At 74.2% G+C, this 56473-nt stretch carries 51 protein-coding genes (1 of these 51 cut by a window edge); 23 read left to right on the top strand and 28 right to left on the bottom strand.

All coding sequences use genetic code 11. The features are described from left to right. Together AB0881_RS13300 and AB0881_RS13295 are read left to right on the top strand one after the other, a co-directional pair. On the top strand, positions 1-390 hold the 3' portion of the coding sequence (locus AB0881_RS13300; RefSeq protein ID WP_366616833.1) for a hypothetical protein. It extends 240 nt beyond the left edge of the window; 390 of the gene's 630 nt are visible here — the last part of the coding sequence; its start codon lies off the left edge, out of view; its stop codon occupies positions 388-390. 18 nt (positions 391-408) lie between these two features. Then, complete coding sequence (locus tag AB0881_RS13295; RefSeq protein ID WP_366616832.1) at positions 409-3426, top strand: MMPL family transporter; 3018 nt, start codon at positions 409-411, stop codon at positions 3424-3426. A gap of 714 nt (positions 3427-4140) precedes the next feature. Here AB0881_RS13295 and AB0881_RS13290 read toward each other — a convergent pair. From AB0881_RS13290 to AB0881_RS13280, 3 genes are read right to left on the bottom strand one after another with little or no spacing between them, the layout of a single operon-like run. Then, the gene (locus tag AB0881_RS13290) at positions 4141-5181 is read right to left on the bottom strand and encodes an SDR family oxidoreductase (protein WP_366616831.1); all 1041 of its coding nucleotides are present in this window, start codon (positions 5179-5181) and stop codon (positions 4141-4143) included. Next, on the bottom strand, positions 5178-7796 hold the full coding sequence (locus AB0881_RS13285) for an MMPL family transporter (protein WP_366616830.1): 2619 nt from the start codon (positions 7794-7796) through the stop codon (positions 5178-5180). The genes AB0881_RS13290 and AB0881_RS13285 overlap by 4 nt, the downstream gene beginning before the upstream one ends. Before the next feature lie 44 nt (positions 7797-7840). Next, positions 7841-8113: a hypothetical protein gene (locus AB0881_RS13280; protein ID WP_366616829.1), complete on the bottom strand. Its 273-nt coding sequence runs from the start codon at positions 8111-8113 to the stop codon at positions 7841-7843. Positions 8114-8551: 438 nt separating this feature from the next. Here AB0881_RS13280 and AB0881_RS13275 point away from each other — a divergent pair, with 438 nt between their 5' ends. The 4 genes from AB0881_RS13275 to AB0881_RS13260 all read left to right on the top strand — a co-directional run bounded on the left by AB0881_RS13275 (position 8552) and on the right by AB0881_RS13260 (position 12812). Continuing rightward, entirely contained in the window at positions 8552-8821 is a 270-nt protein-coding gene (locus tag AB0881_RS13275; protein ID WP_366616827.1) for a hypothetical protein, read from the top strand. A 30-nt stretch (positions 8822-8851) separates the two neighbouring features. After that, positions 8852-9055 carry a hypothetical protein gene (locus tag AB0881_RS13270; RefSeq protein ID WP_366616825.1) on the top strand — a complete coding sequence of 68 codons (204 nt, stop codon included), beginning with the start codon at positions 8852-8854 and terminating at the stop codon, positions 9053-9055. Between the two features lie 584 nt (positions 9056-9639). Continuing rightward, positions 9640-12138 carry a DUF4118 domain-containing protein gene (locus tag AB0881_RS13265; protein WP_366616823.1) on the top strand — a complete coding sequence of 833 codons (2499 nt, stop codon included), beginning with the start codon at positions 9640-9642 and terminating at the stop codon, positions 12136-12138. Further along, entirely contained in the window at positions 12135-12812 is a 678-nt protein-coding gene (locus AB0881_RS13260) for a response regulator (RefSeq protein WP_366616821.1), read from the top strand. Before AB0881_RS13265 ends, AB0881_RS13260 begins: the two co-directional genes overlap by 4 nt. Before the next feature lie 37 nt (positions 12813-12849). Here AB0881_RS13260 and AB0881_RS13255 read toward each other — a convergent pair whose 3' ends face one another. The 4 genes from AB0881_RS13255 to AB0881_RS13240 form a co-directional block, all read right to left on the bottom strand. After that, positions 12850-13455: an NAD(P)H-dependent oxidoreductase gene (locus AB0881_RS13255; RefSeq protein ID WP_366616819.1), complete on the bottom strand. Its 606-nt coding sequence runs from the start codon at positions 13453-13455 to the stop codon at positions 12850-12852. Between the two features lie 40 nt (positions 13456-13495). Continuing rightward, positions 13496-14965 carry an ornithine decarboxylase gene (locus AB0881_RS13250; protein ID WP_366616818.1) on the bottom strand — a complete coding sequence of 490 codons (1470 nt, stop codon included), beginning with the start codon at positions 14963-14965 and terminating at the stop codon, positions 13496-13498. 46 nt (positions 14966-15011) lie between these two features. Next, complete coding sequence (locus AB0881_RS13245) at positions 15012-15332, bottom strand: STAS domain-containing protein (RefSeq protein WP_366616816.1); 321 nt, start codon at positions 15330-15332, stop codon at positions 15012-15014. Positions 15333-15446: 114 nt separating this feature from the next. Beyond that, positions 15447-16325: an SDR family oxidoreductase gene (locus AB0881_RS13240; protein ID WP_366616814.1), complete on the bottom strand. Its 879-nt coding sequence runs from the start codon at positions 16323-16325 to the stop codon at positions 15447-15449. 90 nt (positions 16326-16415) lie between these two features. On the opposite strand from AB0881_RS13240, the gene AB0881_RS13235 reads away from it, so the two are divergent. Further along, the gene (locus AB0881_RS13235; protein ID WP_366616812.1) at positions 16416-17348 is read left to right on the top strand and encodes a phosphotransferase; all 933 of its coding nucleotides are present in this window, start codon (positions 16416-16418) and stop codon (positions 17346-17348) included. Between the two features lie 48 nt (positions 17349-17396). On the opposite strand, the gene AB0881_RS13230 is transcribed toward AB0881_RS13235, so the two are convergent. Then, positions 17397-18359 carry a sensor histidine kinase gene (locus AB0881_RS13230; protein ID WP_366616810.1) on the bottom strand — a complete coding sequence of 321 codons (963 nt, stop codon included), beginning with the start codon at positions 18357-18359 and terminating at the stop codon, positions 17397-17399. A 194-nt stretch (positions 18360-18553) separates the two neighbouring features. After that, positions 18554-19684 carry a glutamate--cysteine ligase gene (locus AB0881_RS13225; protein ID WP_366616809.1) on the bottom strand — a complete coding sequence of 377 codons (1131 nt, stop codon included), beginning with the start codon at positions 19682-19684 and terminating at the stop codon, positions 18554-18556. Positions 19685-19869: 185 nt separating this feature from the next. Here AB0881_RS13225 and AB0881_RS13220 point away from each other — a divergent pair, with 185 nt between their 5' ends. Further along, the gene (locus tag AB0881_RS13220; protein ID WP_366616808.1) at positions 19870-20010 is read left to right on the top strand and encodes a hypothetical protein; all 141 of its coding nucleotides are present in this window, start codon (positions 19870-19872) and stop codon (positions 20008-20010) included. A 111-nt stretch (positions 20011-20121) separates the two neighbouring features. Here the strand turns inward: AB0881_RS13220 and AB0881_RS13215 are convergent, their stop codons facing one another. Further along, a complete protein-coding gene (locus tag AB0881_RS13215; protein WP_366616807.1) occupies positions 20122-20319 on the bottom strand; it encodes an HGxxPAAW family protein in 198 nt (65 codons plus the stop codon). A 114-nt stretch (positions 20320-20433) separates the two neighbouring features. Further along, positions 20434-21612: an acyl-CoA dehydrogenase family protein gene (locus tag AB0881_RS13210; protein WP_366616805.1), complete on the bottom strand. Its 1179-nt coding sequence runs from the start codon at positions 21610-21612 to the stop codon at positions 20434-20436. 156 nt (positions 21613-21768) lie between these two features. On the opposite strand from AB0881_RS13210, the gene AB0881_RS13205 reads away from it, so the two are divergent. The 7 genes from AB0881_RS13205 to AB0881_RS13175 all read left to right on the top strand — a co-directional run bounded on the left by AB0881_RS13205 (position 21769) and on the right by AB0881_RS13175 (position 30679). Then, on the top strand, positions 21769-23613 hold the full coding sequence (locus tag AB0881_RS13205) for a methylmalonyl-CoA mutase subunit beta (protein ID WP_366616803.1): 1845 nt from the start codon (positions 21769-21771) through the stop codon (positions 23611-23613). After that, on the top strand, positions 23610-25823 hold the full coding sequence (scpA, locus tag AB0881_RS13200; protein WP_366616802.1) for a methylmalonyl-CoA mutase: 2214 nt from the start codon (positions 23610-23612) through the stop codon (positions 25821-25823). The genes AB0881_RS13205 and scpA overlap by 4 nt, the downstream gene beginning before the upstream one ends. 13 nt (positions 25824-25836) lie before the next feature. Beyond that, entirely contained in the window at positions 25837-26814 is a 978-nt protein-coding gene (gene meaB / locus AB0881_RS13195) for a methylmalonyl Co-A mutase-associated GTPase MeaB (protein WP_366616800.1), read from the top strand. Positions 26815-26844: 30 nt separating this feature from the next. Continuing rightward, on the top strand, positions 26845-27828 hold the full coding sequence (locus tag AB0881_RS13190) for a GNAT family N-acetyltransferase (RefSeq protein WP_366616798.1): 984 nt from the start codon (positions 26845-26847) through the stop codon (positions 27826-27828). Between the two features lie 256 nt (positions 27829-28084). Next, positions 28085-28525: an HNH endonuclease gene (locus tag AB0881_RS13185; RefSeq protein WP_366616797.1), complete on the top strand. Its 441-nt coding sequence runs from the start codon at positions 28085-28087 to the stop codon at positions 28523-28525. 305 nt (positions 28526-28830) lie between these two features. Beyond that, on the top strand, positions 28831-29838 hold the full coding sequence (locus AB0881_RS13180; protein ID WP_366616795.1) for a hypothetical protein: 1008 nt from the start codon (positions 28831-28833) through the stop codon (positions 29836-29838). A 19-nt stretch (positions 29839-29857) separates the two neighbouring features. Beyond that, entirely contained in the window at positions 29858-30679 is an 822-nt protein-coding gene (locus AB0881_RS13175; RefSeq protein ID WP_366616794.1) for an endonuclease/exonuclease/phosphatase family protein, read from the top strand. Here AB0881_RS13175 and AB0881_RS13170 read toward each other — a convergent pair. Together AB0881_RS13170 and AB0881_RS13165 are read right to left on the bottom strand one after the other, a co-directional pair. Continuing rightward, entirely contained in the window at positions 30673-31719 is a 1047-nt protein-coding gene (locus tag AB0881_RS13170; protein WP_366616793.1) for a Gfo/Idh/MocA family oxidoreductase, read from the bottom strand. The two genes, AB0881_RS13175 and AB0881_RS13170, sit on opposite strands and share 7 nt — an antisense overlap. A 57-nt stretch (positions 31720-31776) precedes the next feature. Then, entirely contained in the window at positions 31777-32574 is a 798-nt protein-coding gene (locus tag AB0881_RS13165; protein WP_366616791.1) for a class II aldolase/adducin family protein, read from the bottom strand. A gap of 117 nt (positions 32575-32691) precedes the next feature. Between AB0881_RS13165 and AB0881_RS13160 the strand changes: the two genes are divergently transcribed. Together AB0881_RS13160 and AB0881_RS13155 are read left to right on the top strand one after the other, a co-directional pair. Continuing rightward, positions 32692-33810, top strand: a complete 1119-nt coding sequence (locus tag AB0881_RS13160; protein ID WP_366616790.1) for a helix-turn-helix domain-containing protein — start codon at positions 32692-32694, stop codon at positions 33808-33810. Between the two features lie 10 nt (positions 33811-33820). Then, complete coding sequence (locus AB0881_RS13155; protein ID WP_366616788.1) at positions 33821-34672, top strand: LLM class flavin-dependent oxidoreductase; 852 nt, start codon at positions 33821-33823, stop codon at positions 34670-34672. A gap of 19 nt (positions 34673-34691) precedes the next feature. Here AB0881_RS13155 and AB0881_RS13150 read toward each other — a convergent pair whose 3' ends face one another. From AB0881_RS13150 to AB0881_RS13120, 7 genes are all read right to left on the bottom strand, one after another. Further along, complete coding sequence (locus AB0881_RS13150) at positions 34692-35084, bottom strand: YkvA family protein (protein WP_366616787.1); 393 nt, start codon at positions 35082-35084, stop codon at positions 34692-34694. Between the two features lie 43 nt (positions 35085-35127). Further along, positions 35128-35667: a hypothetical protein gene (locus tag AB0881_RS13145; RefSeq protein WP_366616785.1), complete on the bottom strand. Its 540-nt coding sequence runs from the start codon at positions 35665-35667 to the stop codon at positions 35128-35130. A 68-nt stretch (positions 35668-35735) separates the two neighbouring features. Continuing rightward, on the bottom strand, positions 35736-36575 hold the full coding sequence (locus tag AB0881_RS13140) for an AraC family transcriptional regulator (protein ID WP_366616783.1): 840 nt from the start codon (positions 36573-36575) through the stop codon (positions 35736-35738). Positions 36576-36618: 43 nt separating this feature from the next. After that, on the bottom strand, positions 36619-37368 hold the full coding sequence (locus AB0881_RS13135; RefSeq protein WP_366616782.1) for a hypothetical protein: 750 nt from the start codon (positions 37366-37368) through the stop codon (positions 36619-36621). A gap of 180 nt (positions 37369-37548) precedes the next feature. Further along, a complete protein-coding gene (locus AB0881_RS13130; protein WP_366616781.1) occupies positions 37549-38955 on the bottom strand; it encodes an aldehyde dehydrogenase family protein in 1407 nt (468 codons plus the stop codon). Between the two features lie 162 nt (positions 38956-39117). Next, positions 39118-39591, bottom strand: a complete 474-nt coding sequence (locus AB0881_RS13125) for a hypothetical protein (protein WP_366616780.1) — start codon at positions 39589-39591, stop codon at positions 39118-39120. 4 nt (positions 39592-39595) lie between these two features. Beyond that, entirely contained in the window at positions 39596-40216 is a 621-nt protein-coding gene (locus tag AB0881_RS13120; protein ID WP_366616779.1) for a hypothetical protein, read from the bottom strand. A gap of 242 nt (positions 40217-40458) precedes the next feature. On the opposite strand from AB0881_RS13120, the gene AB0881_RS13115 reads away from it, so the two are divergent. Next, positions 40459-40932: a hypothetical protein gene (locus AB0881_RS13115; protein ID WP_366616777.1), complete on the top strand. Its 474-nt coding sequence runs from the start codon at positions 40459-40461 to the stop codon at positions 40930-40932. Between the two features lie 28 nt (positions 40933-40960). Here the strand turns inward: AB0881_RS13115 and AB0881_RS13110 are convergent, their stop codons facing one another. The 5 genes from AB0881_RS13110 to aceA all read right to left on the bottom strand — a co-directional run bounded on the left by AB0881_RS13110 (position 40961) and on the right by aceA (position 46730). After that, on the bottom strand, positions 40961-41944 hold the full coding sequence (locus AB0881_RS13110) for an ATP-binding cassette domain-containing protein (RefSeq protein WP_366616775.1): 984 nt from the start codon (positions 41942-41944) through the stop codon (positions 40961-40963). Positions 41945-41994: 50 nt separating this feature from the next. Beyond that, complete coding sequence (locus AB0881_RS13105; RefSeq protein ID WP_366616974.1) at positions 41995-42780, bottom strand: ABC-2 family transporter protein; 786 nt, start codon at positions 42778-42780, stop codon at positions 41995-41997. Between the two features lie 34 nt (positions 42781-42814). Further along, a complete protein-coding gene (locus tag AB0881_RS13100; protein WP_366616773.1) occupies positions 42815-43603 on the bottom strand; it encodes an ABC-2 family transporter protein in 789 nt (262 codons plus the stop codon). Positions 43604-43698: 95 nt separating this feature from the next. Next, positions 43699-45135 carry a M1 family metallopeptidase gene (locus tag AB0881_RS13095; RefSeq protein ID WP_366616772.1) on the bottom strand — a complete coding sequence of 479 codons (1437 nt, stop codon included), beginning with the start codon at positions 45133-45135 and terminating at the stop codon, positions 43699-43701. Positions 45136-45446: 311 nt separating this feature from the next. Continuing rightward, a complete protein-coding gene (aceA, locus tag AB0881_RS13090) occupies positions 45447-46730 on the bottom strand; it encodes an isocitrate lyase (protein WP_366616770.1) in 1284 nt (427 codons plus the stop codon). A gap of 149 nt (positions 46731-46879) precedes the next feature. Here aceA and AB0881_RS13085 point away from each other — a divergent pair, with 149 nt between their 5' ends. The 5 genes from AB0881_RS13085 (at position 46880) to AB0881_RS13065 (ending at position 51941) form a co-directional block, all read left to right on the top strand. Then, entirely contained in the window at positions 46880-48316 is a 1437-nt protein-coding gene (locus tag AB0881_RS13085; RefSeq protein WP_366616768.1) for a helix-turn-helix domain-containing protein, read from the top strand. 141 nt (positions 48317-48457) lie between these two features. Further along, a complete protein-coding gene (locus AB0881_RS13080; protein WP_366616766.1) occupies positions 48458-49435 on the top strand; it encodes a glucosyl-3-phosphoglycerate synthase in 978 nt (325 codons plus the stop codon). Positions 49436-49622: 187 nt separating this feature from the next. Next, a complete protein-coding gene (locus AB0881_RS13075; RefSeq protein WP_366616764.1) occupies positions 49623-50849 on the top strand; it encodes an acyl-CoA dehydrogenase family protein in 1227 nt (408 codons plus the stop codon). A gap of 35 nt (positions 50850-50884) precedes the next feature. Continuing rightward, a complete protein-coding gene (locus AB0881_RS13070) occupies positions 50885-51520 on the top strand; it encodes a TetR family transcriptional regulator (protein WP_366616763.1) in 636 nt (211 codons plus the stop codon). A gap of 49 nt (positions 51521-51569) precedes the next feature. Next, complete coding sequence (locus AB0881_RS13065; protein ID WP_366616761.1) at positions 51570-51941, top strand: phosphomannose isomerase type II C-terminal cupin domain; 372 nt, start codon at positions 51570-51572, stop codon at positions 51939-51941. A gap of 3 nt (positions 51942-51944) precedes the next feature. Here AB0881_RS13065 and AB0881_RS13060 read toward each other — a convergent pair whose 3' ends face one another. The 3 genes from AB0881_RS13060 to AB0881_RS13050 all read right to left on the bottom strand — a co-directional run bounded on the left by AB0881_RS13060 (position 51945) and on the right by AB0881_RS13050 (position 56187). Beyond that, positions 51945-52553 carry a class F sortase gene (locus tag AB0881_RS13060; protein WP_366616759.1) on the bottom strand — a complete coding sequence of 203 codons (609 nt, stop codon included), beginning with the start codon at positions 52551-52553 and terminating at the stop codon, positions 51945-51947. Next, entirely contained in the window at positions 52543-53238 is a 696-nt protein-coding gene (locus tag AB0881_RS13055) for a hypothetical protein (protein WP_366616758.1), read from the bottom strand. Before AB0881_RS13055 ends, AB0881_RS13060 begins: the two co-directional genes overlap by 11 nt. Before the next feature lie 150 nt (positions 53239-53388). Beyond that, positions 53389-56187: a family 20 glycosylhydrolase gene (locus AB0881_RS13050; protein ID WP_366616757.1), complete on the bottom strand. Its 2799-nt coding sequence runs from the start codon at positions 56185-56187 to the stop codon at positions 53389-53391. Positions 56188-56473 lie beyond the last annotated feature (286 nt).

The following is a 56473-nucleotide window of genomic DNA, read 5'->3' as shown; positions in this document are numbered from 1 at the left end:
GTCGGCGACCTGTACGCCGAGTACCTCGCCGCCGACGAGGCCGGCGCCATCGGCCGCCGCGCGCTCGCGCTCCAGCGCCTGCGGGTCCACCTGCCCGCCGTGCCCGGCCGCTACTGCTCGCTGCTCAAGCTGCGCTTCGACATCGGGCAGGGCGCCGAGTCCGAGCGGGAGGTGGCCCGCCGGTTCGCCCGCCACGACCGGCTGCCGTCGCCGGACCGGGTGAGCCCCGACTGGATCTACGAGGAGTTCACCCAGAACATCCGCGAGCTCATGGGCCCCATCGACCTGCCGCGGCCCCGCCGCGACCCGCCCGGCGAGTCCCTGATCGGCGACCTGCTGCGCGGGCTCGGCCGGTCCCGCAGGTCCAGGCCGTCCCAGAACGTCCCGTAGCCACCCGCCAGGAGGGCCATGCTGTCGTTACGGCGGGGCCGCCGCCCCGGCCGCCTGCTGGGCGGGTTCGGCCGGCTGTGCGCCCGGCACCGCGGCCCCGTCCTGGGACTCGCCGCCGCCGCGGCACTGCTCCTGGGCCTGGCCGCCAACGGAGTGTCCGACCACCTCTCCAACGGCGGCTACACCGCCGGCGGCACCCAGTCCGCCCGCGCCGACCGCCTGCTCTCCCAGCGCTTCGAGACGCGCCCCCCGGACCTGATCCTCATGGTCCGCACCGGGGGACACGTCGACGACGACGAGACCGCCGAACGCGGGCGGCGGCTGACCCGCCTGCTGGCCGCCCGGCCCGGCGTGAAGAGCGTCCGCTCGTACTGGAGCCCGCACTCCGCCGACCTCCGCTCCCGCGACCGGCGGTCCGCGCTCATCGCGATCGTCCTCACCGGCGACGACGCGCGCGCCACCCGCACCGCCGAACGCCTCGTCCCCCGAGCCGCCGAGATGGCCCGCCCGTTCACCGTCCAGGCGGCCGGCCCCGCCTGGACCAACGTCCGCTTCATCGAGCAGGGCAAGGAGGACCAGCGGCGCGCGGAGCTCATCGTCGTCCCGATCACGATCCTGATCCTGCTGGCGACCTTCGGCTCGGTGTACGCGGCGATGCTGCCCGCCGTCGTCGGTGCCCTCGGCGTCATCGCGACCCTCGCGGCCATGCGCTTACTGGCGAAGGCCATGTCCGTCTCGGTGCTCGTCCCCAACCTCGCCACCGCGATCGGCTTCGGCCTCGCGATCGACTACAGCCTGTTCCTCGTCACCCGCTACCGCGAGGAGCTCGCCCGCGGCCTGACCGTACCCGCCGCCCTCGAACGCGCCATGGCCACCGCGGGCCGCACCGTCCTGTTCTCCGCGGTCACCGTGACGGTCGCCCTCTCCGGCCTCCTGGCCTTCCCGCTCCCCGCCCTGCGCTCCCTGGCCTGCAGCGCGATGACGGTCGTCCTGATGGCCGCCGCCGCGGCCCTCCTAGTCCTCCCGGCCCTGCTCGCCCTCATCGGCACCCGCATCAACCACCACGACGTCTTCGCCCGCCTCCGCCGCCACCCCCCACGCCGCCGCCCGCCCGTCCTCCTGGGCGGCACCCTGATCCTGACCGCCCTCCTCCTGACCCCCACCCTCACCCGAGCAGCAAGATCCCTCCTGAACAGAACAACCCCACCCACCCCAGCCCGACCCACTCCCACCTCTCCTCCACCCGCGCGCGTCGACCGCTTTCCGTTAGCCGCGTCCCGCTCCACCAGGCCGGGCCGAGCCTTCCCACCCACCCCATCCCGGCCCACTCCCACCTCTGTTCCGCCTGCGCGTGGCCGCCGCTTCTCCTTCGCCAGGTTCCGTTCCACCAGTCCGGAGCGAGCGTTCCCGCCCACCCCAGCCGGGCTCGGTCCTGCCTCGGCTCCACCGGTGCGGGGTGGCCGCTTCTCCTTCGCCAGGTTCCCTTCCACCAGGCCGAGCCGAGCGTTCGCGTCCGCCCCAGCCGGGCCCGCTCCTGCCTCGGCTCCACTCGCGCGTGGCCGCCGCTTCCCCTTCGCCGCGTTCCGCTCCGCTAAGCCGGACCGAGCGACGCCGCGCAGCAGAAACCTCGCTCCCTCCATCCCTGAACGGTCCTCGTCAGGCTTCCGGTTCTCGCTCTCCAAGCTCCGCTTGGGCGGGTCCTCGGGGGCAGGTCGGGCGGCGGCGCCCACAAGGAACACGCAGGCCGCCCGTGGCTCGCGGTGGCACGCGCTCGACGGGCGGTCACGCGGGCGGTTCGCCGTCAGCGGGGCGGTTTTCGGCACGCCCCTGGCGGGATTGTCGGTGCGGAACGTGCTGAGGTTCCGGCGGGCGGCCGCGTCCCCGTACGAGGTGGACAGCCCCGTCTGGCGGCGTGTCGCCGAAGTGGTGACGCGCCGACCGGTCCTCCTAGGCGGCGGCTGCGCGCTCGTCCTCGTCCTGCTCGCGCTGCCGTTCGGGCATGCGCGCTTCGGGCTCACCGACGAACGCATCCTGCCCGCCCACGTTGACGCGCACGCGGTCGCCGACCGCATCGGCCGCGACTTCGCCGAGCCGATGGGGCGCGGCCTGACCGTCGTCCTCCCGTCCACACCCTGCCGTTCCCATCTCGACCGCTACGCCCGGCGGCTCTCCGCCCAACCCCACGTCATCTCGGTGAAGACGACCAGCGGCCACTACGTGCGCGAGCGCCGCAAAGGCAACGCGCCCGGCCGTTACGCCGCCAAAGGTGCGGTGAGACTCCACATCGCCAGCGACGTCGACCCCCAGTCGGCCGAAGGCAAACGCCTCGTCGAACGCGTCCGCGCCGTCCACGCGCCCGGCCGCCGCCACGTGACGGGCGCCGCGGCGCAGTCGCTCGACACCCTCCACGTCATGGAACGCGCACTTCCCAAGGCCCTGGCGATCATCGGCGGCTCCACGTTCATCCTGCTCTTCCTCTTCACCGGAGGCCTGCTGGTCTCCCTCAAGGCACTCCTGCTCGGCGCCCTCAGCCTCACGGCCAGCTTCGGCGCCATCGTCTGGATCTTCCAGGACGGCCATGCCAAGGACCTCGTCGGCGGCTTCACCGAGACCGGACGCCTGGACGCGATGACCCTCCTGCTGGCCTTCACGATCGCGTTCGGCCTGTCCATCGACTACGAGGTCTTCCTGCTGTCCCGGATCAAGGAGCTGTACGCCGCCACCGGCCGGCACACCGCGTCGATCATCACCGGCATCGCCCGCACCGGCCGCCTCGTCACCGCCGCCGCACTGGTCGTGGCCATCTCGATGGGCGCCCTGGTCACCTCCTCCAACACCGTCCTGAAGATGAACGGCCTGGGCCTGGCCCTCGCCGTCCTCGTAGACGCCACCCTGGTACGCGGACTCCTGGTCCCCGCCTTCATGCAGCTGACCGGCCCCGCCAACTGGTGGTCCCCCCGCCCCCTGGCCCGCCTCCACAACCGCAGTCCCTTGGCGGAATCCGCCGGCCCCCGACTCCCTCTCCACCACCCATGACCCGCCATCACACAACCCGAGCCAACCCCGCGCGAACCACCCCCGACGTGCACCGCCCGCGAGGGCCTGAGATGGAGGGCGTTCGCAGGTACCACGGCGCCATGTGCCTCAAGTCGGCCGACCGGTTCGCCCCAGCCCTACGCCGAGGCCGGCGTACATGAGTTCCCCCGTCCGTGTGGACGGGATACCGGTCCGGCTGAACGGGTGGGGCGGAACTCTGGGTGCGCCACTCGGCCTCGTGGGGTGCCGTGCCGGCCCGCGTCACCGACATCGGTGACGTGGACATCTATTCAGAGCGTTGTCCCGGTGGGGGCGTCACCGGGCACACCGTTTTCGGCACGGTCGGCGGCAAGGCGACACCGTCCCCCGGGCTGTTGGTCCTGCGCGTGCGCGACGGCCCGATCGTGCACGCCGCGCCTACATGGACGCGACGTTGGTCAGGCGGTTGAGGCGCCGCCTGCTCGCGCGTCTGAGGCGGATCACCGCGAACGGTGCCAATGAACGGGATGCACAGGCACTCAAGCGATCACGGAGCCCGTGAACGTCCCGACCGTCGCCGACGGCTTCACCGGCACCGCCCCGCAGGCTCTGGCGCAAGCCGCCGAGGCGCGCGGAAAGGGGCAGGGGACGCCGCCGACTTGAGGAAGTGCCCCCAATTGCCTTGGGGAAAGGGTGTTGTGGCTATTCATGGGGGTCGTTCTGGCGCGTGTCGAGTCAGTCGGCGTGGGATGGGGTGAGTTTTCGGGAGCGGCCGGCGCCGCACTCGATGAGGTGGGTGACCAGGGCGCGGTAGGCGTTCTCTACGGCCGTGGGGGTCAGGGGAGGGGGACCCGAGGGGAGGCGGCCGAGGCAGGTCGGGAACGGGTCCACCTCGTCCAGCAGGTGGACGAGCGCCAAGAGGCTGTGAAGGTGGCGGGCGCCGGGGGCGGTGGAGTCGCGGTCCGCGAGGCGGGCGGCGGTACGGGGTGGTACGAGCCGGTACGGGGTGAAGTCGAGCCCGAGGTCGCGGGCGGTGTCCCGGGTGAGATCGAGCGCGCGCGGCAGCGAGAGGGCCGCGTCTCCGCCGGTCAGCCAGTACTCGCCCGTGTCGATGTCCGAGTCGACGAGGGCGGCGAGGGCCGCGGCGGCGATGTCGCGGGGGATGAGGTCGAAGCGGGTGCGCGCGGAGCCGGGCAGCAGCGCGGGGAGGTCGCCGTTGAGGGCCGCCTGGGCCATGAGGAACAGGCCCTGCGGGCGCGGCGACCAGCCGGTCTCGGAGTCGCCGATCACGATGGAGGGGCGGGCGATGACGGCGGGAAGGCCCGAGCGGCGGACGTGGTGTTCGGCCTCCACCTTGGAGTCGATGTAGGCGCGGGACGTCTCCAGGCCCGGGAGCGCGTCGCCCGCGGAACGGGCGGCCTGCTCGGCGCGGGCGACGAACGCGGTGGAGACGTGGACGAGGCGGGCGCCCGCGTCGCGGGTGAACGCCAGGATGTTCTGCGTACCGCGCACGTTGGTGTCGCCGGTGCGTTCGGCGGGCGTCGCGAAGTCGGTCACCGCCGCGCAGTGGACGACGGTGTCGACCAGCTCGGTCATCCACTGGTACGTGCCCGCGTCGAGGCCGAGGAGCGGGAGGGCGACGTCGCCGCGGACGGACGGGCCGGAGCACTGGCCGCGGTGCGTCATCGAGATCACGCGGTGGCCCTGGAGCCGGGGCAGCAGGGCGCTGCCGAGCACGCCGGTGGCGCCGGTGAGCAGAACGTTCCGTACGGTCATCTGTCCTCCTTGTGGCGGTGCACGGTCGGTGGTGTGGAACGCCGGGGGCTCGCGCGGGCGGGGAACGCCGCGGAGCGGCGCCGGCGGCGCCGGGCCGAGGCGGCCGTGAGCCAGCGGCGGGCGCGGGACGGGTAGGCGAGTTCGGGTTCGGTGAGGCCGATGCGGTCGTGCAGCCGGGCCAGCGGTGCGGGCGCCCACCAGTTGGCCGGTCCGGTGAGCCGCATGAAGGCGGGGACGAGCAGCCCGCGGACGAGGGTGGCGTCCACCAGCACCGCGAGCGCGATCCCGAATCCGGTCACCTTCAGGATGGTGTTGCCCGAGGTGATGAGGATGCCGATCGAGAGCGCCACGGCCAGCGCGGCGACCGTGACGAGCCGGCCGGTCCGCGCGATTCCGGTGACGATGGCGCCGGTGTGGTCGCCGGTCGCCCGGTGGTGCTCCTTGATCCGGGAGAGCAGGAAGACCTCGTAGTCGACCGACAGGCCGAAGGCGACGGTGACGGCGAGCAGGAGCGACATCGTCTCCAGGTGGCCGGTGACCGTGAGGTCGCCCGCGAGTTCGCGCAGATGGCCGTGCTGGAAGACGGCGACGATGGCGCCGCAGCTCGCGGTGAGGCTCAGCGCGCCGAGCACCACCGCCTTGACCGCCACCAGGAGGCCGCCGGTGAACAGGAACAGCAGGACCAGCGTGCCGCCCGAGGCGACCGCGGCGGCCGCGGGCAGCGCGTCGCCGATGGCGGCGACGGTGTCGGCTGCCTGCGCGGTCCGTCCCGTGATCAGGCGTTCCCCCGGCGGATCGACCGCGCGGACGCGGTCGAGCAGGCGCCCGGCCGGCTCGGACTGGGAGCCGTACCGCCCGGAGAGGGTGAGGAGCGTCGCGCCGTGCGCCGCGTACCGGCCCGCCTGCTCGGGGGCCGCCGGCGGCGCGGGCCGCCCGCCGCCGGGGTAGGCGCCCGTCACGGTTCGGACGACCACGACGCCGGGGAGGGCGGCGAGGCTGCGCGCGTAACGGTCGATCTCGGCGCGCTCGGCCGGGCGGGACGGGTCCTGCCGCGGGAGCACCACCTTGATCTCGCGGTCGACGGGGTGCGCGAACTCGCGGGCGATGTGCCGTGCCGTGGCGTGCGACTCGGCGCTCGCGGGGAGCACCCGCTCGTCGGCGATGCCGAAGCGGGCGTCCAGGAAGGGAACGGCCAGCACCAGGAGGACGATCACGCAGGTTCCGCCGAGGAGGACCGGCGCCCGGGTGGCGGCGGTGGCGATGCGGCGCCAGGCGCGGCTCTCGGCCTGGGCCGGGTCGCGGGGCGGATCGTGCCGGGACGCGGGCTGCCGCGGCCTGCGGCGTGCAGAGGGCCCCACCAGGAACGCACCGGTTAAGAGGACGCCGGTGAGCAGGCCGGCGGATGCCCGTACCCGTCCCCGTCCGGAAACCGCCGTGCCGCCGGCGCGGGAGGCCAGGGACGCGGCCGAGGCCATGGCGAGCAGTCCGAGCACCGCCGCGCCCCGCGGCCTGGCGGGCCGCGCCGGGGACGCCTGCGGCGCGGGGCGGCGCGGGCGCGTGAACGGGTCCCAGTGGACGAGGGGACCGGCGGCGGCGAGCATCGGCGGCACCATCAGCAGCGTGACGGCGGCGGCGAGCAGCACGACCGCGATCGCCGCCCAGGCCAGCGAGCGCAGCCCTTCGACGGGGAAGACCAGCAGGCTCGACGTGGCCAGCGCCACGGTGAGCGCCGAGAACAGCACGGTCCGCCCGGCGGTGCTCATGCTGCGCTGCACGGCGTACTCGGCGGGCACGCCGCGCGCCAGCTCCTCGCGGTGGCGGCTGACCAGGAACAGGCTGTAGTCGATCGCGAGCCCGAAGCCCATCGCGGTCGTCAGGTTCGGCGCGAACACCGACACGGGCATCACGTTCGCCAGCAGCCGGAGGACGGCCAGGGTGCACACGATGACCACGCCGCCGATGACGACCGGGCACAGCGCCACGAACGCGGAGCGGAACGCGACCAGCAGGATCACCGCCGCCAGCGGCACGATGAGGATCTCGGACCGGTGCAGGTCCTCGCGGCACTGCCGGACGGTCTGCACGTTGGACCAGACCGGGCCGGTGGCCGACACGGCGAGCGGCCGGAACCCGCGGTCCACCGCGGGGACGAGCCGTTCGGCCGTGCGCGCGGCGGCGTCGTCGTCGCCGGCGAGGTCGACCGTGAGCAGCGCGGTCCGGTGGCCGGTGCCGCGCAGGTCGGGGGAGCGGGACGTCCAGTACGACTGGACGCCCGCGACACCGGGGTGGGCCGCCACCGCGCGGGTGAGCGCGCCGCCGGCCGCCGCCGCCCGCGGCGAGTCGACCGGCTCCGGGGAGGCCGCCCTCAGCACCAGGTCGGGCGGCTTGGCGCTGAAGTGCCGCGACAGCAGCGCGTCGGCGCGCGCGGCCTCGGTGCCGCGGGCGGTGAACCCGCCGTTGGACAGCCGGTCCTGGAGGTCGAGCGAGAGGAGCCCGAACAGCAGGGCCAGCACGCCGGTGGCGCCCAGTACCCGGCGGCGGTGGGCCATGGCCCAGACGGCGAGGCCGGCGAGGTGGCCCTCCGGCCGCAGCCCCCGTTTTCGTCTGCCGAGCACTGGACGCCTCCCGTCGGTCGTACCGGACCCGATCCGCCTGGCGGTCAGTCCCGGTCGTACCGGCCGGAGCGGGTGAACAGGGCGTAGCCGTCGCGCCTCTCGACGCAGCGGTAGTCCCGCGCCTCACCGAAGATCATGAGCAGCTCGCCCGCCTTCTCGCACACCGGCTCGGTGCCGAAGGTGTCGACGTAGCGCCAGCGCTGCCACGGACCGTGCTCGGCGGCCTGCGCGGCCGACAGCGGCGCCACGGCGCACAGGGCGGTGAACGCCGCGACGGCCGCCGCCCGGCGGCCACTCCTGCCGAAACTTCTGGACATGCGAGAACTCCCTGGTCATGGGGGACATGAGGAGCGGGCCGCGGCATGCGGAACCCCGGCGGGGATCGCGCCCCGGCCCGGAACCACGCTTTACCGCTCCGCTACGCATGGTAGCGAAGAAATTACCTAAGGCAATGGCCGGGAAGCTCTGAGTGACCGCCGCGATGCGCCGCAAGCCCGGCCCGCCGGCCCAGCTGATCGCATCGAGTCCGTGAAGGCGCAGGTCAGGTACTCGGATGCGGGACGACCTGGCTGGAAGGTAAGTCCACCGTCCGGCTGTGGGCAGCCTCATCCTCCCATCCAAATCATTACCTAAAGTATTGGATCAACTACGATACGTATCGGCAGGGCAAAGGGTCCCGGCGTGCCCACATGCGTACGGGAGCGGAACGGACCGCCGCCCCCCCGATCCGGACTACGGCAGGAAAGGCAGGAACCATGACCGAGTCGAAGCCCGGAAACCGGGGACCGCGGGCCGTCCGCCGCACGGCCGCCGCCCTGGCCGCGGTGGCCGTCACGTCGTTCCCGCACACCGCGCACGCCGCGGGCCCCGAGGGGCAGGGCTGGGACTTCGTGGCCGGCTTCGACGGCGCGCGACTCTGCGACGCGGCCGGCGAGGCCCTGTGGTGGAGCGGAGAGATCCGCCAGTTCTCCTGCATCCCGAGGAGCGGCGGTTTCTCCCTGTTCGTGAAACGGCCCCGCCACTGAATGAGATCATCACTCGAAAGGAACATCCTCGTGAAAATCCTGTTCGCCCGTACCGCCGTGTTCGCCGCGATGGCCGCCGCCGTACTCCTGGGCGGAACGCCCGCGAACGCGGCCACCGCGCCCTCCGCCTCCTCGTACAGCCACGGCGACGAAGACGGCATCGTGGACTGGTGGGAGCAGTTCTGGTTCGGCGACCGCGACGACGACGGCGGCGGCCTGTTCAACCGGTCCTAGGCCGCATCCCGCGGGTCCGCCCGCGGCGCTCGCCCGGCGGCTGTGCCCAGGACGGTCCGGCTCATGACGGACCGGCCCGTGCCACGCGCCCAGCGCGGTTCGCGCCGCGACCGGGCCTGCGACGCGACGTACCTCCACCCCCTGCCCGGGGAGGCTCGCTTCGGCAGGCCCTCCCCGGGCAGAGCGACTTGCGGCCCCGCTCATCACCCTGAGCAGGCCCGCCGCCCCGCCGAGCCCGCCACCTCGCCGCCCCGCCGAGCCCGCCGGTCGAGCCCGCCGGTCGAGACGAAGCCGGTCGAGACGAAGCCGCTGACGACGGCACGCGATCCCCCCGACGACTCGGATCGGAACCGGCGGCGTCCACCCGCAGGCCCCGGCCGCACGTGCTCGGCGGCATCGCCCGTTGCGCGCCGCCCGCCGGCCGGGCTGTGGTGTCCACTTCCACCGCGCTGGGGAGGACTCTGCCGTCGCCGCTTCGCTCCCGCGTGACCTGCGTCCGGGGCGGGACGCCGGTCGCCAGGGGTGCGGCGGCGCAGCGGGCGGAGGGCGCCGGGATGATGGGGAGCGGCCGGAAGGGGGTGGTCATGCGGCGGGGCGAGCTTCGCGTCTACCTGGGTGCCGCTCCCGGGGTGGGGAAGACGTACGCCATGCTCGCCGAGGGGCGGCGGCGGGCGGCGCGCGGGACCGACGTCGTCGTCGCGTTCGCCGAACCTCACGGGAGGGCGCTCACGGCGGCGCTGCTGGAGGGGCTGGAGTGCGTCCCGCGCCGGCGGGCGGTCTACCGGGGCGCGGAGTTCACCGAGATGGACGTCGACGCGGTGCTGGCGCGGGCGCCGGAGGTGGCGCTGGTGGACGAGCTGGCGCACACGAACGTCCCGGGCGGCGCGAACGCCAAGCGCTGGCAGGACGTCGAGCGGCTGCTGGACGCGGGGATCGACGTCGTGTCCACCCTGAACGTCCAGCACCTGGAGTCGCTGAACGACGTCGTCGAGGAGATCACCGGCGTCGCGCAGCGGGAGACCGTGCCCGACGAGGTCGTGCGGCGCGCCGCGCAGGTGGAGCTGGTCGACATGGCGCCGGAGGCGCTGCGGCGGCGGATGGCGCACGGGAACGTGTACCCGCCCGAGAAGGTCGACGCGGCGCTGTCGAACTACTTCCGCGTCGGCAACCTGACCGCCCTGCGCGAGCTGGCGCTGCTGTGGCTGGCCGAGAAGGTGGACGAGCAGCTCGGCCGCTACCGCGCCGAGCACGGGATCGCGGGCACGTGGGAGGCGCGCGAGCGGGTGGTGGTGGCGGTCACCGGCGGCCCGGAGAACGAGACGCTGGTCCGGCGGGCGGCGCGGATCGCGGCGCGGTCCAAGGGGGCCGACCTGCTGGCCGTGCACGTCGTGCCGGCGGGAGGCCGCAGCGGCGTGCCGGCCGGGCTGCGGGCGGCCGTCGAGGGGCTCGGCGGCACGTTCCACCAGGTGGTGGGGGACGACGTGCCGCGGGCGCTGATCGACTTCGCCCGTGCGGTGAACGCGACGCAGCTGGTCCTGGGGGCGTCGCGGCGGCGGCCGGCGGCGCGGCTGCTGCGGCCGGGCGTCGGCGCCGGCACGACGGCGCTGTCCGGCTCGATCGACGTGCACATCGTGAACCACGGGCAGGCGCGGCGGCGCACGCGCGGCGCCCGCCGCCGGCCGCCGGGGGTGTCGTGGGCGCGGCGGGCGGGCGCGTTCGCGCTGGCGGCGGCCGGGCTGCCCGCGATGACCGCCGGGCTGGCGCGGGTGCGGGACGACGTGTCGCTGCCGGGCGACATCCTGCTCTTTCTCGCCGCCGTCGTCGGCATCGCGCTGCTCGGCGGGATGTGGCCCGCGCTGGTCTCGGCGGTCGCCGCGTTCCTGCTGCTCAACTGGTACTTCACGCCGCCGTACCACCGCTGGACGATCGCGGAGTCCGACAACCTGCTGGCGCTGGCGGTGTTCGTGCTGGTGGGGGTGGCGGTGAGCGCGGTGGTCGACCACTCGGCGCGGCGCTCGCGGCGGGCGGCGGAGCTGGGGGCCGAGGCCGAGGTGCTGTTCACGCTGGCGGGGAACGTGCTGCGCGGCGAGCACGCGCTGGACGTCCTGCTGTCCCGGCTCCGGGAGACGTTCGGGCTGGTGTCGGTGACGCTGCTGGAACGCGCGGACGAGCGCTGGCAGGTCGTGGCGACCTCCGGCGGGCGCCCCTGCACCGTCCCGGAGGAGGCCGACACGGCGGTCCCGGCGGGGGAGGGCCTGGTGCTGGCGCTGCGCGGCCGCACCCTCCCGGCCGCCGACCGGCGCGTCCTGGAGGCGTTCACCGCGCAGGCCGCCGCGGCGCTGCGGCACCGGCGGCTGGCGGCGGAGGCGGAGCGGGCCGGGCCGCTGGAGGCCGCCGACCGGATGCGCACGGCGCTGCTGAACGCGGTGAGCCACGACCTGCGCACCCCGCTGGCCGGGGCGAAGGCCGCGGTGGAGAGCCTGCGGAACACCGGCATCGACTGGACGCCGGAGGAGCGCGCCGAGCTGGCCGACACGGCGAACGAGTCCCTCGAACGCCTCGACCGGCTGATCGCCAACCTGCTCGACATGAGCCGGCTGGAGGCCGGGGCGCTGGGCATGTTCACCCAGCCGCTGGCGCTCGACGAGATCGTCCCGCGCGCGCTGGACGACCTGGGCCCGCGGGCCCGCCGGGACGTCGCGGTGGAGATCCCGCCCGGCCTCCCCGAGATCCAGGCCGATCCGGCGCTGCTGGAGCGCGTCCTGGTGAACCTGGTCGGGAACGCGCTGCGCTACAGCCCGCCGGGGCGGCCCGTGCTGGTGTCGGCGGGCGCCATCAGGGACCGGGTCGAGCTGCGGATCGCCGACCGCGGCCCGGGCATCCCGGCCGCGGAGCGGGACCGGGTGTTCCGGCCGTTCCAGCGGCTGGACGACCGCGGCGGCCACGGCGGTGTGGGGCTCGGGCTCGCGCTGGCCCGGGGGCTCACCGAGGCGATGGGCGGCGAGGTCGTCCCCGAGGACACCCCGGGCGGGGGGCTCACGATGATCGTCGTGCTGCCGGTGGCGGAGAATGGACCACCATGACGCGAGTGCTGGTCGTCGACGACGAACCCCAGATCCTGCGGGCGCTGCGGATCAACCTGCGCGCCCGCGACTACGAGGTGGACACCGCCGCGGACGGCACCGAGGCGCTGCGCAAGGCGGGCTCCTGGCATCCCGACCTGATCGTCCTGGATCTCGGGCTGCCCGACATCGAGGGCCTGGACGTCATCCACGGCCTGCGCGGCTGGACGCCGACACCGATCATCGTGCTGTCCGGCCGGGCCGGCAGCCGGGACAAGGTCGAGGCGCTGGAGGCCGGCGCGGACGACTACGTGACCAAGCCGTTCACGATCGAGGAGCTGGTCGCGCGGATCCGGGCGGTGTCCCGCCGGGTGGGGCCGGGCGAGTCGGTCCCGTCGGTGGCGGTCGGCGGGCACACCGTCGACCTGGCGGGCAAGACCGTCACCGCCGCGGACGGGACGGCGCTGCGGCTGACCCCGACCGAGTGGCACCTGCTGGAGATCCTCGTCCGCAACCCGGGCAAGCTCATCAGCCAGCGGCAGCTGCTGGCGGAGGTGTGGGGCCCGCACTACACCAGCGAGACCCACTACCTGCGCCAGTACATGGCCCAGCTGCGCCGCAAGCTGGAGCCGGACCACACCCACCCGCGCCATCTGCTGACGGAGCCCGGCATGGGCTACCGCTTCCAGCCGTGACGGGCGCCGCGGCGCGCCAGGCCGGGCGCCCCGCGGCTCAGGACGGCGGGGCGGGGATGGGGCGGGCCGCCAGCGCCTCCGCGGCGGCGACCAGGTTGGAGGCCATCGCGCGGCCCGTCGAGGCCGACCAGTCCTTGCCCGCGTCGGAGTCGAGGTAGCTGGAGCCGGGGCCGGGGCCCTGGTTCCAGTACGTCCAGGCCTGGCCCGGGACGGTGTAGCCGAACTCGTTCAGCGAGTGCTGGATCTGGCCGATCACGTGGTGGGCGCCGTCCTCGTTGCCGGTGACGACCACGCCGGCGACCCGGTTGAAGCAGATGGGGCGGCCGTCGTCGTCGGTCTCCGACAGCATGGCGTCCATCCGCTCCAGGACCCGCTGGGCGATCGAGCACGGGTTGGCGGCCCAGGTGGGGGAGGCGATGACCAGGATCTCCGACTCGACGAGCCGGCGGTGGATGTCCGGCCAGGCGTCGCCCTCGCCCATGTCGGTCTGGACGCCCGGCTTGATGTCGTGGTCGACGGCGCGGATCTGGTGGACGTCCACTCCGCGCTTCTCCAGCTCGCCGACCACGATCTCGGTGAGGGCGCCGGTGTTGGACGGCTCCGGCGACGGCTTGAGCGTGCAGTTGATGACGACTGCCTTCACGGTTCCTCGTTTCGGTGGGACGGTTCGCTGGGACGTTTCGCTAGGACGGTTCCTCGATCTGGACCCGCACGGTGTCCAGCGCCGGGTCGGCGGCGTCGGGGACGACCATCCCGGCGGCGACGCCGGTGCGCAGGTAGTCCATGACCGGCGCGTTGATCCGCTCACCGGGCAGGACGGCGGGGATGCCGGGCGGGTACGGCGTCAGCATCTCGGCGGACAGCCGGCCCGCGGCCTCGGCCGCCGGGACGTGCTCGGCCGCGCCGAAGAAGGCGTCGCGGGGCAGGGTGACCTGCTCCAGCCGCAGCCCGCCCGGGTCGGGCACCCGCACGGCGGGGGCGCCGCGCAGCTCGGCCGCGTGCTCGGACACGTACCGCAGCGCGGCGAGGAGGGCGGAGACGGTGTCCTTGTCGTCGGCCTGGGTGATCTGCGCGCTGATCCGGCGGTGGTCGGCCAGGTGCAGGTTGACGCGGTGGGTCTCGCGGAGCCGGTCGGCGGCCCGGTAGCCGGAGCAGCCGAGCGCGGTGAGGTCGATGACGATCTGCAGCGGGTCGAGGTCGTGCGCGCGGCCCGCCGCGAGGAACGCGTCCCGCTCGACGTGCAGGCCCGGGATCCGCGCGATCTCGGTACGGGCGTGCGCGGCGAGGTCGAGGGCGTTCTGGAGGAGCCCGCGGCCCTCCTCCACCATCTGCCGCCGCCAGGCGTCCAGGCCGGCGTACAGCAGCACCGAGGGGCTGGTGGTGCCGAGCAGGTCCTCGCGGGCCTTGAGCACGACCGGGTCGACGAGATCGCCCTGCTGGTGGAAGACCGAGCCCTGCTCCAGGCCCATGCCCATCTTGTGCACGCTGGTGACGCAGACGTCGGCGCCCGCGTCCATGGCCCAGGACGGCAGGTCCGGGTGGAACGGCAGGTGCGCCCCCCACGCCTCGTCCACGATCAGCGGCCGGCCGCGGCGGTGGCACACGGCGGCGATGGCGGCCAGGCCGGCGCAGGTGCCGTACGGGGTGGGGCTGGTCACGAGGGCGCCGCGCGCGTCCGGGTGCTCCTCGAACCGGGCGGCGAACGCCTCGGGGGACGGCGGGTGCGCCAGGTGCCGTTCCGGGTCCCACTGCGGCTCGACCCAGATCGGCATGACGCCGCTGAGGATGAGGCCGGACACGACCGACTTGTGCGCGTCCCGCCCGACGAGGAGCTTCTCGCCGGGACCGGCGACCGACAGCATCGCGCTCTTGACCGACAGGGAGCTGCCGCACGTGGAGAAGAACGTCCGCTCGGCGTGGACGGCGTCGGCCATCAGCTCCTGGGCGCGTTCCAGCACCCCATGGGTGGAGCGGCGGTCGTCGAGCCCGGAGATCGCGAGGAGGTCCGAGCCGTACACGGCGTCGCCCAGGATCGCGCGCGCCCGCGGGTCGGCGCCCCGGCCCTGCTTGTGGCCGGGCGGGGTGAAGGGGGTCTGCCCTTCGCGCCGGTACGCCGCGATCGCGTCGAGCACGGGAGCCTGCGAGTGATCCATGCAGGGGCCTCTGCCCGATGGGCCCGCGGTCTAACGGGCGGTGCCGTCAGGTGACGGCGTCCTCCAGGCGTTCGTGCACGGTGAGGCGGCGGTTCAGGCCCGTCACGCTGAGGACCTTGCTGACCTGCGGGCGCGGCGCGACCAGAGAGAGGGCGCCGCCGGTGCCGCGGACGGCGGCGTCGTACTCGACCAGGACCGACAGCCCGCTGGAGTCGATGAACGTGAGCCGGCTGAGGTCGAGGACGATGCGGTCGCCGCGCGTCCGGCAGGCCGCGCGCAGGTGGTCGCAGAGGTCGTCGAGGTTCGTGACGTCGAGTTCCCCGCTGAGCGTGAGGACGGTGTGGCGGGCGTGTGAGCGTGTCGTCACCTGCAAGAGCTGCACCTGGACCATTCCCTCCGCGTCGGCTTCGGGCCCGGGCGGCTTCACTCGGTGCGCTACCCGGATATCGCGCAGGGAAAGCCCTCATGGCGGGACGAAGTGTCAGCCGCCGGATTCGGCGGCCGCGCCGCCCGCCCCCACCAGGCCGGTCTCGGCACCGGCCGCCAGCCAGTCGCGCTCGTGGCCGGCCATGACGCGCCGGGCGTGGCGGGTGATGACGGCGGGCAGCAGCGCGCGGGCGGCCTGCATGGCGGGCAGCCAGCGCTGCCCGTACACGTGCGGGCGGCGGGCGGCGACGCCGTCCAGGAGCCGGCCGACGGTGGGCTCCAGGGGGTAGGTGCGGTTGGCCGGCCACGGCAGGCCGGCGCGCATCCGGCGCAGCGCCTCGTTGCGGTCGGCGCCGCGCACCATGTCGGTGTCGGTCCAGCTCAGGTAGCCGATCCCGACCCCGACGCCGTGGTGGGCCAGCTCGGCGCGCAGCGAGTGCGCGAACGCCTCCACGCCCGCCTTGCTCGCCGCGTACGCGGCCATCATCGGGGCGGCGCACAGCGCGGCCAGCGAGGCGACCTGGAAGAAGTGGCCCCTGCTCGCGCGCAGCGCCGGGACGAACGCGCGGGCCGTGGCGACGCTGCCGAGGAGGTTGACCTCGATCACGCGGTTGAACGTGCGCGGGTCGGAGTACTCGACGGGACCGCCGGTGGCGATGCCCGCGTTGGCGATCACGACGTCGATCCGGCCGAAGTGCTCCGCGACCTCCCGGGCCACCGCGGCGAGCGCGGCGTCGTCGGTGACGTCGGCCTCCCACCAGCGGGCGCCGTTCCCGCACTCCCCGGCCGTCCTCGCCAGCTCGTCCGGCTCCAGGCCGAGCAGGGCGACCCGGCCGCCGCGGCGCGCGATCCCGCGGGCCAGCAGCGCGCCGAGGCCGCGCGCGGCGCCCGTGACCACGACCACCTTGCCGGTGAAGTCCCTGTTCCCGCCCATGCGCGGCCGCCCCTCTCGTCGGAAGTCCGAACGCAGCCTAGAGCATTGGACTACTTGTCAGTAACTCCGGGTCCGGTAGCGTCTTCCGTCATGGACGCGACGCCCCCGCAGTGGGCCCCCGAGCACGAGGTCGGCCCCGAGCTGGCGCGGCGGCTGGCGGCCGGCCGCTGGCCGGAGTTCCGCGACGCGCCCATGGAGCCGCTGGCCGCCGGCTGGGACAACACCGTCTTCACGGCGCGCGGCACGTGGGTCTTCCGCTTCCCGCGCCGCTCGATCGCGGTCCCGCTGGCCGAACGGGAGATCGCGGCGCTGCCGGTGCTCGCGCCTCGGCTGCCGCTGCCGGTCCCCGTGCCCGAGTACGTGGCCGAGGGCGGCTCGCCGGAGTACCCGTGGCCGTTCTGGGGCGCCCGGCTCGTGCCGGGACGCGAGCTCGCCGAGTCGGGGCTCCCCGAGGCCGGCCGCGAGCGCGCGGCCGCCGGCGCGGGCCGGTTCCTGCGCGCGCTGCACGACCCCGCGCTGCTCGCGGAGCCGGACCTGCCCGCCCTGCCCCGCGACCCGATGCGGCGGGGCGACGCCGCGTCCCGCGCCGGCCGGGCCCGGGCGGAGCTGGACGAGCTGGCGCGGGCCGGGCTCTGGGAACCGGACCCGGCCGCCGCGGCGCTGCTGGAGCGCGCCCATGGCGCGCCGCCGCTTGGCGCGACCGCGGTGTGCCACGGCGACCTGCACGTCCGCCACCTGCTCGTGGACGGCGAGGGCGCCGCCGCGGGCGTCATCGACTGGGGCGACCTGTGCGCGGCCGACCCCGCGATCGACCTGTCGCTGGCGTACGGCGGGTTCTCCGGGACGTCGCGCGCCGCGTTCCTGGCGGCCTACGGCCGCTCCCCGAGCCCGGAGCAGGAGCTGGCCGCGCGGGTCCTGGCGCTGTTCGTGTCCGCCGTCCTGGCCCGGTACGCGGCGGCCGAGGGGAACGGCCCGCTGCTCGCCGAGTCGCTCGCCGGCATCGGCCGGGCCACCGCGCCCTGACGGCCCCCTGACGGCCCGCTGAGGGCGGTCCGGAGACCCGGTCCGCGGTCAGATCCTGATGTAGGCGCGGATGGTGGTGCCCTCGGGCCCGGTGCGCAGCCGCACCAGGTCGGCCAGGTGGTTGACCATGAGCACGCCGCGGCCGCCGCCGGTGCTGAGCCCCACCGGGATCCGCCCGACCAGCGGATCGGTGATCCGCCCGGCGTCGCGGACCTCGCAGACGACATGGCCGTCCTCCGCCCAGATCCGCAGCAGGCCGGTGCCGCCGCCGTGCCGCGCCGAGTTGGCGGCCAGCTCGTTGACCGCCAGCTCCAGATCGCCCGCCCGGCGGGGGCCGAGCCCGAGCTCGGCGGCGGTCCGCAGCGCGATCGCGCGGACCCGGGGGATGGCGTCCAGGTCGAACGGCGTGGGCTCCACGTCCGCCCGCTCGGGCAGCGGCCGGTTGCAGTCCTCGATGACCCGGCCGGGCGCGTACTCGGGGCTGGGCCGCTCCCCGTCCCCGTCGCGGATCACCGGGTGGGTGGCGCGCGCGTCGGCGATCGCGTCCGGGTCGAGGCCCGCGACGTCGTACGGGCACAGGATCGTGGCGTCCCGCCCGGCGAACGCCAGGTTGATCAGCGCCTCGTGCAGCACGCAGGCGGGGTACTCAGTGGCCGAGCGGCCCGGCCAGATCGGCTCGCCGATGATGCGGACCGGGCCCGCGTGCCGGTCGGCGAACGCCCGCAGCACGCCCGGGATGATCCGGCCGGGGTTGCGCCCGGCCTCGGTCATGTCGAGCCACCGCACGTGCTCGGCCGCGCCGCCGCCCGCGGCGCGCACCGCCGCCCGCAGCGGCTCCAGCCGGGCCGGCGGGACGGCCACGGCCACCGGCTCGCCGGCCGCGTGCCCCTCCAGGACGAACGGCAGCGTCCCGGCGAGGTACTCGTCGGCGTCCCGGTAGAACAGCGCCGGATGCACGAACGTCTCGTCCGGCCCCGTCATCTGCGGCCCGGTCGTCTGCGGCCCCGTCATCTGCGGCTCCGCGCCGGCGGGGCCGTGCGCACCATCGGACGGAGCGGATGGTGCAGGGTCATACGCGAGTCCTCCCCGGCCGGGACGCGGCCTCCATCCTGACCGCTACCCCTCCGGCCGTGCCGAAAAACGAGGGTGTACGGGCCGCGAGGGCCGGCCCGGTCCCCATCTCTACCAGGGAGGATAGCGTCCGTTCAGCCCGCGGGTGGGTGGCGGGGCTCACCCGGGCCGCCGGCACCGGCCACCGGGATCATCGCGGCGTCCACCACGTCGGTGAGCAGATCGCGGCGCCGGTAGGCCGCCCGCTGGCGCTCCGCGCCGGTGCCCCGGTCCAGCAGCTCCCGCATCCCGGCGGCGACGAGGCCGAGGTCGCCGGTCCGGGCGAGGGCGGGCCGCACGTGCGCCAGCAGGTCGCCGGCCAGCGCTCGGAACGGGACCGGCCGGCCGGTGCGGACGTCGACGCCGTCCCCCGCCAGCCCGTTGCGGGCGGCCAGCCAGTACGCGGCGCGCAGCAGCTCGGGCGGGGGCTCGGGGGCCGGCTCGCCAGCCTCGACGGCGTCCAGCGAGACCTGCACCAGGGCCCGGGTCAGCACGGCGAACAGCACCGACTCGGCCGCCGTCATCGCCACGTCGCCGAGCCGGACCTCCAGCGTGGGCAGCCGCGCCGACGGCCGCACGTCCCAGAAGATCGTCGCGGTGTCCATCAGCGCCCCGCAGCCCAGCAGCGTCTCCACCAGCTCCTCGTAGTGCTCGGGGGAGCGGAAGAACGGCGGCGGGCCCGCGACCGGCCAGCGCGCCCACGACATCACCCGCCAGCAGGCGTGCCCGGTGTCGCGGCCGGCCCAGTACGGGGAGTTGGCCGACAGCGCCAGCAGCGCCGGCAGCCACGGCCGCAGATGGTTGCTGACCAGCACGGCGCGCCCCGGATCGGGCATCTCGACGTGCACGTGGCAGGAGCAGATGCACTGCTCGTCGTCCAGCGCCCGGTAGGTGGCCAGGCTCTCGGCGTACCGCGCGCCCGCGCCGATCGGCGGCGGCAGCAGCTCGCCCAGCACCGGCGTGCCGGTGGCGACCAGCCGCAGGCCCTCGGCGGCCGCGGCCGCGGCCATCGCCGAGCGCATCTCCGCGACCTGCTCGGCCAGCTTGGCCGAGTCGTGGCACGGGCTGGTCTTCGCCTCGCCGAGGAAGTCGATCAGCTCGGTCGAGGCCCGCTCGCCCAGCGTGGCCGACGCCCGTTCCACCACGGCGGGCGCGCGCGGGACGACCTTCCGGGAGCTTGGGTCGGCGACGAAGTACTCTTCCTCGACTCCGAACCTGAGGGCCATCCCCACCACCTGGTGCTCGGGGGCGTCGAAGGCGGCCGCGTCTTCGGGGCCACCCCGACGTTACGTGGCGGCGGGCGGGTTCGCATCCCTCGACCCCGGCGGGGCCGGTTCGCCGGGCGTGTCACGGGCAAGCCGAAAACAGCGGAAAAGGGAGAACGCCCCCGAGGGAAAGGAAGGTGGTGGCGATGGCGGACGGCTCGACCGCGCTCGGACTGCTCCTCGTCCTCGGCGCCGTCGCGGTCCTGGCGCTCGTCGCCCTGATCTACCTGGGCGGCCGGCGGCGCCCGCCGGACGACACCGCCCGCGCCCGCTGGCGCGGCCGGTGACCCGCGGCCGCGAAGGCGGCCGGAACGGCGTCGTCCCCCGCTCGGGACGCCGGGCGGGGAACCGCCCGGCGAGCGGGGGACGATCGGGGCGGCGGCACGGCGCCGCGGGCGTCAGTCGGTGACGACGTCGGTCATGATGTCGACGAGCAGGGCGAGCACCCCGCCGAGGACGACGACCCCGGCACCGGCCCAGAACATGGGCCAGTTCGGGCCGAGGCACAGCGCCACCCCGCCCACGGTGAAACCGATGAAGATCACGGCCACGGCGATCCAGGACTTCGGCCGTCCCGCGTGGCTGCCAGTCGACATGCGTATTTCCCTCTTGTCTGTCTTCGGGGGCGAGGCTACGCCCGAAGATTAGCAATGCCCGGCCGGAACGCCGATCCGGGGTGCCCCGGAAGCGCCGCGCCCTCAGCCGCGCTCTCAGACGAACGCGCCCATCCCGGTGGCGGCGCGGCCGACGATCAGCGTGTTGATCTCCCGGGTGCCCTCGTAGGAGTAGAGCGCCTCGGAGTCGGCCACGAACCGGCCGATGTCGTAGTCCAGGACGATCCCGTTGCCCGCCATGAGCTCGCGCCCCCAGCCCACCGCCTCGCGCATCCGGCTGGTGCAGTACGCCTTGGCCAGCGCCGAGTGCTCGTCGCGGTACTGGCCCGCGTCCTGGAGCTGCGCGAGCCGCACCACCATGCCCAGGCAGGCGGTCGCGTTGCCCAGCATCCGCACCAGCAGGTCCTGGACGAGCTGGAACTTGGCGATGGGCCGGCCGAACTGCTCGCGCTCGATCGCGTACCGGCGGGCGATCTCGTAGGCGGCCAGCATCACGCCGACCGCCTGCCAGGCCACGCCGCTGCGGGTGCGGCGCAGGATCGCGGCGGTGTCGCGGAACCCCTCCGCCCCCTGCAGCCGGTCGGCCTCGGGCACCCGGCAGCCGTCGAACGCCAGGTCGGCGTTCTGCACGGTGCGCAGCGCGATCTTGTGCTCGATCCTGGTGGCGGTGAGCCCGGGGCTGTCGCCCGCCACCACGAACCCCTTGACCTTGTCGTCCGCCTCGTCCTTGGCCCAGACGACCAGCAGGTCGGCGAACGTGCCGTTCCCGATCCAGCGCTTGGCGCCGTTCAGGATCCACGTGCCGCCCTCGCGCCGGGCGGTGGTGCGCAGCCCGAGGGAGACGTCCGAGCCGCCGCCGGGCTCGGTGAGCGCGAACGCCCCGATCCTCTCCATCCGCCCCATCTCCGGCAGCCACCGCCGGCGCTGCTCCGGGGAGCCGCAGCGGGCGATGCTGCCCATCGCCAGCCCCGAGTGCACGCCGAAGAACGTGGCCATGGACGGGTCCACCCGCGCCATCTCCAGCGCCAGGAACCCGGTCAGCATGCTGCTCGGCGGCTCTCCCGGGCACTCGTCGTAGCCGAGCCCCGCGATGTCCAGCTTCCCGAACTCCGGCACCAGATCGAACGGGAACTCGGCACGCGCCCAGCACTCGTTGGCGATCGGCGCGACCTTCGCCTCCAGGAACGCCCTGACGCGCGCCAGGATGTCCTTCTCGCGCTCGTCGAGCAGGTCCTGCATCTGGTAGAGATCGCCGGGCAGCGGTTCTGGAGTCATGGCCTCCCCCTTCCCGGCGGCCCGGCCGGTAACCGGGACCTTCGTCCCGCGCGGCCCTGCTCGGCCCCGCTCGGCCCCCCGCCCGGCCCCCGCCCGGTCCCGCTGAACGGGCCCCGGCCGGAATCGGTGAGCACTTGCTCGCCTAACATCCAGGGCATGACGGTGCCGCCTGAAGAACTCGAACTGGCCGCCGCCTTCCCCCCGGCGGAACGCGACCGGTGGCGGGAGATGGTGAGAGGGGTGCTCCGCAAGTCCGGCGTGGCGAGCGACGACACCCCCTTGGAGGAGATCGAGGGTCTGCTGACCCGCGATTCGTACGACGGCGTGCCGGTGGCAGCGCTGTACACGGCCGGCGACGCCGCGCCCGGCAGGCCGGGGCTGGCGCCCCGCCTCCGCGAGGTGCGGCCGGAGGGCGAGGGCCTGGCGGGCTGGGACGTCCGGCAGCGGCACGCCCACCCCGACCCGGCGGCGACCCGCGAGGCCGTCCTCGCCGACCTTGAGAACGGCGCCACCTCGCTGTGGCTGGAGCTGGGCCAGGCCGGCCCGCCCGCCGACGCGCTCGCCGAGGTGCTGCGCGGCGTCCACCTGGACCTGGCGCCCGTCGTGCTGGACGCGGGCGCCGACACCGCGCGGGCCGCCGAGGCGTTCCTCGCGCTGGTCGCCGAGCGCGGGCAGGCCGCCGAGGCCGCCGGCAACCTGGGCGCCGACCCGCTCGGCCTCCAGGCCCGCACCGGCACGGCCGCGCCGCTCGCCGAGGCCGCCGCGCTCGCCGTGCGGTGCGCGCGCGAGTTCCCCCGGCTGCGCGCGATCACGGTCGACGCGACCCCGTACCACGACGCGGGCGGCGGCGACGCCGAGGAGCTCGGCGCGGCGATGGCCGCCGGGGTCGCCTACCTGCGCGCCCTCACGGACGCCGGCCTGGGCCTGGACGAGGCGTTCGGGCAGCTGGAGTTCCGGCTCGCCGTCAACGCCGACCAGTTCATGTCGATCGCCAAGCTGCGCGCCGCGCGGCGCCTGTGGGCCCGCGTGGCCGAGGTCTGCGACCCGGCCGGCGCGGCCGGGGACGCGCGGATCGCCCGGCTGCACGCGGTGACCTCCTCGGCGATGATGACCCGCCGCGACCCGTGGGTGAACATGCTGCGCACCACCGTCGCCGCGTTCGCGGCCGGCGTGGGCGGCGCGGACGCCGTCACCGTCCAGCCGTTCGACGCCCGGCTCGGCCTGCCCGACGACTTCGCCCGCCGGATCGCGCGCAACACCCAGACGCTGCTGCTGGAGGAGTCCAGCCTGGCCCGCGTGGTCGACCCCGCGGGCGGGTCCTGGTACGTCGAGCGGCTCACCGAGGAGCTGGCCCAGGCCGCATGGACCTGGTTCACCGAGATCGAGAAGGCCGGCGGCCTGGCCGCCGCCCTCGAATCCGGCCTGGTCGCCGGCCGGCTGGCCGCCACCTGGGAGCGCCGCCGCAGGGACCTCGCGCGCCGCAAGGCCCCGCTGACCGGCGTCAGCGAGTTCCCGAACCTGGCCGAGAGGCTGCCCGAGCGCGCGCCGGCCCCCGAGGGCCCCGCCGCGGCGCCCGGCGGGCTGCCGGTCGTCCGGTACGCGCAGGACTTCGAGGCGCTGCGGGACCGTTCCGACGCGCACGCCGCGGCCACCGGCGCCCGCCCGAAGGTCTTCCTGGCCACGCTGGGGCCGATCGCCGTGCACACCGCGCGCGCCTCGTTCGCCGCCAACCTGTTCCAGGCCGGCGGGATCGAGACCGTCGCCGGCGAGCCGGGCGCGTTCGCCGCCTCGGGCGCGGCCGTCGCGTGCCTGTGCTCCAGCGACAAGCTGTACGCCGAGCAGGCCGAGGAGGCCGCCCGCGCCCTCAAGGAGGCCGGAGCGGTGAAGGTCTGGCTGGCGGGTAAGGGTTCCTACGAGGGAGTGGACTCCCACGTCTTCGCCGGATGCGACGCGGTGGACGTGCTGGAGACCACCCTCGACGATCTAGGAGTGAACCGATGATCCCCGACTTCTCCGAGATCGGGCTCGGGACGGCGGCCCCCGCCGAGGAGGCCGCCAAGCGCTGGCGTGCGGCCGTCGCCGACGCCACCGGGCGCGACCCGGACGCCGAGACCTGGGACACCCCCGAGGGCATCGGGGTCAAGCCCCTCTACACCGGCGACGACCTGGCCGGCCTCGACTTCCTGGACACCCTCCCGGGTATCGCGCCGTACCTGCGCGGCCCGTACCCGGCGATGTACGCCACCCAGCCGTGGACGATCCGGCAGTACGCCGGGTTCTCCACCGCCGAGGAGTCCAACGCCTTCTACCGGCGCAACCTCGCCGCCGGGCAGAAGGGCCTGTCGGTGGCGTTCGACCTGGCCACCCACCGCGGCTACGACTCCGACCACCCGCGGGTGGCCGGCGACGTCGGCATGGCGGGCGTGGCGATCGACTCGATCTACGACATGCGGCAGCTGTTCGACGGGATCCCCCTCGACCGGATGACCGTGTCGATGACCATGAACGGCGCGGTGCTGCCCGTCCTGGCGCTCTACATCGCGGCCGCCGAGGAGCAGGGGGTGAAGCCCGAGCAGCTGGGCGGCACCATCCAGAACGACATCCTCAAGGAGTTCATGGTCCGCAACACCTACATCTACCCGCCGCGGCCGTCGATGCGGATCATCTCCGACATCTTCGCGTTCACCTCGCAGCGGATGCCGAAGTACAACTCGATCTCGATCTCCGGCTACCACATCCAGGAGGCCGGGGCCACCGCCGACCTGGAGCTGGCCTACACCCTCGCGGACGGCGTGGAGTACATCCGGGCGGGCCGCGAGGCGGGGCTCGACATCGACGCGTTCGCGCCGCGGCTGTCGTTCTTCTGGGCGATCGGCATGAACTTCTTCATGGAGGTCGCCAAGCTCCGCGCCGCGCGCCTCCTTTGGGCGAAGCTCGTGAAGGGCTTCGACCCGAAGAACCCCAAGTCGCTGAGCCTGCGGACGCACTCGCAGACCTCCGGCTGGTCGCTGACCGCGCAGGACGTCTTCAACAACGTCGCCCGCACCTGCGTCGAGGCGATGGCGGCGACGCAGGGGCACACCCAGTCGCTGCACACCAACGCCCTCGACGAGGCGCTGGCCCTGCCGACCGACTTCTCCGCCCGCATCGCGCGCAACACCCAGCTGCTCCTCCAGCAGGAGTCGGGCACCACCCGCACGATCGACCCGTGGGGCGGCAGCGCGTACGTCGAGCGCCTCACCTACGACCTCGCCCGCCGCGCGTGGGGGCACATCCAGGAGGTCGAGGAGGCCGGCGGCATGGCCAAGGCCATCGACGAGGGCCTGCCGAAGCTGCGCATCGAGGAGGCCGCCGCCCGCACCCAGGCGCGCATCGACTCGGGCCGCCAGCCCGTCATCGGCGTCAACAAGTACCGGCCGGACGCCGACGAGAGCATCGAGGTGCTCAAGGTCGACAACGCCTCCGTCCGCGCCCAGCAGATCGAGAAGCTGCGCCGGCTCCGCGAGGAGCGCGACGAGACCGCCGCCCAGGCCGCGCTGAACGCCCTCACCAACGCGGCCGAGGCCGCCGAGCGCGGCGACCGGCCGGCCGACCTGGCGCACAACCTGCTCGCCCTGGCCGTGGACGCGGCCCGCGCCAAGGCCACCGTCGGCGAGATCTCCGACGCGCTGGAGAGGTCGTACGGGCGGCACGCCGCGCAGATCCGTACGATCTCCGGCGTGTACCGGGAGGAGGCGGGCAAGGTGAGCGCGATCGAGAAGGCCCGCGCGGCCACCGCCGCGTTCGAGGAGGCCGAGGGCCGGCGGCCCCGGATCCTGGTCGCCAAGATGGGCCAGGACGGCCACGACCGCGGCCAGAAGGTGATCGCCACCGGCTTCGCCGACCTGGGCTTCGACGTCGACGTGGGCCCGCTGTTCCAGACCCCGGCCGAGGTCGCCCGGCAGGCGGTGGAGGCCGACGTGCACATCGTCGGCGTCAACTCGCTGGCCGCCGGCCACCTCACGCTGGTCCCCGCGCTGCGCGAGGAGCTGGCCGCGCTGGGCCGCGACGACGTCATGATCGTGGTCGGCGGGGTCATCCCGCCGCAGGACTTCGACGAGCTGCGCGCCGCCGGCGCGGCCGCGATCTTCCCGCCCGGCACCGTCCTCGCCGACGCCGCGGCGGGGCTCCTGGAGGATCTCGCGACCCGCCTGGGGCACAGCGCCGCATGACCGGGGAACGCGCATGAGGCACGGCCTCGACGACTACGTCGAAGGGGTGCGGGAGGGCTCCCGGGCGTGGATCGCCCGCGCGATCACGCTCGTGGAGTCCACCCGGCCCGACCACCGGGAGCTGGCCCAGCGGCTGCTCGTGGAGCTGACCCCGCACGCCGGCGGCGCCCGCCGGATCGGCATCACCGGCGTGCCCGGGGTCGGCAAGTCCACGTTCATCGACGCCCTGGGCACCAACCTGACGGGCGCCGGGCACCGGGTGGCGGTGCTGGCCGTCGACCCGTCGTCCACCCGCACGGGCGGCAGCATCCTCGGCGACAAGACGCGGATGCAGCGCCTGGCGGCCGACCCGGACGCGTTCATCCGGCCGTCGCCGACCGCGGGGACGCTCGGCGGCGTGGCCAAGGCGACCCGCGAGGCGATGGTCGTGATGGAGGCCGCGGGCTACGACGTCGTGCTCGTCGAGACCGTCGGGGTCGGGCAGTCGGAGACGACGGTGGCCGAGATGGTCGACTCGTTCCTCTTCCTGACGCTGGCCCGGACCGGCGACCAGCTCCAGGGCATCAAGAAGGGCGTGCTGGAGCTGGCCGACGTCATCGCGGTCAACAAGGCCGACGGGCCCCACGCGATGGAGGCGAAGCGGGCGGCGCGGGAGCTGGCCGGGGCGCTGCGGATGCTGCGCAGCGACGAACGGGTCCACGACACGCCGGTCCTGACCTGCAGCGCGCTGGACAACAAGGGGCTGGACACCGTCTGGGAGCACCTGGTCGAGCACCAGGAGCGGCTGGCAGCCGGCGGCGAGCTGGAGCGGCGCCGCAGGCGCCAGCAGGTCGGCTGGACGTGGTCGATGGTCCGCGACCGGCTGCTCACCGAGCTGCACGAGCACCCCGCCGTACGGGACATGGCGCCCGACCTGGAGCGCGCGGTCGCCGACGGCACGCTGACGCCCGCGCTGGCCGCCGAGCGGATCCTGGCCGCGTTCACCCGGTGACGAGCGCCGCGATCCTGTAGAACAGGGTGGATGGACGTCATCACGCTCGATGATCCGACGGACGAGCAGATCGAGCAGTGGCACGCCGTGCTCGTGGCGGTCCACGCGGCGGAGCCGGCCGGCGACCCCGCGCCCGCCCTGGAGCAGACGGCGCGCCATCTGATGGGCGCGGAGCGCCGATTGTGGGCCGCGGTCGAGGACGGCGCGGCGGTCGCGGTCGCCGAGCTGCGGCTGCCGGGCGGGCCGGGCGCCGACCGGCCGGGGGAGATCGACATCCGGGTCCGGCCGGGGTACCGGCGGCACGGCCTCGGCACCCGGCTGATGGCGGTCGCGGCCGAGGGGCTGCGCGCCGACGGGCGCGGCAGCGTCATCGCCCAGGTCCTGGCGGGCACGCCCGCCGTCCCGTTCCTGGAGTCGCACGGCTTCGTCTGCGTCCTGACCCTCAGCGGCCTGCTGCTGAGCCTGGACGACCTGCCGCCGCACCGGGTGCCGGAGCTGGTCGCGGCGGGCCCGGCCGGGTACGAGCTGGTCCGCTGGCGCGGCGCCGTGCCGGACGAGTACGCCGACGCGCTGGCCCGCGCCAAGGACGCGATGGCCGACCTCGCCGAGTACGAGGGGCTGCCGTGGGACGCCGCGCGCGTCCGCGAGATGGCCGAGATGGTCGCCAAGCGCGGCGACGACCTCTACACCGTGGCCGCCGTCCAGGGCACCACCGTCGCCGGGTTCACCGAGATCGTCGTCCCGGCCGACGCGCCGGAGCGGGCCGCGCAGTACGACACCGCGGTCGTCCCCGAGCACCGCGGCCGCCGCATCGGGATCTGGGTCAAGGCCGCCATGCTGGAGTGGCTGGCCGCCGAGCGCCCCGAGGTCCGCGAGATCGAGACCGACAACGCCGGCGACAACGCGCACATGCTGGCCGTCAACGAGGAACTCGGGTTCCGCCGCCAGCGCGAGTCGTGCGAGTACCAGGCCGCCGCCGCTGATCTTCCGTACCTTCACGGAACGTCGCCGTAGCCTCCCTTTCCGCGCGACTTCCCGTTCGCCCGTGACGCCCCGGCCGGCCGGCCGCCGGGCGCCGGACGGCCCTGCGCGCCGGGCCGTCCGGCCGGAAAAACGCCTTGCCGTCCACCGCGGGAATCGGCACTCTGAGGTGGGCCTTTCGGAATGCCCGGAAGGTTCCCGCAATTAGCGGGCCATTCTTCCGCCGTTCATTGGCGATCGCCTCGGCGTTCGGCCATTCACGGCGGAGTGGACGGAAAGGAGGTGACCGGTGAACGTACTCGTCCTGAACGCGTCGTACGAGCCGCTGCAGAAAGTCGACCTGCGGCACGCCATCCGCATGCTGGTACGCGAGGTGGCCGTGGTGGAGGAGGCCGAGGAGGGCCGCACCATGGGCCGCTACCCCGTGCCGCGGGTGCTGCGGCTCGTGCGGTACGTGGCGATGCGCTGGCGGCACGGCCGGCGCCCGCCCTGGAGCAAGCGCGGCGTCTACCTGCGCGACCGCGGCCTGTGCGGCTACTGCGGCCGGCGCGGTCACACCATCGACCACATCATGCCGCGCTCGCGCGGCGGCGCCGACTCCTGGGAGAACACCGTCCTGGCCTGCGGCAAGTGCAACAACCGCAAGGGCGACCGCACCCCGGCCGAGGCCGGCATGCGGCTGGGCGCCCGCGCCCGCGTCCCCCGCTGGGAGGACCTCGTCGGCCTCTGATCCGGCCGCGGTCCCCCGCCCGCCCCTCGCCCTCCGCTCTCGTCCGGCCCGTTCCACGTGAGTCACCTCACACCCCCCCGGCCCCGCCGGAGCCGTAACCGCCCCCTGCCCGCCGCGCCGCGGGCGGGGGGCGATCGCGTGGTGCGGGCGCCATCCGGGCGCCTCGCACTCCCCTTCATATTGCGATAAGGCCCCCTTCCGGTAGTTTTAAGGTGACTCTGCGTATTGATCTGAGTATCGCAAGTCAATTACGGGTCTGTGGTAGCGTGCCGCCAATCTTGCTGGATGGTGCTAAGGAGAAAGCAGTGGCGGCCCACGGTCCCGACGGCGCGAAGCGCGGCTCCTTCCGTTCCCGCATCGCCCGGCGCGGTGTCGCCGTCGTGGCGGTGGCGGCGATCACGGCCGCGCTGCCGCAGGCCGCGGGCACCGCGGCCGAGCCGAAGAAGGACCCGGCGAAGGAGCTGGCCAAGCTGGAGAAGCGGGCCAGCGCGCTCTCCAAGGAGTACCGCGGCGAGCTGATCACGCTGGACGAGGCCAAGAAGGCCGCCAAGCGCGCCAAGGCCGACGCCGAGCGGCTCGGCCGCGAGTACGAGACCGCCCGCGGCGACGTCAGCCGGATCGCCGCCTCCACGTACATGAGCGGCCGGATGGACACCATCCCGCTGGTCACCGCCGGCGACCCCAACGCCGCCGTCCGGGACGCCGCCGTCCTCGAGCACCTGTCCCGCAACAACGGCCGGCGCGTCCAGGACCTGCAGAAGCTGTCCGTCCAGGCAACGAAGTCGCGGCAGGCGGCCGGCGCCAAGGTCGACCAGGTCCGCAAGGAGATCGAGGACCTGGAGGGCCAGCGCACCCGCGTCCGCAAGCTGATGGCCAAGTACAAGCCCGAGACCCCGTCGTCGGGCGGCTCGTCCGGCCGGCCGGACGGGGTGAGCGGCGGCACCAAGTCGACGATCACCGGCAACTCGATGACCGCCCGCATGCGCACCGTGCTCAACGCCGTCGACTCCAAGTTCGGCCCGTTCCCCGCCATCGGCTGCGCCCGCCCCGGCGACCCGCAGGACCACGGCTCCGGCCGGGCCTGCGACTTCATGGAGAGCACCGGCGGCCAGATGCCGAGCGCCTCCGCCCGCGCCCACGGCGACGCGGTCGCCCAGTACGTCATCGACAACGCCTCCCGGTTCGGGATCAAGTACGTGATCTGGCGCCAGCGCATCTACGACATGCGCGGCAGCGGCGGCTGGCGGCAGATGGAGGACCGCGGCAGCGTCACCCAGAACCACTACGACCACGTCCACGTATCCGTGCTCTGAACCCGGGTAGGCCGCGATCATGGCCTATGACATCGAGCGCCCGTACGGACCGCTGATCGAGACGACCGCGCGGGTGGCGACCTGGAACACCTGGGCCCGGTATGGACCGTGGCAGGACCGCGAGCGCGGGCTGCTCGCCGCGCTGCTGGCGGCGGATCCGGACGTCCTCGTGCTGGTGGAGGCGTGGGAGGACGAGGAGTCGTCACAGGCCGGACGCCTCAAGGGCGCGCTCGGGCTGCCCCACCACGTGTTCGGCGGCGACCCCGGGTCGGGCATCGCGATCCTGTCCCGCTGGCCGCTGGACCGCCGGGAGGAGCGCCGCCTCGGCGACCCGGCCGGGAGGATCTGGGACGCCGGGCACGCCCTGTACGCGCGGGCCGCCGGGCCGCGCGGCCCGGTCGAGGTGATCGGCGCCGGGCTGGGCTGGAAGCTGGGCCACAGCGGGCAGCGCCAGGAGCAGGTCCGCGAGCTGGGCGCGTTCGCGCGCGAGGTCGCCGACGTCCAGGCGCCGCTGGTGGTGGCCGGCGACTTCAACGCCGACCCCGGCAGCGACGAGATCCGCGCCCTCACCGGGCGGGCCGCCGTGGCGGCGCCCGGCCTGGTCTTCTACGACGCGTGGGAGACGGCCGGAGACGGCACGCCCGGCCACACCTGGGCCCGCACCAACCCCTGGACCGAGCCGGTGCTGTGGCCCGACCGCAGGATCGACTACATCCTCTCGGCCTGGCCCCGCCCGGGCGGCGCCGGGCACCCGGTGCACTGCGAGCTGCTCGGCACCGAGCCGGTCGGCGGCGTCCTGCCCTCCGACCACTACGGGCTGGTGGCCGACCTCCGCTACTGAACCGGGACCGGCCGCCCGTTCTCCGCCGAGCGGATCGCCGCCTCGACGACCTCCAGCCCGGTGATGGCGTCGGCGAGCGCGACCGGGGGAGGGCCGCCGCGCAGCGCCCGCGCGACCTCGGCGTAGAACTCCTGGTACGCGCCCGGCTCGGTGGGCTCCGGCCGGTCGGCCGCCGTGGTGCCCAGCCGGCCGTACGCCTCGGGCGGGACCTGGCCCCAGCCGGCGTCCTTGGGCGTGCGGCCCGCGCGCAGCTCCTTCTCCTGCGGGTCCATCCCGGAGACCGTGTACCCGGAGGCCGAGCCGAGCACCCGGAACCGCGGCCCGAGCTGCGCCGCCGTCGCGCTCATCCACAGGTGCGAGCGCGCCCCGCCGGCGTGGGCGAGCGCGACGAAGACGTCGTCGGGCGCGGAGGCCCCGGACCGGCGCACGTCGATCTCGGCGTACACCCGCTCCGGCCGGCCGAACAGCGTCACCGCCTGGTCGATGAGGTGCGAGCCCAGGTCGTACAGGATCCCGCCGGCGTCGCGGGGGTCGGCGCTCTCCTTCCAGCCCGGCTTGATCTCCGGCCGCCAGCGCTCGAACCGCGACTCGAACCGCTGGACGGTCCCGAGCGCCCCCTCGCGCACGAGCCGCCGCACCGTGCGGAAGTCGCCGTCCCAGCGCCGGTTGTGGAACGGGATCACCGGCAGCCCGCGGACCGCCGCCAGCGCCGCCAGCGAGCGGGCCTCGGCCGCCGTGGGCGCGACCGGCTTGTCCAGCACGACCGGCAGGCCGGAGGTCAGCGCGGTCCGGGCCAGCGGCACGTGCTGCCGGTTCGGCGCGGTGACCACGACCAGGTCGTACGCCTCGGGCGATTCCCAGAGCCGGTCGGCGCTCTCCAGGACCCGCGCGTCCGGATACCGGCGCCGCACCGCCTCCCGCCGCTCGGGGTTCCCGGTCACCACGGCCTCCAGCCGCAGGTCGGGAACCGAGGCGATCAGCGGTGCGTGGAAGACCGCGCCCCCGGTGCCGTACCCGATGAGTGCCACCCGCAATGCCATGCACCGATCATCGCGGATGGCTCCCACCAGCACGAACGCCGGGGGTGCCGGTGGCCGTCAGTCGAACAGGTCGGGCTGCTCCCGGGTGATCTGGTCGTACAGCGGCTGGTAGTTGATCCAGCCCACCAGGTCGTTGCCGATCTGGCCGTGCGTCAGGACGGCGTTCTCGTGCTCGATCGGCACCACCGTGCCGGCGGCCTTGGCCAGCAGCTGCACCTGGCAGGAGCGCTCCATCGTGATGAACCACCAGGCGGCGGCGTCCACGGTGTCGCCGACGGTCAGCAGCCCGTGGTTGCGCAGGATGACCGCCTTGTTGCCGCCGAGGGCGGCCGCGATGCGCTTGCCCTCCTCCAGGTCGGTCACCACGCCGGTGTAGTCGTCGAACACGCCGTGGTCCTGGTAGAACGCGCACACGTCCTGCGTGATCGGCTCCAGCGGCTGCCCGAGCGCCGACAGCGCGCGGCCGTAGGTCGAGTGGCTGTGCGCCGCCGCCACCGCGTCCGGCCGGGCCTGGTGGATCTGGGAGTGGATGGCGAACGCGGCCTCGTTCACCGGGTAGCGGCCCTCCACCACCTGGCCCTGGTGGTTCACCAGGATCAGGTCGCTGACCTTGATGTGCTTGAACGACATGCCGAACGGGTTGACCCAGAAGTGGTCGGCGCGCTCGGGGTCGCGGGCGGTGATGTGCCCGGCCACGCCCTCCTCGAAGCCGAACTTCCCGAAGATCCGCAGCGCCGCGGCCAGCCGCTCCTTGCGGTGCCGGCGCTCCTCCTCCACGGTGTCGAACGTCTGCGGCAGCCGGAAGATCAGGTCGGTGGGCAGCTTCTCGAGGAACTCTTCCTCTTCCTGGGACATGGGGCGCTCCTTGGGTTTGTCTGGCTTCACCAAACAGCGTCCGCCCCGCGGTCGTCTAGGCTGGATCAGGTCAACCCGGGCGGCGGCGGTTGTCCCGTACGGACAAGGGGAGGGCGGATGCAGGACATCGACGCCTTCCTGCGCCTGGTGGTCGAGCGCGCCGACGACCCGGCGCTCCTGGAGTCCACGGTACGGGCCGCGCGCAGCCGCTCCGAGCTGGTCGCGGCGCTGCCGGAGGAGGAGACCCGGCGGCACACCCGCGCGCTCGTCCGCGGGGTGCTCGCGGCGCTGCGCGAGGGCGGCGAGCCGGGCGGCGAGGTGCTGGCCGCGGCCGAGCGGCTCGGCGCCGACCGGGCGCGGCAGGGCGTCCCGGTTGCCGCGCTGCTGGACGGCTTCCAGGCCGGCCGCTCCCATCTGGTGGGCCTGCTGATCGAGCAGGGCCGGCGGCTGCGGGTGCCCGCCGACGTGCTGCTGGACGGCGTCACCCGGATCGACGCGATCAACACCGCGCTCGTCCACCGGATGGTGCACGCCCACCGGATCGCCGAGCTGGAGACGGCCCGCACCACCCGGGAGGGGCACGTCCAGACGCTGCGCCGGCTGCTGCACGGGGAGCCGCCGACCGTCCGCCCGCCGCTGGACCCGGACGCCGCATACCACTGCGTGGTGTCCGATGTCAGCGACCCCGCCGTCGCGAGCCGGCTGGAGGGCGCGCTGGCCGCCGGCGGGCCGGCCCTGTGCGGGCTGGTGGACGGGCGGCTGGCCGCGCTGGTCACCCGGCTGCCCGAGCTGCGGGACGGGCCGCTGATGGTGGCCGCGCCCGCCGAGCGCCCCGCCGGGATCGCGCCGCTCTACCGGCTCGGCCGCCGCGCCCTGGAGGCCGCCGCCGCGTCCGGCCTGACCGGGCTGCGACCGCTCACCGACCTGGCGCTGGTCACGGTGACCGCGGCGGAGCCGGAGCTGGGGCGGCTGCTGGCGGCCCGGCTGCTGGGCGGCCTCGACCCGGCGGACCCGTTCCACCGCGAGCTGGCCGAGACCGCGCTGGAGCTGCTCGACCACGGCGGCCGGATCGAGCCCACGGCCGCCGCCCTGCATGTCCACGGCAACACCGTCAAGTACCGGCTGCGCCGCTTCCAGGAGCTGACCGGCGGAAACCCGGCCGCCCCGGAGAACGCCGTCGCGCACGCCGCCCACTGGTGGTGGGCGCTGCGCGAATGGATCGCCCGGCCGCCATGAGAGGATCCCGATGAAGATCAGTACCGTGATGTGGCCGACCCGCTCCTGGCCGGAGGCCGGCGACCTGTGGCGGCGGGCCGAGGAGCTCGGCTTCGACACCGCCTGGGTGTACGACCACGTGGCCTGGCGCGGCACCACCCCCTGGTACGACGCCTACACCACCCTGGCCGCCGCGGCGGCGGTCACCTCGCGGATCCGGCTCGGGACGCTGGTCACCTCGCCGAACTTCCGGCACCCCGTCCCGACCGCGCACGCCGCCAAGACCATCGACCACATCAGCGGCGGCCGGCTCCGGCTCGGCATGGGCGCGGGCGGCACGGCCCGCACCTCCGACGCGGGCCTCCTCGGCGGCCCGGACTGGACGGCCCGCGAGCGCGCGGACCGCTTCGCCGAGTGGGTCGAGCTCCTCGACCGGCTGCTCACCGGGCCGGAGACGACCTACGAGGGCACCTACTACTCCGCCCAGGAGGTCGTCACCGGACCCGGCTGCGTCCAGCGCCCCCGCGTCCCGTTCGTCATCGCGGCGACCGGCCCCAGGGGGCTGCGGCTGGCCGCCCGGCTCGGCGCCGGCTGGGTCACCACCGGCGGCCGCGACGGCACGGACCCGCTGGAGGCCGTCCGCGCCCAGCTGGACGGGCTGCGCGCCGCCTGCGACGCCGAGGGCCGCGACTTCGCCGAGATCAGGCCGGTCTTCCTCACCGGCTTCACCGGCGAGCCGTGGCTGGAGTCGGCCGGCGCGTTCGAGGACCTGGCGGGCCGCTACGCCGAGCTGGGCTTCGACGAGATCGCCGTCCACTGGCCGCGTCCCGGCACCGACTGGGCCGCGGACATGAAGGTGTTCGAGGCCGTCGCCGCGTCGTGATCCGCGCCGGGGCGGCGGGTCACGGGCCAGGGCGGCGGCCCTCGCCGCCGAGCGGGCGGCGGCGGCGCCGTGCCAGCTCCTGCCCGGCCGCGATCACCAGCCAGGTGAGCGCGGTGGCGTCGTCCACGACGCCGACCGGCAGCAGGAAGTCGGGGACCAGATCGACCGGCGAGACGATGTAGAGTACCGCCGCCACCATCGCGACGATCTTCCCCTTGCCGGTCCGGTACGGCTCGCCGCCCGGTCCCGCCGGGCGGCGCCGCAGCCGCAGCAGCCCGGCGATCAGCACTCCGGCGCCGACTCCCATCACCGCGCCCCCGGCCACGGTCAGGTCCACGCCCGCGACCGCGCCGTCCGCGGCGAGGGCGACCACCCCGCCCGCCACGAGCAGGACGAGCCCGGCAAGGATCATCACGCACCTCCGGGGCGGGACGGGCGGATCTGGTCGCATGCGGTCACATGCGGTATTGCCCGCCTTCCTCGCCCCATTCGCCGAACGGGGGTTCTTCTCCGGCGTCCATGGCCGCGCAGGCGCGCTCGTCCAGGAGGACGAAGACGAGGCGGCGCACCTCCAGCCTGCGGGCGGCCTCCGCCGTGGCGGCCACGCCGGGGCCGGGGCCCGCGAAGGCCAGGTCCGCCTTCGCCGCCCACTCCGGGAAGCCGCCGAAGGCCGGCGCCCAGGCGGCGGAGTGGTGGCCGGCGACGATCCGGTAGCCGTACACCCCGTCGCCCGCGGGAAGCGGGTCGATGTGCAGGGCGCCGTGCCGGAACGGCTCCAGCGCCGGCTCCCGCATGCCGGTCTCGCGGGCGACCCGGCTCAGGTCGGGGTGCGTGTCCCCGTCGCTGACCAGCCAGGCGTCCACGTTCTCGGGCGGCTCCGAGCCCGCGCCGCCGTCGATCCCGACCCGGGTGTGCCCGTACTCCACGAGCAGCCCCGCCGGGGCGAACCGGGCCGACCCCGCCGTCCCGACGCCGAGCAGCATCAAACGCGGCATACCTGGATGTTTACCCTCGCCGGGCGTGCCGTCCACCCCTCCGGCGGGCCGAGTCAGGCCGGGGCGGGTCAGGCCGGGGCCGGGTCGGCGACCGGCCGGTGGCCCATCGTGGCGACCAGCTCGGTCGGGGTGCAGCCGGCCAGGGCGCGGACCTCGCGGTTGAGGTGGGCCTGGTCGAAGTAGCCGCAGTCGTGGGCGATCCCGGCCAGGTCGTGCGGGCCCGCCGACATCAGCTCGACCGCGCGCTCGAAGCGCAGCACCCGGGCCGCCACCTTGGGCGGCAGGCCGATCTGCTCCTTGAACCGCTGGGCGAGGTGGCGGCGGCTCCAGCCGACCTCGGCCACCAGGTCGGTGACGGGCACTCGGCCGCGGGCGGCCAGCAGCATCTCCCACGCGCGCGCGACCTCGGGGGCGGGGGAGGGGCCGGTCTCCAGCCGGTCCAGCAGGAACCCGTCGAGCAGGTCGAAGCGGGCGGGCCAGCCGGGCGCGGCCTCCAGCCGCTCGACCAGCTCGCCGGCCGCCGGGCCGATCAGGTCGGGCAGCGCGACCGCGATGTTGGCGAGCTCGCCCATCGGCGTGCCCAGCAGCGTGTACGCGCCGAGCGGGCTGAGGTCGAGCTGGACGCCGCGCTGGACGCCGCGGGCCGTGTACGAGCCGTGCCCGTCGTACATCCCCGCGAAGAACGAGGAGAAGCGGCCGGGGCCGGTGCCGGGCGCCTCCAGGTCGAGCGGCGGCCCCATATTGATGATCATGACGGTGCGGCGGCCGGGCAGCGTGCGCTTGCGGTTGGGGAAGGCGTCCTTCTCCCAGTAGCCGTGGTAGGCGTCCAGGAAGGGGCGCAGCGCGGGATGGGGCCGGCCGTGGGCCAGCCACCATTCGCCCTGGTCGTCGATCCTGACCGGTCGCATCCCTCCAGTCTGGCACCCGGGTCCGACAGGACCGGGTGCTCCGTCACTCGTAGATCTGCCCGCACACCGCGATCCGGGCCAGATCCGCCCAGCTCATCGTCGTCATCGGGCGGACGTACGAGCGGGCGGCCGGGCGCCCGCCGGACGCCGGCAGCGGGATCCGGGCGCCGTCGGCAGCGTCCCAGCCGCCGAGGCTGCCCGCCACCGCGCACTCCAGGTAGGTGGCCGGGTCGAAGTTGAACCAGCGGCGCGGGGTCGCGCGGCGGCCGCTCCCTGGCGGGCGCGGAGCGTCCACGCCGAACCGCGCCCGCGGGCCCGGCGGGTGGGCGAGGAAGTCCTCGAGATCGGCCAGCTGGGACAGCACGACCCGCTCCCAGTCGGCGTACCCGGCCGGCTCGTCGCCCGGCAGCGACAGGTCGCGGGTGCTCCAGGACGGGTCGTACTCCGCGGGCGGGACGCTGGAGGCGGCCGAGAACATCGCCGCCACGTCGTCGGGGTGCAGCCGGTCGCGCCCGCTGAGCGGGCGGCTGACCGTCCACAGCGCGCGCAGGAACGCCGACAGCGACCAGGACGCCGCCCGCGCCTCCTGCCCGAGCTGGAGGAAGTGCAGGTAGAGGTCCCGGTTGGTGCGCACGACCGGGCCCGACGGGCCGGTGACCCAGTAGAGCTGCTTGTGCGGGACGCCGCTCTCCATCGCCAGCGCCTGGGCCAGCGCCGAGATCCGGGAGTCGTGCGTCGCCATCTGGACCTGGTTGCCGTTGTCGTCCTGCCGCATGACGTCCCACGTCTGCATCCGGCGCCTCCACGGTCGGGGGGATGTGCGGTCGCGGCCCGACACCGAGAGTGTCGCATCGCCGGGCGCGGCCGCCAGTAGCGGCCGTGTCACTGTTGAGCGTCGAAGTCGTGACCGCGGGCACCCTTCCGTACGGCCCGCGGGCCCCGGAGGATCATCGGGGCCCGCCGGCCGGAGGGATCAGGCCTTGGACCGGTGGATCACCTGGATCTCGGTGAAGCCGTACAGGCCCCACGGGCCGTTCTCGACGCCGACACCGCTCCACTTGAAGCCGCCGAACGGCTGGTGCGGGGCCAGCGCGAGGTGGGTGTTCACCCAGGCGGTGCCGCACTCGAGCCGGCCGGCGACCTCGGCGGCCCGGTCGGCGTCGGCGCTCCAGACCGAGCCGGACAGCCCGAAGTGGGTGCCGTTGGCGCGCTCGACGGCCTCGTCCAGGTCGCGGTAGCTCACCACCGGCAGCGCCGGCCCGAACTGCTCCTCGTCGACGATCCGGGCGCCGTCGGCGACGTCGGCCAGGATCGTCGGCTCGAAGAAGTAGCCGGGGCCGTCGACGGCCTTGCCGCCGGCCGCCGCGCGGGCGCCGCCCGCGATCGCGTCGGCGACCAGCTCGCTGACCCGCTCGAACTGCGGCCTGTTGTTGACCGGGCCGTACTGCACGCCCTCGGTCATGCCGTCGCCGACCTTGACCGACTTCGCCTTGGCCGCCAGGGCGTCGACCACGTCGCCGTACAGCGCCTCGGGCACGTACACGCGCTTGATCGCCGAGCAGACCTGGCCGTTGTTCATGAACGCGGCACCGAACAGCTTCTCGGCCACCGCCGCCGGGTCGGCGTCGTCGAGCAGGATGGCGGGGTCGTTGCCGCCCAGCTCCAGCGTGACGCGCTTGAGGTCGGGCGCCGCGGCGGCGGCCACCCGCTTGCCGGTGGCGACGCTGCCGGTGAAGCTGATCTTGCGCGGGGTCTCGTGCCCGGTCATCCAGGCGCCCAGCTCGTCGCCGCCGGTGACGACGTTGAGCACGCCGGGCGGCAGCACCTCGCGCAGCGCCTCGCCGAGCCGCAGGCTGGACAGCGGGGTGAACGGGGACGGCTTGAGCACCATCGTGTTGCCGGCCAGCAGCGCGGGCGCCAGCTTCCAGATCGCCAGCAGCAGCGGGTAGTTCCAGGGGGTGATCGCCGCGACCACGCCCATCGGCCGGCGGACCACCTCGACCAGCGCGGTGTCGTCGTCCTGGATCACCTCGCGGGGCAGCTCCAGGTCGGCGAAGTACTTCAGCCACACCCCGGCGCCGACGACCTCCATGGTGGCGTCCTGCAGCGGCTTGCCCTGCTCCAGCGTGAGGACCCGGCCGATCTCCTCGGACCTGGCGAACAGCAGGTCGGCCGCCGCCTGCAGCGCCTTGCGCCGGGCGGCCTCGTCGCGGCGCCACGCGGGCAGCGCGTCCCGCGCGGCGGCCATCGCCGCGTCGAGCTGCTCGCGCGAGCAGTCGGGGGCCTGCTCGGCGACCTCGCCGGTGGCCGGATTGATCACCCCGAACGTCGCGGGCGCCGCCACGGCCTCGCCGCCGATGGTCATCGTGTACTCGGACAAGGTGATCCTCCACTGTCGCGCGATACCGAATCCCGTTCAGTATTCACCCCGGGGCGCCGTCCGTACAGCACCGGAAGGGCGCCGCCCGGATGGACGGCGCCCTTCGTGCCGGGTGCTTCGAGGTGGTCGGGGGTGGTCGGAGGATCGGGTCGGAGGGGCGGGTCAGAGGGTGAGGGTGCGGTCGACGAAGTCGCGGTAGTCGCGCAGCGCCAGCCGCAGTCGCTCGGTGTCGGGGGACGCCTCGCCGCCCTCGTTCAGGCGGTCGTCGAGGGTGCGCTTGCGGGCGGCCAGGGCCTGGCCCGCGGCGTTGACGATCTCGGCGGCCAGCTCGTCGGCCCGGCGGACGGCGCCGCGCGGGTCGTCGACGAAGCCGGACTGCACCTCGCGCCAGCGCTCGTGGAAGCCGTCGGCGACCGAGGCGTCCAGCAGGCGCCCGTGCCCTTCAGAGCGGGTCTCGATGCCGGCCTCGGTGCGGGTCTCGCCGCGGGTCTCGGTCCCGGCGACGGGGGCGGGGAACGCCTCGGCGACGCCGCCCTCGCCGGTCGGGGACGCCGGGGGCCCGGCGACCCGCACGTCGCTCTCGTCGCGCTCGCGCTCGCCGGCGCGGACGTCGGGATCGGTGGTCTCGTGCTTCACGGGATCACCGCCCCGCCTCGGGGCCGCGGTCGCGGCCGGGTCCGTGGTGCGCGGGCGTACCCTGCCCGGCGCGCGAACCGGAGCGCTCCCCGTCGGGGACCTTCAGCAGGTCCTCGAACAGCGCCCGGTAGTGCACCATGGCCTGGCGCAGCTCCTCCGTGGTGGCCTCGTCGCGCGCGGCGCGGGCGCCGATGTCGTGGCCGCGCCGGTAGTGGTCCAGGGTGCGGCCGTGCTCGACGGACAGGTGCGCGACGCGGTCGTCGAAGTCGCGCGTCGGGTAGCCGCGCTCGCCCATGACGACGGTCACCAGGCGGCCGGCCTGCTCGACGGCGGCGCCGGGGGCGTCCACGAACTGCTCCTGGACGTGCACCCACTGCTCGCGGTACAGCTCCCGCTGGCGCGGGTCCAGCTCGCGCAGCTCCAGCTCCTCGTGCCGCCGCTCGCGGGACATCAGCTCCCGTTCGGCGGCGGCGCGCTTGCCGTGGCGCTCCACGGCACGGTCGTATTCGGGTCCGAACCGCCGCCGGAGCGCGCGCGTGCGGGCCTGGGTCCACAGGACGTACCCGGCCGCGGCCACCAGCGCGATGATCACTACGGCGACGACGACCATGAGGATGGTCGACATTGCTCCTCCACGTGGGTCGGGTCGATGGACGCCCAGTGCCCCGACAATCGCCATCAAAACGGACGAGACGTTTCGGACGTAGGTAGGAATCAGTCGCTATGCAGGAAGGTGCAGCAAAGATCACGACTTCACGTAATACGGGCGGAACTACTGCGCCGCGGGGGAAACGCGTGCTGTGATGGGGTGCATACGGCCGCCCGCGCGGCAGGGGTGCGGGCCCGTCCGATGGGATGTGATGCCCGGTGCGCCACGCGTTCGGATTCCTGCTCGGCGTCCTGCTGACCCCGGCGCTGGTGTACGGCTCAGCCTGGGGTTACGTCCAGGCGGGCCAGTCCTTCGACGGGGCCGCGCAGGAGATCACCGACAGCACCCGGATGTACGGCGCGTTCGCGCTGCTGGCCGCCGTCGGCCTGGTGACGGGCGTCATCATCGTCGCCCGGTGGGCCTCGCCGCTGGTGTCGCTGATCCCGGCGCTGACGCTGCTCGGCCTGTCGGTCTACTTCCTCGTCGACCCGGCCCGGGTGCTCGACCTGCCCGGCAAGGTGCCGCCGGCCGGCGACCTCGACTTCGGCCTGCGGATGCTGCTCGGCTCGGGCCTGTACGCGCTGATGGGCTTCGCGCTGCTGATGCCGACCTGGGCGCCGCGCCGCTGGGGGGCCGGCCGCGACGACGACGAGGAGGCGTCCGAGCCGTACTACCCGGCCGCCCAGCGCTGATCCGGGCCGGCGCGCGCCGCGGCGCCGGTCAGGGCGCCACCGCGCTGCCGGGGTGGTCGTAGGCGCCGTCGCCGCGGTACAGGCGCGCCACCACCTCCTCGATGCCGGTCTCCCGCAGCGCGATGTCGCGGATCTCGTACCGGCCCGCCAGCTCCGCGACGACCGCCGCCGCGTTCGCGTCCCGGGGCAGGCGCAGCAGCTGGCGCGGCCCCTCGACGGCGACGACCTCGGCGTCCGGCAGGGCCACCGGCGGCTCCGGCCGGGCCAGCTCGACGACCAGGACGCGGCCCGCGCCGGCGGTCGCGCGCAGCCGCTCCAGGCCGCCGTCGTACGCCAGCCGGCCGTGATCGATGATCATCACGCGGCGGCACAGCCGCTCGATGTCGCCCAGGTCGTGCGTGGTCAGCAGGATCGTCGTGCCGCGCTCGGTGTTGATCCGCTCCAGGAACTCCCGGACGGTGGCCTTGCTGACCACGTCCAGCCCGATCGTGGGCTCGTCCAGCACCAGCAGCTCCGGATCGTGCAGCAGCGCCGCCGCCAGGTCGCCGCGCATCCGCTGGCCCAGGCTGAGCTGGCGGACCGGGGTGTCCAGGAACGGGCCCAGCTCCAGCAGCGCGGTCAGCTCGGCCAGCCGCGCCCGGTGCGCCGCCGCCTCCACCCGGTACAGCCGCCGGATCAGCGTCAGGCTGTCGCGCAGCGGCAGGTCCCACCACAGCGTCGTGCGCTGCCCGAACACCACGCCGATCCGCCGCGCCAGCGCGGTCCGCTGCCGGGACGGGTCCAGCCCGCACACCCGCACCCGCCCCGACGACGGGGTGAGGATGCCGGTCAGCATCTTGATGGTGGTGGACTTGCCGGCGCCGTTCGGGCCCAGGTACCCGACGAACTCGCCGCGCCCGACCGTGAACGACACCCCGTCCACCGCCCGCACGGTCGCGCGCGTGCGCCGGAGCCCGCGCCCGGCCCGCTTGCGCACGGTGAACGCCTTGGCAGCGTCCTCGACCTCGATCATGCCGCCCCTCTCACCCTCGGTTCCCCCCGTTCCCCCGGTTCCTCCGCCGCTCAGCTGCCCGTCGACCGGTAGTGCCGCAGCCCCGACCGCCAGGCCAGCGCCGCCGCCGCGCAGACCAGCACCGCCGCCGCGGGCGACGCGAACCGCAGCCAGGACGGCAGGCCGGCCGGGTCCGGCCGGTCCAGCACGTACAGCGCGGGCTGCCAGTTCACGAACGCCAGCGGCACCGCGAACGTCACCCCGCGCACGAAGTCGCGCCCGAACACGCTCATCGGGTACTGCGTCAGCAGGCCGCCGCCGTCGGTGACCGACTTCGTGGCGGCGTGCGCGTCGATCAGCACGAAGTGCAGCGACGCGGTCAGCACCCACAGGCCCGCGAAGATCGCGGTCCCGCACAGCACCATCAGCGGCACCATGGCGATCCGCCCGGCGTCCCAGGGCGCGTCCAGCCGGGGCAGCACGGCCGCCAGCACCACCGCGCCGGGGATCAGCTTGCCGGTCCGGCGCGGCGAGAAGTCCTCGGTGGCGACCTGGATCAGCGGGCTCACCGGCCTTACCAGCATCGCGTCCAGCGACCCCTGCCGGATGTGCTGGCCCAGCCGCGAGGAGCTGCCCAGCAGCAGGTCGGCGGTCGCGAACGACAGGACGCTGGTGCCGTACAGGAACAGCACCTCCGCCGCGCCGAAGCCGGCGATCACCGGGGCCCGCGCGAACAGGAGCATGATCGCCACCAGGTCCAGCGCGCCGACCACGGCCACGGCCGCGGTCAGCAGCGCCAGCGACACCGGGTAGCGGGCGGCGGCGCGCAGCCAGGTCCAGGCCAGCAGCGCGTACATCCGGATGGTGCGGTCGAGCACCTCGTCCAGCACGTCAGCCACCGTGCACCACCAGCTTCCGCCGCGCGGCCAGCGTCAGCGTCCGCCCGGCCGCCAGCAGCACGGCCGCCCAGCCGGCCTGGAACGCCAGCGCGCCCGCCAGACCGGCCCCGGCGTGCTTGCCGAGGAACACGTCGGCCGGGACCTGGACCAGCGCCGCCCACGGCAGTACCCGCGCCACCTCGCCCAGCCACCCCGGGAAGACGACCAGCGGGACCAGCATGCCGGAGAAGAACATCGCCATCACCAGCGCGACCGAGTTCAGGCCGCGGTCGTCGTGCAGCCAGAACATGCCCAGCGCCACCAGGTAGCGGAGGCCGAAGCCGGTGACGATCGCCAGCAGCACCGAGACCCCGAACACCGCCAGCGTGCCCGGCTCAGGGAACCGCAGCGGGAACACCAGCGCCCCCGCCAGCAGTGGGATACCGCCGCGCAGCACCAGGGCCGCGGCCCCGCGGGCCAGGTCGTCGGCCAGCCACCAGCCCTGCAGATCGACGGGGCGGTGCAGGTCGATCGCCACGTCGCCGTTGCGGATCCGCTCGGTCAGCTCCAGCCCGCCGAAGATCTGCACCGGCCCGATCAGCGCCTGCGTGACGAAGCAGAACGTCACCGCGTCGGCGACGTCGTAGCCGCCCAGCGAGGGGCGCTTGGTCCACAGCGCGACCAGGATGTAGGCGCGCATGAACCCGAAGACGGTGTTGGTGACGGCCTCGGCGAGCGCGCCGAGCGGATAAGCGGTGTAGCGGCGGAACGCGTACCACGCCACCCACGGAAAGACCCCCACTCGCCACGAGCATACGGAAGGCGCCGGAGGGAATCCACGCGATCACGGTGAAGGCCGGGCCCGGTCGCGCCGCGGGCCCGGCCTTCACCGCGCGCCTACCAGCTCGTGGGCTTGGACGGCGTGTACAGCCACACCCTGAAGAAGTCGTCCAGCTCCCGTCCGGAGATCTTCTCGGCGAGGGAGATGAACTCCTCGGTCGTCGCCGTGGAGTACTTCTTCCGCTCGACCCACGTCCGCGCGAGCCGCAGGAACCGCTCGTCCCCGATCTTCTGCCGCAGCGCCTGGAGCGTCAGCCCGCCGCGCGAGTACACCGCGCCGTGGAACATCTGGTCGCGGGTCGGGTCGGCGACCACGAGCTCCCAGAACGCCGGCCGGTCCGGCGGGGTCGCGGGCGGGTTGTCGTAGGTCTGCCGGAACGACTCCTGCGCGCTCTGGCCGCCGTGCCGCTCGGTCCAGTACCACTCGATCCAGCGCGCCCAGCCCTCGTTCAGCCAGATGTCCTTCCAGCGGTGCGTCGACACGCTGTTGCCGAACCACTGGTGCCCGATCTCGTGGACGACCACGCCCTCGTTCCTGGGCCGGTGGTAGATCGGCCGGCTCTGCGTCTCCAGCGCGAACCCGACGTTCAGCGGCGGGACGCCGTTGTTCTCGACGATGGAGCCCGTGGTGGTGAACGGGTAGCGCCCGAAGTAGTCGGCCAGCTCGTCGGTGGCCCGGGTCGTGTGGCGCGGCGTCGCCACCGCGTCGGGGTGCGCGGCCGCGTCCGGATCGACGGCGTCCAGCTGCGGGATCCCCTTGCCGGTCTCGGTGGTCGACACGTTGAAGCGGCCGATGGAGTTGGTCGCCAGGTACGGCGCCATCGGGCGGTCCTCGTGCCACACGAACGTGGCGCTGCCGCCGCGGCTCCACTGCTTCACCAGGTGGCCGTTGGCGATCGCCTTCAGGCCCTCCGGCACGGTCGTCCTGATGGTGAACAGCGCCTTGTCCCTGGGGTGGTCGTTGGCCGGGAACCAGGTGGAGGCTCCGTCCGGCTCCGACGACACCGACGCGCCGTCCGGGGTGTGGATCCAGCCGTACGGCAGCCCGAACACGATCGGGCCGCCCAGCGTCTGCGGCACGCCGTCGTACCGGACGGTGACGGTGAACGCGCGGTCCTTGCGCAGCCCCCGGGGAGGCGTGACGACCAGCTCGCGCTCGCCGGTGCGGGTGAAGCGGGCGGCCTTGCCGTCCACCCGTACCGACCGCACGTTCATCTTGTAGAGGTCGAGGTTGAACCGCGACAGGTTCTGGGTGGCCCGCGCGCTGATGACGGCGGTGCCCTTCAGCACGTCGGTGGCCGGGTCGTAGGTGGTGTCCAGCCCGTAGTGCCGGACGTCGTAGCCGCCGTTGCCCAGCTCGGGGAAGTACGGGTCGCCGAGCCCCGCCGAGCCGGCGGTGAACCGGCCGTCCGCCAGCGCCGCGGGCGCGAGCGCGGTGACGCCGAGCGCGGCGAGCGCGAGTGAGAGGAGGTACGGGGAGCGCCGCATGGCCATCGGTCGGATCCTCTCCGTCGAGTGTTCCGTCGATAGATCGGAGTGGTACGCCACGACCCTGACGCCGGCCGGAAGATCTGTCGATGCCGCTGCCCGGTAGCGGCCAGCGGTGAAAACCTCGTATCAGGTTCGCGCGTCGCCCCCTCGCGCGGCGCGTACCGGGCGGGCCCGGCCGCGGACGCGAGAAGGCCCCTCCTCCGGGTGTAGGGACGGAGGAGGGGCCTTCTGCTCGCCGGCCGGGGCCGGGCCGGCGGATTTCCTCAGTGAGCCAGACCGAGGAAGGGCCCTGGGGGGAGGACCGGAGAAGCGGCCTAGTGGAACTGGGCCTCTTCGGTGGAGCCGGTCAGCGCGGTGGTGGACGAGTCCGGCGCGATGGCCGTGCTCACCTGGTCGAAGTAGCCGGTGCCGGCCTCGCGCTGGTGCTTGACCGCCGAGAAGCCGCGGTCGGCCGCCGCGAACTCGCGCTCCTGCAGGTCGACGTAGGCCGTCATGCCCTCGCGGGCGTAGCCGTGGGCCAGGTCGAACATGCCGTAGTTGAGGGCGTGGAAGCCGGCCAGCGTGATGAACTGGAACTTGAAGCCCATGTGGCCGAGCTCGCGCTGGAACTTCGCGATGGTCGCGTCGTCCAGGTGCTTGCGCCAGTTGAACGACGGCGAGCAGTTGTAGGCCAGCATCTGGTCCGGGTACTCGGCCTTGACGGCCTCGGCGAACTTGCGCGCGACCTCCAGGTCGGGCGTGCCGGTCTCCATCCAGATGAGGTCGGAGTACGGCGCGTACGCCTTGGCGCGGGCGATGCACGGCTCGATGCCGTTGCGGGTGCGGTAGAAGCCCTCGGCGGTGCGCTCGCCGGTGAGGAACTCCTGGTCGCGCTCGTCCACGTCCGTCGTGATCAGGGTCGCGGCCTCGGCGTCGGTCCGCGCGATGATCAGCGAGGGAACGTTGGAGATGTCCGCGGCGAGGCGGGCGGTGTTCAGGGTCTTGACGTGCTGCGAGGTCGGGATGAGGACCTTGCCGCCCAGGTGGCCGCACTTCTTCTCGGAGGCCAGCTGGTCCTCCCAGTGCACGCCCGCCGCACCGGCGGCGATCATGCCCTTCATCAGCTCGAAGGCGTTGAGCACGCCGCCGAAGCCGGCCTCGGCGTCGGCCACGATCGGGGCCAGGAAGTGGGTGTCGCCCGAGCCCTCGGACCACTGGACCTGGTCGGCGCGCAGCAGCGCGTTGTTGATCCGGCGGACCACGGCCGGGACCGAGTTGGCCGGGTAGATGCTCTGGTCCGGGTAGGTCTGGCCGGCCAGGTTGGCGTCGGCGGCGACCTGCCAGCCGGACAGGTAGATGGCCTTGAGGCCGGCCTTCACCTGCTGGACGGCCTGCATGCCGGTGAGCGCGCCGAGGGAGTGGACGTAGTCCTCCTCCCGCAGCAGCTTCCACAGGCGCTCGGCGCCGAGCCGGGCCAGCGTGTGCTCCTCCTGGACCGAGCCGCGCAGCCGGATGACGTCCTCGGCGGTGTAGGTCCGCTCGATGCCGTTCCAGCGCTCGTCGGTCTCCCACTGCCTCTGCAGCTCCGCGGCTGCGCCCTTGAGGCGACTGTCGCTCATGATCTTGCCCTTCCGTGTCGTCCCCTGGGTGCTTGCGATGACTATGCCCCGGCCGCAACCCCCTAATGAACTCGTGAGTAACAGAAGATTCGCGAAATTTCCGCTAACATGAAGCCGTGACGACCTTGCGGCCAGAAGAACCCCTCAACTTGACGAGTGACGTCGACCTCGTCACCTTCGGGCAGCGGCTCCGGCATCTGCGGCGCGGCCGCGGCATGACCCTGTCCGATCTCGGCGAGCGCGTCGGCCGCGCCCCGTCCCAGCTCTCCCTGCTGGAGAACGGGCGGCGCGAGCCCAAGCTGTCGCTGCTCCAGTCCCTCGCCGCCGCGCTGGAGGTGCCGGTGGAGGAGCTGCTGCGCCGGCAGCCGCCCAGCCGCCGCGCGCAGCTGGAGATCGCGCTGGAGGAGGCGCAGCGCGACCCGCTCTACCGCTCCCTCGGGGTGTCCCACCTCAAGGTGAGCAAGCGGATGCCCAACGAGGTGATCGAGCACATCCTGGCGCTGTACGGGGAGCTGCGGCGCAGCCGGACCAAGCCCACCGCCAGCCCCGAGGAGGCGCGCAAGGCCAACGCCGAGCTGCGCCGCCAGATGCACGAGCGCGGCAACCACTTCTCCGAGATCGAGGACGTGGCCGCCCAGACGCTCGACGCGGTCGGCTACCGCGGCGGCGCGGTGTCCCAGGGCACGCTGATGACGCTGGTCAGCCACTTCGGCTTCGGGCTGCAGTACGTCCAGGACCTGCCGCGCTCGGTCCGCTCCATCACCGACCTGCGCAACCGGCGGATCTACCTGGAGCGCGAGCAGCTGGGCATGCACACCCCGCGCACGATCCTGCTCCAGACGCTCGGCCACATCGCGCTCGACCACGACGTCCCGAAGGACTTCGCCGACTTCCTGCGCCAGCGGGTCGAGGCCAACTACTTCGGCGCCGCGATGATGATGCCGGAACGCGCCGTCGTGCCCTACCTCCAGGAGGCCAAGGCCAACCGCGAGCTGTCGGTCGAGGACCTGGCCGACGTGTTCTCGGTGTCGTACGAGATGGCCGCGCACCGGTTCACCAACGTGGCCACCCACCACCTGGACCTGCAGTTGCACTTCACCAAGAACGACGAGAACGGCACGATCTACAAGGCGTACGCCAACGACGGCCTGGCGTTCCCGCAGGACGAGGCCGGAGCCATCGAGGGCCAGCGGATGTGCCGGGAGTGGGCGGGGCGGCACGTGTTCCAGACCGCCGACCGCTTCTCGGTGTACTACCAGTACACCGACACGCCCACCGGCACGTACTGGTGCCTGTCGCACATCGACCCCAGCCACGAGCGCGACTTCGCGATCACGCTGGGCGTCCGGTTCGAGGACTCGCGCTGGTTCCGCGGCCGCGAGACCACCAACCGGGTGAAGTCGGCGTGCCCGGACGGCGACTGCTGCCAGCGCCCGCCGGTGGAACTGGCCGAGCGGTGGGAGGGGATGGCCTGGCCGTCCGCGCGGGCCCACTCGCACGTGCTGTCGGTGCTGCCGCCCGGGGCGTTCCCGGGGGTGGACGAGGCCGACGTTTACGCGTTCTTGGATCGGCATGCCGCTGGATGACCGGTGTGTTGTGGATGCGTTAAGTTCTGGGGTCGGCGGATCCGGGCCCGTTCCAAAGGTGAATCATCTGGGCTGACATGGCGTTTCCTAGTGAAAGGACGTTTTGTCCCCCAGACGGTCCCCACGGAAGGGAGATCCCGAGTGCTGCCTGAGGTCGCGTCGTGGCTGCGCCGCCGTACCAGCGAGACGGCGGACTGGCCCCTCGAGACGCTGCTCGCCGTGAAGGGCTCCACCCGGATCAGCGTGGTACTGCCGGCCAGGGACGAGGAGGAGACGGTCGGCGCCATCGTCTCGGCCATCCGCGCCGAACTGGTCGAGCAGGCCCCGCTGGTGGACGAGATCGTGGTGATCGACTCGCGGTCGACCGACCGGACGGCCGCGGTGGCCGCCGCGGCCGGGGCCGAGGTGGTCGCGCAGGACGCCGTGCTGCCCGAGGCCGGCCGCATGTCGGGCAAGGGCGAGGCGCTGTGGAAGTCGCTGGCCGCCACCGGCGGCGACCTGATCGTCTTCGTGGACGCCGACCTGCGCGGCTTCGCCACCTCCTACGTCACCGGCCTGCTCGGCCCGCTGCTGACCGACCCGTCGGTCGGCTACGTCAAGGGCTGCTACGACCGCCCGCTCGTGACCGGCGAGAGCCGGGACGAGACCGGCGGCGGCCGGGTCACCGAGCTGGTCGCCCGGCCGCTGATCAACCTGCACTGGCCGCTGCTGGCGGGCGTGATGCAGCCGCTGGGCGGCGAGTACGCCGGCCGCCGCGCGCTGCTGGAGCGGCTGCCGTTCGTCACCGGGTACGGGGTCGAGCTCGGGCTGCTCCTGGACGTGTTCCAGGAGGCCGGGCTGGACGCCATCGCCCAGGTCGACCTGGGCCGCCGGGTGCACTCGCACCAGAGCACCCAGGCGCTGGGCGCGATGTCGTCCCAGATCATGCTGGCCGCCTGGTCCCGGCTGCAGCGGCACGGCCGGATGCTGCCGCTGGAGGCCCCGTCCACCGCGCTCACCCAGTTCGCCCGCGGCGCGGGCGGCCACGACGTGCGGGTCAGCGACGTCGGTGTGGGGGAGCGGCCGCCGATGGCCGAGGTCCCCGGCTACGCCGCGGCCCGGCGCCCCATGCTGTCCTGACCCGCCCTCGCCTCCCGCGCCCCTTCTGACCTGGTCTTCTGACCCCGCCTTGGCGCCCCCGTGGGGGCGCCCTTCCCAATGTTGGCCCAGCGTTGGCCCGTGTGACTCCCGCCACGGCCGCCGCCCTCGATCCGGCATCAGGTGCTACCGTTGGTAACAGCTGATATTGGAGAGAGGGTCAATAAATATGAGCACCGAGCCGACGCCGTTCTCGATCGAGCCCGGGGAGGACGTGCGCCAGGTCCAGGAGTGGGTGCACGAGTTCGCGCGCGACGTGATCCGGCCCGCCGCCGAGGAGTGGGACGAGCGGGAGGAGACCCCCTGGCCGCTCATCCAGGAGGCGTCCAAGGTCGGCCTCTACTCCCTGGACTTCTTCGCCACCCAGTGGCTGGAGCCCAGCGGCCTCGGCATCCCGGTCGCGTTCGAGGAGCTGTTCTGGGGCGACGCCGGCATCGCGCTGTCGATCGTGGGCACCGGGCTGGCCGCCGCGTCCGTCGCCGCGGTCGGCACCCCCGAGCAGACCGCCGAGTGGGTCCCGCAGATGTTCGGCACCGCCGACGACGTGAAGCTGGGCGCGTTCTGCGCGTCCGAGCCCGACGCGGGCAGCGACGTCGGCTCCATCCGCACCCGCGCCGTGTACGACGAGGCCAAGGACGAGTGGGTGATCAACGGCACCAAGACCTGGGCCACCAACGGCGGCATCGCCGACGTCCACGTCGTGGTCGCCTCGGTCCACCCCGACCTCGGCAGCCGCGGCCAGGCCAGCTTCATCGTCCCGCCCGGCACGCCCGGCCTGAAGCAGGGCCAGAAGTTCAAGAAGCACGGCATCCGCGCCTCGCACACCGCCGAGGTGATCCTGGAGGACGTCCGGGTGCCCGGCGCGCTGATCGTCGGCGGCAAGGAGAAGTTCGACGAGCGCATCGCCCGCGTCCGCGAGGGCAAGAGCGCCAAGGGCCAGGCCGCGATGAAGACGTTCGAGACCACCCGCCCGTCGGTCGGCGCGATGGCGCTCGGCGTCGCCCGCGCCGCCTACGACTACGCCCTCCAGTACTCCCAGGAGCGCGAGCAGTTCGGCAAGAAGATCGGCGACTTCCAGGCCATCGCGTTCAAGCTGGCCGACATGAAGTGCCAGATCGACGCCGCCCGGCTGATGGTGTGGCGGGCCGCCTGGATGGCCCGCACCGGCAAGGACTTCACCAGCGCCGAGGGCTCGATGGCCAAGCTCATGGCCAGCGAGGCCGCCGTCCGGGTCACCGAGGAGGCCATCCAGATCCTCGGCGGCAACGGCTACACCCGCGAGTACCCCGTCGAGCGGATGCACCGCGACTCCAAGATCTTCACGATCTTCGAGGGCACGTCCGAGATCCAGCGGCTGGTCATCGGCCGCACCATCACCGGCCTCCCGGTCCGCTGACCGGGCCGCGGTGCCGGTAGCGTACGGTTTCTCCCATGACGGCGACGGGTGCGGCGAGGGCGGGGTCACGGCGTGACCCCGGCCGCCGGCGCGCCCTGCTGGAGGCTGCCGACCGGGTGATCCAGCGGGAGGGCCCGGAGGCGTCGATGGCCGCCATCGCCGCGGAGGCGGGGATCAGCAAGCCGATCCTCTACCGCCACTTCGGCGACAAGAGCGGGCTCTACCAGGCGCTGGCCGAGCGGCACACGCGCAAGCTGGTCGAGGCGATCCGGGCCGAGTTCTCGCGCTCGGACTCCGTCCTCGCCCGCACCCGCTCCACCATCGACACCTACCTGGCCACGATCTCGGCGAACCTGAACCTCTACCGGTTCCTCATGCACCGGGCCAGCGCCGAGGACGCGGCCACCCACAGCGCGATGAGCACCATGATCCGCGGGGTGAGCCGGGAACTGGCCGAGGTGATGCTCGCCGAGGGCGACCGGCTGGACCGCACCCGCGCGTACGTGTGGGGCCACGCGGTCGTCGGCATGGTGCAGACCGCCGGCGACTGGTGGCTCGACCACGCCGAGGAGGTGCCCCGCGAGGCCGTGGTCGACGGCCTGGCGGACCTCATCCTCGCCGGGCTGCCGGCGGCCTCCTCCGACCGCGTCCTCGAGCTGTTCCAGGACTGACGCCGTGCCGTTCGGTGAACGGCCGTACCGAGAATCGACGACTCCCGAGGTGACAGTGCAGACCGACCTGAGGCCCGACCCCGCCGTCGAGACCGAGCGGCGCCCCTGGGGGAGCTTCGAGCGCTTCACGCTGAACGAGCCCTCCACGGTGAAGATCATCTACGTGGATCCCGGGCAGCGGCTCAGCCTGCAGCGCCATCGCGACCGCGACGAGCTGTGGGTCGCGCTCGACCCCGGCGCGGTGTTCGAGGTCGCCGGCCGCCGGATCGAGCCCGAGGTGGGCGAGCGGATCCTGATCCGGGCCGGGGACACCCACCGGCTGAGCTCCGCGGGCCCGGCCGTGCGGGTGATGGAGATCGCGTTCGGGCACTTCGACGAGGACGACATCGAGCGGCTGGAGGACTCCTACGGCCGCGCGTGACGCTCACCGCACGAGGTGGGCGTAGACGATGAGGTTGTCCCGGTACGACCCGTCCGCCTCGTCGTACGCGCCGCCGCAGGTGACCAGGCGCAGGCCCGCGTAGCGCACCTTCCCGTACACGCGCGTGCGCGGGAAGCGCCACTTGGGCACGCGCTCGGCCGCGTCCACGCGGAACACCGCCGCGCCGCCGCCGCGCCGGGTCACCCGGATCTCGTCGCCGGGCCGGACCCGGTGGAGGCGGTGGAAGACGGCGGGGCCGTCGCGGTCGTCGTAGTGCCCGAGCAGGACGGCCGGCCCCCGCGCGCCGGGCGCGGGGCCGGGCCCGTACCAGCCGACCCGGCCGGCGTGCCGCAGCGGCGGCACCTCCACGGTCCCGTCGCCGTTGAGCCCGACCCGCGTCACGGGCGCGTCCACCCCGATCCCCGGGATCCGGACGCGGACCGGGACGGCGGGCGGGAGCGCCGGGCCGTCGGGGATGTGCCACAGCGCGCGGGGCCCGCCGAGGTCACGGTAGTGCCCGCGCGGCTCGCCGCCGTCCATCCCCTTGCCCATGGCCAGCGCGCCCATCAGGGCCAGGCCGGCCGCGACGAGGTAGGCGCGGTTAACGGCCACGGGCCGCGCGGGACCGCGCCAGCGCCGTGGCGCCGATCCCGGCGGCCGCGACGACCATCGCCGTGCCGGCGAGCGTCCACGGCGCGCCGGGCTCGCGCGCCCCGCCGCCGCCCGTCCGCGCCCACCCGCGCGGAACGGGCGCGGCGGCGCCCTCGTCCCGTGCGACGTTCCCCTCCCGCGCGGAGTCCCCGTCGCGGGCGGTGCCCTCGTCGCGGGCGGCGTCGCCGTCGCGCGTGGGGCCTCCGTCGGCAGCGGTGTCCCCGTCACGAGCGGCGTCGCCACCGCTCGCGGTGTCCCCGGCGTGTGGGGCGACCCCGTCCTGCGCGCCGTTCCCGTCGTTCGCGGTACGGCCGCCCAGGCGGAAGGTGCCCTCCTGGGTGAGGCCCGAGGCGTCGCACCTGGCCTCGACCCGGTGCTCGCCCGCACGTTCCCGCACGATCCGCGCCTCGACGGTGAACCAGCCGTCGACGACCCGGCCCTCGCCGCGCGCCGCCCCGGTGACGCGCACCTCGCGGTCCGCGGCCTCGCAGCCGCCCGACACGGTGACCGTCCCGCCGCCGGCCGGCGGCTCGATGTCCAGGTCGCCGGCGTGCGCCGCGGCCGGCCCGCCCAGGACCGTCCCGGCGGCCGCCGCGGCGAGCGCCGCGGCGGCCGCCGATCGTACGGTGACCCGCATGAGCACCATCCCCCCTTGTCCCCCTTGCCTCGTCCCGGGGCCGGTGATTCCCACCCGTTCCGGGGACACAGCGGCGTTGAAGGGATCTTTGCCGCCGCTTACCGAGGTCTTCCGGTCGCGCCGCGAGGCCCGCCGCGGCGGGCCGGGGGTGCGGGCGTCCTACTGGAGCGGCCTCCACTCGTCCGGGGCCAGGTCAGGTTCCCGGCCCTCCGTGCCGCGGGTGGCGGTGAACAGCTCACCCTGGTGGGTCACGACGCTGCCGCGCCGGTACGCGGTGCCGTCCCGCCAGGCCGGCACGCCGACCGGGGCGATGCGGCTGGTGCGGCCGTCCGCGCTCCGGGTGCGGACGAGGGCGTGCTCGCCGACCCGCGCCGGGCCGCCGTACGCGTGCCAGCGGACGCCGTCGGTCGAGTACTCGATCGCCATGCCCGGGTTGCGGACGCTGGCGGTCAGCGTCCCGCCGGCGATCTTCGCGCCGGGCAGCGGGACGCGGTAGTTCACGCCCTCGCCGCGCAGCCCGACCGGCCGGTAGTACGACAGCAGCGGGTAGGTGACCTGCCCGAGCGTGTTGCTGAAGACCTCCCACGCCGCGGGCATCTCCGCCGGCGACGGGGTACGTCGGTTCCACGCGCGCTCGGCGGCGCCGAGCAGCTTCGGGAACGCCTGGTACTCGCGGATCTCGGGTGTCTTGCCGTTCTCGGCCCACAGCTGCGCCTCGATGCCGAGGATGTTCTTCCTGCCCTCCTCGGTCAGCCGCCGCCAGCTCGGGCTTGGGGTGACGGGATTGCCCCATCGGTCCTCGGTCGCGTTGGCGTACACATCGAACGGCTGGTACGTGAAGGTGCTCTTCTCGTCGACGTACGCGGCCCAGTAGTAGCCGGGCTCGTCCGGGTCCTTGTTGTACGCGAGGTCCATGTAGAGGTTGGTGGCGTGGGCGAGGATGACCGGCGTGCCCTCGTTGGCGAACCGGTACGCCCAGTCCTCGCGCCCCCAGCCCCACACGTTCTGCCAGGGCAGCGGCGCGAAGTTCTTCAGCCGCAGGTCGCGGTCGGGCGCGGTGACGTCCTCCCAGCCGGAGGTCGACTTCGCCGCCGTCAGCGCGATGTCGTTCCATCGGGTGAAGAACAGGTCGGCCAGCTCCTCACCGGACTTGCCCGCCGTGTCGGGGTTCGCCGCGCACGCGGGGGAGCCCGACCACCAGCCCTGCGGCGGGCCCGGCGGCTCGTCGCCGCCCAGGTTGAGCCGGTTCAGCGGCACGCCGGCGGCGGCGTACATCTTGCCGACCTCGCCGACGACCTTGCGCAGGAACGCGTATGTCCCCGGGACGCAGGGGTTGACGAGGTTGTCGTTATAGCCCTGAACGCTGACGTGCCGCGAGGTGTCCTTCGGGTCGAGCAGCCGGTAGGTGCCGTCGCCGGTGCGCGCGTGGCGGTGCTCCATCGACCGGACGGCGGCGCGGGCGTGCGCGGGGAAGTTCAGCTCCGGCACGACCTCGATGTGCCGCTCCGCCGCGTACCGCAGGATGCCGGTGAAGTCGCGCACCGAGTAGTGCCCGGTGCCCTTGCCGACGAAGTTGACCATGAGCTGCTCGTAGCCCTGGAACGCGGGCGTCCGCCCCAGGTTGGCCGCGGTGCGGTCGCGCGCCTTGCCGAGGACGCCGTCCCCGCCGCCGAGGTCGTTCACCGACCCCATGCCGTGGTGCAGGCCGGTGCGCTCGTCCGGTTCCAGGACGCGGCGGCCGCCGAACCCGGTCAGCTCGGGCAGTCCCGGGATCTCCAGCCGCCAGCCCTCGTCGTTGGTCAGCCCGAGGTGGAGCCGGTTGAGCTTGCTGAACGCCATCAGGTCCAGGAACTTCTTGATCGTCTCGGGGGACTCGAAGTGGCGTCCCACGTCGATGTGCAGGCCGCGGTAGCCGAACAGCGGCGCGTCGGCGACCGCCGCGCGCGGCACCGCCACCGTCGCGGGCGCGCGGCCCCCGGCCGCCGCCTTGTAGGCCGAGGCGGGGACGAGCTGCCGCAGCGTCTGGACGCCGTACAGCACCCCGGCGGCGTCCGCGCCGACGATCTCGACCCCGGCGGCGGTGGCGTTCAGGGTGTAGCCCTCGGCGTCGGGCCTCCCGTCGCGGTCGGCGTCGAGCCCGGCGTCCGTGCGCAGGGTGATGGGCGCGCCGCGCCCTCGGGCGACGTCGCTGAGCGCCGAGCGCAGGTAGCCGGCCTCCTTGCGCAGGCTCGCCGGCGCCGTGATCGGCGAGGCGCCGCCGAGCGCGACGGTGCCGCCGCTCGCCGTGGCCGACAGCGGCTGCGGGACGATCCTCTGCCGGAGCGTGAGGTCGAGCCTGCGCGCGGTGTTCTCGGCGTGGCGGACCGCCGCCGTCTGGACGGGCCGCACGTCGCCGGAGAACGCTTTGGTCTGCTTGGGGTCGGCCGGGTCGAGCAGCGTCTTCGCGGGCACCCAGCGGGCGGGGCCGCGGCCGTACGCGATGGCCCATCCGGCCGGGGCGTCGGACTTGTGGGTGGCCCACAGCTCGATGTCGAAGTCGGCCGCGCGCCGCTCGCCGGGCCGCACCCGGACGAACGAGGCGGTCGGTTTCAGCACGTAGAAGTCGCCGCTCTGGGCGGTGTCGGCGCGGGCGACGGTGAGGCCCTGCGCGGCGAGCCGGCTGCGGGCGGCCTCGCCGGCGGCCCCGGCCAGCACCGCGGCGGGCTGGCGGACGGAGGTGAAGTACATGGCCCAGCCGCCCGCGAGCGCGCACCCGCGGTCGCGGTTGGCGAGCGTCAGCCGGGCGCGGAAGTACTGCGCGTCGGTGACGGTGTGGTCGACCGGCTGGTAGGTCATCAGCAGGTCGCGCGCGTCGGGCCGGCAGCCGGCCGCGGCGGTGCCGGGCGCGGCGGCGACGGCGAGCGAGGCGGCGAGCGCGGCGGCGGTGACGAGTGCGGCGGATCCGTTCGGCGTCTTCATGGCAGCATGAACCGCTCTCCTGGCGGACGGGGACGGACCGGCGAGCGGGCGCCGGCGGGGCGGCCGGGCTCGCAACCGATCGCGGCCGCACAAACAGGAAAGTAACCTAATAATTAGCGCCGGCCGATGCCCCGTCCGCAAACGGCCACCGCCGCCCCCTCCCGTCCCCCGGGAACGGCAGGGCGCGGGCGGGCCCCCCCCGCGGGGGGGGGGGGGGGGGGCCCCGGGGGGGGGGGGGGGCGGGGGGCCGGGGGGGGGGGGGGGGGCGGGGCCCCCGCAGGAGCGA

The organism is Spirillospora sp. NPDC029432 (assembly GCF_040703975.1).
Lineage (GTDB): Bacteria > Actinomycetota > Actinomycetes > Streptosporangiales > Streptosporangiaceae > Spirillospora.
The sequence above is the reverse complement of the archived record's forward strand: the minus strand, read 5'-3'. Positions and strand labels throughout refer to the sequence as shown.

Bases quoted from the DNA above. Each gene is read 5' to 3' on its own strand.
- AB0881_RS13295 (WP_366616832.1), top strand. From the start codon at position 409: ATGCTGTCGTTACGGCGGGGCCGCCGCCCCGGCCGCCTGCTGGGCGGG.
- AB0881_RS13290 (WP_366616831.1), bottom strand. From the start codon at position 5,181: ATGACCGTACGGAACGTTCTGCTCACCGGCGCCACCGGCGTGCTCGGC.
- AB0881_RS13280 (WP_366616829.1), bottom strand. From the start codon at position 8,113: ATGTCCAGAAGTTTCGGCAGGAGTGGCCGCCGGGCGGCGGCCGTCGCG.
- AB0881_RS13275 (WP_366616827.1), top strand. From the start codon at position 8,552: ATGACCGAGTCGAAGCCCGGAAACCGGGGACCGCGGGCCGTCCGCCGC.
- AB0881_RS13265 (WP_366616823.1), top strand. From the start codon at position 9,640: ATGCGGCGGGGCGAGCTTCGCGTCTACCTGGGTGCCGCTCCCGGGGTG.
- AB0881_RS13260 (WP_366616821.1), top strand. From the start codon at position 12,135: ATGACGCGAGTGCTGGTCGTCGACGACGAACCCCAGATCCTGCGGGCG.
- AB0881_RS13250 (WP_366616818.1), bottom strand. From the start codon at position 14,965: ATGGATCACTCGCAGGCTCCCGTGCTCGACGCGATCGCGGCGTACCGG.
- AB0881_RS13240 (WP_366616814.1), bottom strand. From the start codon at position 16,325: ATGGGCGGGAACAGGGACTTCACCGGCAAGGTGGTCGTGGTCACGGGC.
- AB0881_RS13235 (WP_366616812.1), top strand. From the start codon at position 16,416: ATGGACGCGACGCCCCCGCAGTGGGCCCCCGAGCACGAGGTCGGCCCC.
- AB0881_RS13230 (WP_366616810.1), bottom strand. From the start codon at position 18,359: ATGACGGGGCCGCAGACGACCGGGCCGCAGATGACGGGGCCGGACGAG.
- AB0881_RS13225 (WP_366616809.1), bottom strand. From the start codon at position 19,684: ATGGCCCTCAGGTTCGGAGTCGAGGAAGAGTACTTCGTCGCCGACCCA.
- AB0881_RS13220 (WP_366616808.1), top strand. From the start codon at position 19,870: ATGGCGGACGGCTCGACCGCGCTCGGACTGCTCCTCGTCCTCGGCGCC.
- AB0881_RS13215 (WP_366616807.1), bottom strand. From the start codon at position 20,319: ATGTCGACTGGCAGCCACGCGGGACGGCCGAAGTCCTGGATCGCCGTG.
- AB0881_RS13210 (WP_366616805.1), bottom strand. From the start codon at position 21,612: ATGACTCCAGAACCGCTGCCCGGCGATCTCTACCAGATGCAGGACCTG.
- AB0881_RS13205 (WP_366616803.1), top strand. From the start codon at position 21,769: ATGACGGTGCCGCCTGAAGAACTCGAACTGGCCGCCGCCTTCCCCCCG.
- scpA (WP_366616802.1), top strand. From the start codon at position 23,610: ATGATCCCCGACTTCTCCGAGATCGGGCTCGGGACGGCGGCCCCCGCC.
- meaB (WP_366616800.1), top strand. From the start codon at position 25,837: ATGAGGCACGGCCTCGACGACTACGTCGAAGGGGTGCGGGAGGGCTCC.
- AB0881_RS13190 (WP_366616798.1), top strand. From the start codon at position 26,845: ATGGACGTCATCACGCTCGATGATCCGACGGACGAGCAGATCGAGCAG.
- AB0881_RS13175 (WP_366616794.1), top strand. From the start codon at position 29,858: ATGGCCTATGACATCGAGCGCCCGTACGGACCGCTGATCGAGACGACC.
- AB0881_RS13170 (WP_366616793.1), bottom strand. From the start codon at position 31,719: ATGGCATTGCGGGTGGCACTCATCGGGTACGGCACCGGGGGCGCGGTC.
- AB0881_RS13165 (WP_366616791.1), bottom strand. From the start codon at position 32,574: ATGTCCCAGGAAGAGGAAGAGTTCCTCGAGAAGCTGCCCACCGACCTG.
- AB0881_RS13160 (WP_366616790.1), top strand. From the start codon at position 32,692: ATGCAGGACATCGACGCCTTCCTGCGCCTGGTGGTCGAGCGCGCCGAC.
- AB0881_RS13155 (WP_366616788.1), top strand. From the start codon at position 33,821: ATGAAGATCAGTACCGTGATGTGGCCGACCCGCTCCTGGCCGGAGGCC.
- AB0881_RS13150 (WP_366616787.1), bottom strand. From the start codon at position 35,084: ATGATCCTTGCCGGGCTCGTCCTGCTCGTGGCGGGCGGGGTGGTCGCC.
- AB0881_RS13145 (WP_366616785.1), bottom strand. From the start codon at position 35,667: ATGCCGCGTTTGATGCTGCTCGGCGTCGGGACGGCGGGGTCGGCCCGG.
- AB0881_RS13140 (WP_366616783.1), bottom strand. From the start codon at position 36,575: ATGCGACCGGTCAGGATCGACGACCAGGGCGAATGGTGGCTGGCCCAC.
- AB0881_RS13135 (WP_366616782.1), bottom strand. From the start codon at position 37,368: ATGCAGACGTGGGACGTCATGCGGCAGGACGACAACGGCAACCAGGTC.
- AB0881_RS13120 (WP_366616779.1), bottom strand. From the start codon at position 40,216: ATGTCGACCATCCTCATGGTCGTCGTCGCCGTAGTGATCATCGCGCTG.
- AB0881_RS13110 (WP_366616775.1), bottom strand. From the start codon at position 41,944: ATGATCGAGGTCGAGGACGCTGCCAAGGCGTTCACCGTGCGCAAGCGG.
- AB0881_RS13105 (WP_366616974.1), bottom strand. From the start codon at position 42,780: ATGTACGCGCTGCTGGCCTGGACCTGGCTGCGCGCCGCCGCCCGCTAC.
- AB0881_RS13095 (WP_366616772.1), bottom strand. From the start codon at position 45,135: ATGGCCATGCGGCGCTCCCCGTACCTCCTCTCACTCGCGCTCGCCGCG.
- aceA (WP_366616770.1), bottom strand. From the start codon at position 46,730: ATGAGCGACAGTCGCCTCAAGGGCGCAGCCGCGGAGCTGCAGAGGCAG.
- AB0881_RS13075 (WP_366616764.1), top strand. From the start codon at position 49,623: ATGAGCACCGAGCCGACGCCGTTCTCGATCGAGCCCGGGGAGGACGTG.
- AB0881_RS13070 (WP_366616763.1), top strand. From the start codon at position 50,885: ATGACGGCGACGGGTGCGGCGAGGGCGGGGTCACGGCGTGACCCCGGC.
- AB0881_RS13055 (WP_366616758.1), bottom strand. From the start codon at position 53,238: ATGGTGCTCATGCGGGTCACCGTACGATCGGCGGCCGCCGCGGCGCTC.
- AB0881_RS13050 (WP_366616757.1), bottom strand. From the start codon at position 56,187: ATGAAGACGCCGAACGGATCCGCCGCACTCGTCACCGCCGCCGCGCTC.